The sequence below is a fragment of the Allobosea sp. BE125 genome (assembly GCF_031456075.1).
In the GTDB taxonomy this organism is placed as follows: domain Bacteria; phylum Pseudomonadota; class Alphaproteobacteria; order Rhizobiales; family Beijerinckiaceae; genus Allobosea.
Genome location: NZ_JAVDTY010000009.1, coordinates 227,819 through 283,284, shown reverse-complemented (window position 1 = coordinate 283,284; position 55,466 = coordinate 227,819). Strand labels below are relative to the sequence as shown.

The following is a 55,466-nucleotide window of genomic DNA, read 5'->3' as shown; positions in this document are numbered from 1 at the left end:
ACGCCGGCATCGCGCCGGCTCGCCGCATCTGCCTGCCAGGGCGCGTGAATGGCGCCAGCGTCGAGCCCTGCGAGCTCGGGCACCCAGCGGCGCACATAATCGCCCCTGGGATCGAATTTTTCGCCCTGCGTCACCGGGTTGAAGATGCGGTAATAGGGCGCCGCATCCGCGCCCGAGCCCGCGACCCATTGCCAGCTTGCAGCGTTGCTCGCCGGGTCGGCATCGACAAGCGTGTCCCAGAACCAGTCCTCGCCCTGCCGCCAGTCGATCAGCAGATGCTTGATCAGGAAGGAGGCTGTGACCATGCGCACCCGGTTATGCATCCAGCCGGTCGCCCAGAGCTCCCGCATGCCGGCATCGATCAGCGGATAGCCGGTCCGGCCACGCTGCCAGCGCTTCAGCGCCTCGGTGTCGGCTCCCCAGGGAAAGCCGTCGAAGCGGGCATTATAGTTCTTCGTCGCAAGCTCGGGATTGTAGAACAACAGATGGTAGGAGAACTCGCGCCAGCCGATTTCCGAGAGGAACTTGTCCAGATCGGACGCGCCGCCCGCCGCCATGCCGGCCGCTGAGGCCGTTTGGCAGGCATGCCAGATCTGGCGGGGACCGATCTCGCCGAAGCGCAGATGCGGCGAAAGCCGCGATGTCGAGACGAAATCGGGCCTGTTGCGCCCTTCGCCATAGCCCCGGAGCGAGCCGGAGAGAAAATCACTGAGCCGCTCGACCGCGCCCGCCTCGCCCGGCGTCCATGCGGCGCGCAGGCCGCCGGCCCAGTCCGGCTTGGCCGGCTCGAGCGCGAGATCGGCAAGGTCGAGCGCCGCCCTGGCGAGAGCGCTCGGGAGCGGCAGCGGCACAATGCGTTGCGGCGCGGGCTCGGGCGCAGCCGGCTCGCCCTTGGCGCGCGCCGCACGCCAATAGGGCGTGAACACCTTCATGGGCTCGCCGAGCTTGCTCGACACCTGCCAGGGTTCGTTGAGGAGATGGCTGTTGAAGCTGCGCACGGTGACGCCCGCGCCGACCAGCGTCTCCTTCAGATCGCGATCGAGCCCGATCGCGGCCGCCTCATAGCGTCGGCTCCAGGTCACGAGATCGATTCCGGCCTGCGCCACCAGCTTCGGCAGGAGATCGGCGGGATCTGCGCGCATCAGCACGAGTTCGGCCCCCCTCTCGCGAAGAGAGGCCTGGAGCGCGCGCAGCGATTGCGCCAGCCACCATCGCGAGGCGCCACCGAGGCCACGGCGCTCGCCGCCCTCGTCGAGGATATAAAGGCACAGGGTTGGGCCATGGGCGGTCGCGGCGGCGAGTGCCGGATTATCGGCTAGCCTCAGATCGTCCCGGAACCAGTGCAAGGCGGCTCTTGTCATGACACTTGAGTAGGGTGCGACGATACCAACCGGCAAGGTGCAGCCCTTCCCTTTGTGGACGCTGCGACATCGGGGCCTGTCCGCTGCGCGACATTGCGGGTAAGCAGGCGCTTTGAGCGATCAGGATGAGGACGCGAAGACATGACCATCGAACGGACCGGATTGACGCCGCGCTGGTGCGATTCCGCCGCCTTCAACGGCATCGTCTTCCTGGCCGGGCATTGCGCGGAGAAGACGCAGGGCGCTTCGCTCGCGGAGCAGACGCAGGAGGTTCTCGCCTTGCTGGAGGAAACGCTGGAGGCTGCCGGCAGCGGCAAGGAGCGCATCCTCAGCGTCCAGATCTTCCTGACCAACATCAAGGCGATCGCCGAGATGAACGCAGTCTGGGACGCCTGGGTCGCGCCCGGCAACGCCCCGGCGCGGGCGACGGTGCAGGCGGAACTGGCCTCGCCGGGCTATGCGATCGAGATCACCGCGGTCGCGGCCAAGCGTTCCGCCTGAGTCAGGGCAGGAATGGGGATGGGGCGCGGCATGACAAGGCGGCCATGGCTCGCCCCCGGCTTACGCCTGCCCGGCCTGATGCTCGCTTTGCTGCTGGGTGGCTCGCCGATTTTAGCTCAGGAGCCGCCCTCCTCGGGCATCGATGCTGCGCTGTGCCGCCTGATCGACGATGCGGCGACGGCACAGGCGGTGCCCGCCGGCTTCCTGACGCGGTTGATCTTCCAGGAATCGAGCTTTCGCCCCGCCGTCACCAGCTCGGCCGGCGCGCAGGGCGTGGCGCAGTTCATGCCCGGCACGGCGCGCGAACGCGGGCTCACCGATCCGTTCGACCCCGAGCAGGCCGTGCCCAAGGCGGCGCATTTCCTCAGCGATTTGCGCCAGCGCTTCGGCAATTGGGGGCTGGCGGCGGCAGCCTATAATGGCGGCCCGACCCGCGTCTCGAGCTGGATCGCAGGGCGCGGCTTCCTGCCCACCGAGACCGAAAACTACGTCCTCTCGATCACCGGCGCGACCGCCGAGGCCTGGGCCGAGGATGCGCGGGCGGGGACGGAAGGCGAGACCCGCCCCGCCCGGCCGGCGAGCCCCGACGGCCAGGCGCCGTGCCTGACCACGGTCGCGCTGATCCGCGCCGGGCGCGGCGCGCTTGCCGTCGCGGAGGCGCCCTTCGCGCCCTGGGGCGTGCAGCTCGCGGCCAATTTCTCGAAGGCGCGGGCGCTTTCGGCGTTTCAGCGGGCAAGCGCCCGGCATCGCGCCATCCTTGCCGATCTCTCCCCGATGGTGATCGGCACGAGGCTGCGCAGCCGCGGCACGCGCGCCTTCTACCGGGTCAGATTGCCGGCAGCGACTCGGGCGCAAGCCACCGCCCTGTGTCGGCGCATTCAGGACAACCGGGGGGCCTGCGTGGTGCTGAAGAGCTGAGAAGCCCTGTTTGGAAACTGCAGCCCTCATCCTGAGGAGCCATTCCCGAGGGAATGGCGTCTCGAAGGATGCTCCAGGAGGCTCCCGAACCATCTGGAGCATCCTTCGAGACGCCGCTTCGCGGCTCCTCAGGATGAGGGCTCAAAGGGGTTCCAAACAGAAAAGTCTCTGAGGCGGCTTGCAGTCTGTTGCTCACGCGCAACGCAGCGCGTCAAAGCCCTTGACCTCGCATCGATGTGATGATGGCGCAATTGCGCCGACCGAGCCGCTCTGACAGAAAATTGAGGAGATGTTGACACATTTGGGTCAACTTCGAGCTTAGCGCTCCCCCGCCATCCGTCCGAGGTCCCGATGAACCGTTTCTTCCGTATGGCCACGCTTGCCGGGCTTGGCCTGCTCGCTGCTGCCTCATCCGCCCATGCCTATGAGATCGATCCGCTGACGCGCCAGCCGCTGATGCAGAGTGCCGACCCGGCCAAGGCGCAGGCGACCGCGATCCCGCGCGAGCTCGTCTCCTATGACGGCAAGCAGCGCCCCGGCACCATCGTGATCAACACCACCGAGCGCCGGCTTTATTACGTGATGCCCGACGGCAAGGCGATGCGCTACGGCGTCGGCGTCGGCCGCCCCGGCTTCGACTGGGCCGGCTCGCAGAGCATCACCCGCAAGGCGGAATGGCCGAGCTGGACGCCGCCCTCGCAGATGCTGAAGCGCCGCCCCGACCTGCCGCGCTTCATGCCCGGCGGCCCGGAAAACCCGCTCGGCGCGCGCGCCATGTATCTCGGCTCGACCCTCTACCGCATCCACGGCTCGAACGAGCCGGAGACGATCGGCCAGGCGGTCTCCTCGGGCTGCATCCGCATGCTGAACGAGGACGTCATCGACCTCTATGAGCGCGCCAAGGTCGGCACCCGGGTCGTCGTCGCCCGCTGAGCGGCAAGAGACACACCGGGTTTCAAAAGAAGCTCGTTTCCAAAGCAAAGGCCGGCGGTGACGCCGGCCTTTTCGTTTGTCGCAATAGCGGGCGGGACCTCGACGGAGAACCCTCTCCCGGAGGGAGAGGGCAGGGTGAGGGGTCGGCCGTTCGACACTTTGGCCGTGACCTCACCGCTGCTTCGCTGTGGGGTTTCCACTCGACTGGTCCAGGGGCCTACACCTCACCCCTGCCCCTCTCACTGAACCCGGGTATACCCGGGTTCAGCACTCAGAGTGTCGAAGTCGGGTATACCCGACTTCGATGCAGGAGAGGGGTTCCCCGCGCTCTTTCACCGCCGTCGAGACCAGGATCAGGGCCTTCTACGCCGCCAATCCGAAGATGAAGGCGATCGGCGCGGAGATGACGGTGTGTTTCCCAGCTCATACTCACGGCCATCGCTCAGCGCTGAAGGCCGTCAGTATCACCCCGATGCAGCGGGCGCTTCGACCACCATCGCTCGCTTGGTCCGGAACGCGACGAACAGCTGAAAGGCGAAGAACAGCCCGATCAGGCTAAGCAGCGTCGCGCTGATCGGATGTGTGAAGAAGGTCGTGAAGCTGCCCCGGCTGATGATCATCGAGCGACGGAAATACTCTTCCAGCATCGGCCCCAGGATGAAGCCGAGCATCATCGGCGCCGGATCGAGCGCCAGGCGCATCATGGTATAGCCGATCAGGCCGAACGCCGCCGTCGTGAAGATGTCGTTGAGGCTGTTGTTGACGCTGAACGTGCCGATGCAACAGAAGAACAGGATCGACGGGAACAGCACGTTGTAGGGTATCTTGAAGACCGAGAGCCAGAAGCGCACCAGCGGCACGTTCAGGATCAGCAGGAAGCAGTTTCCGACCCACATGCTGGCGACGAGGCCCCAGAACAGGTCGGGATGCTTGGCGATCATGTTCGGGCCGGGCTGAATCCCCTTGATGATGAAAGCCGCCATCATCAGCGCCATGACGGCGTTCTCGGGGATGCCGATGCTCATCAGGGGAATGAAGCTGGTGCGAGCCGCCGCCTCGTCGGCCGCCGCCTGTCCGGCGACGCCCTCGATCGCGCCGTCGCCGATCTCATGCTTGTATTTGCTGACCTTCTTGTCGAGGGCATAGGCGGCGAATTGCGCGATCACCGGGCCGCCGCCCGGCAGGATGCCGAGGATGGAGCCGACGACGCTGCCGCGCAGCGCACTGGGAATGATGCGCTTGAACTCCGGCCAGGTCGGCATCAGGTGGATCTTGCCGTTGAAGGGCGTCCGTTCCTCGCGCGCATCGAGGTTCTTGGTGATCTCGGCGATGCCGAAGCAGCCCAGCGCCAGGCTGACAAGACTGACGCCGTCGGTGAGCGAGGGCAGCCCGAAGGTGAAGCGCTCCATGCCGGTCTCCAGATCGGTGCCGACCTGTCCCAGCAGCACGCCGAGCAGGCACATCGCCAAACCGTTCAGCAGGCTGCCGGTGGTGATGAAGCTGACGCAGACGAAGCCGACCAGCATCAGCGCGCAATAATCGGTGGGGCCGAACAGCAGGGCGACTTGGCCGAGCGTCGGCGCAAGGCTCGCCAGCACGACGATCGCGACCGTGCCGCCGATGAAGCTCGAGACGCCGGCGGTGAAGAGGGCCAGTCCGGTCTTGCCCTTCAGCGTCATCTGGTAGCCGTCGATGCAGGCCACGATGCTGCTGGCATGGGGGATCTTCATGGTGATGGCGCTGACGCTGTCGCCATATTGGGCGCCGTAATAGATGCCCGCGAGCATGATCAGCGCGCCGCCGGTCGGCAGCGAATAGGTCAATGGCAGGAGCAGGCTGATCGTCGCCAAGGGCCCAAGCCCCGGCAGCAAGCCGACCAGCGTGCCGACCACGCAGCCGATGGCGCAGTAGAGCAGGTTCGCCGGCGTCAGCGCATGCTCGAAGCCGAATGCGAGATTATTCAGGATGTCCATCAGAAGAGCCTCAGATTGAGCCCGAGGAAATGCTCGAAGACATAGGCCACGACGATGAGGCCGAGCGCGATCTTGAGGTTGCGCGTCCAGGAATAGGTCACCGCCGCAAAGCCCGCGATGAAGACCATCAGGACGATGCCCACCGCGGCGTTGACGAGCTGGGCCCCGACGACGAAGGCCACCAGCCCGAGCATGATCAGCGCGATGTTCTTGAGGTTGAAGCTGAGCGGCACCGGAGCGCTCAGGCGCGCCTGCACGATGATCAGCAAGGCAATGGCGAGCAGCGGGACGCTCAGCAGGAGCGGGAAGAGCCCGGGGCCGGCATGGGCCAGATCACCAAGCGGATAGCGCAGCGCAGTCGCCATGAAGAAAAGCGCTACCCCCGCGAGGAAAAACCCTCGCGCGGAATTCTGGTTGACCATGCCTGTGCTCCCTAGGTGGATTATTTCATTTGATTGTTGTTTTCCATGGAACCGCCGTCAAGCGGAACGCCGGCGCAGTTCACGGTTTTGAGGCATGGTTTTGTGGATGGGCCCGCCCGCAAGCCCACACCGGCCTTCTGCCGACCCGCCGCCAGGTTGCGCCCCCGCTGCGTCTCCGGAGGGTTGTCGCCAAGCTGCAGCTCTGCGAGGTTTTGGACCCCGTTCAACGAGCCTCAATGCGTCGTAGATGAGAAAAACCAGCTTTCTTGCCGTCTTTCCGCTCATCGCGGCGCTGACCGGATATCAGAGCACCCTCCCCGCCAAGGCTTCCGAGCCGACACTCGAGCAGACCGCGGAACTCTATTATCGCGCCTGGCTCAATTACGATCGTGCCAGCGCCATACGCTTGAACAAGGCTCTGCGCCTGAACAAGGAGCTGCGGCCGGAATCCGAGGGCCGGGACTACATCGACATGACGATGTTCAACGATCCGATCGCATGGCAGCTCAAGCGAATGGCGACCTTGACCGTAAAGACCGATCCCTCGGGACGCGAGTTGAGGCGCTTGATGGCCAAGCTCATCGTCGAGAGTTCAAGGCGTATCCGCTGCTCGGCCCTCGGCAGCAGGGTCGGCAGCGAGCCGGCCGGGGGCCGCTTCCACGCAACCGTCAAGCTCGATTGCCTGGTGCCGGACGCCGTCGCGGAACTGATGCAGGTGAAGCGCTCGGACGAGGGAGCGGATATGATCAACCCGACCCCGCGCCTCCTGAACAGCGTGATCGATGCCTATGCAAGAGCTCCTCTGACACGCCGCATTGCGACGGAGATGGATCTCACCGCCGGCCCGGCGAAGGAGCGCTGGATGCCGAGCCAGTATCGAACCGGTATCGATCTGGTGACGGGAGGCCTCATCGGCCAGATCAAGGAAGCCGGCCTCGGCAGGTAGGCGGGAGATCGCGGCAACTGAAGCGCCGGCCGCTTTTACAGAATTCGACGCATCGGACCTTGCCGTCATTGCGAGCGCAGCGAAGCAATCCAGGGGGCGTAGAGCGCTGCCGCTCCTGGATTGCTTCGCTGCGCTCGCAATGACGCGTTGGCGATGATCACTTGACGGCTGTCGCGAGGTCCCTGAGCGCAAGCAATGCGGCATCGCGCACCGAGCGATAGTCATGGGTCCCCTGGGTGGGGATGAAGACGGCGTTCTTGCCGGCCGCCCTCAGCGCCTCGACATAACGTTCGGCGAATTGCGGGCCGGCCGTCTCGTCATCGCGCCCGGTGATCGCGACCAGCCTTGTCGCAGGCCGCACGCTCCCGACGAGATCGATCGGCGACAGGCTGCGCTGCCATTGCGGCCGCCAGCGGCGGATGTCGCAGGGGCATGACACCAGAACGGCGCCGCCGATGAGGCCGGGCCGACGCGCAATCACATTGGCAAGGATCGCGGCGCCGCCGGAATGGCCCAGCCCGATCACTGTCCTTGCTCCAAACCGCTGCTTCACTTGCGCGATCGCCTCAGTGACGGTCCCGACGACCTCCTCGGTATAGCAATCGCGGCGCCCGCAATCGGAGCCTTCGCTGACCCGCGAATGCCGGTCGAAATATCCCGGCCTGATCAGGACGGCGGCGCTCGCACCTGGGACATCCGCGACGAAACGCTGCGCCGAACTCAGCATGTAGTCCGCGCTCCCCCCGCTCGACACGTCGCCATGGAGGAACACGGCCATCACCGAGGCCGGCCCCGGCGATGTCGGCCCATAGGGAATGAAGACCAGCCCGTTCGCGCAGTCTTGCGAGCCGGCGCAGGCCCATACCGGAGCCGCGGAACAGGCGAGCAGCACCGCGAACAGAGCAGCTACGAACGACTTCATCGCGATGCTTCCTCCGCGCGCGTTACCTTGAGACATAGCTCAGGGCTGGTTTGGAAACTCCAGCCCTCATCCTGAGGAGCCGCGTAGCGGCGTCTCGAAGGATGCTCCAGATGGTTCGGGAGCCTCCTGGAGCATCCTTCGAGACGCCATTCCCGAGGGAATGGCTCCTCAGGATGAGGGCTCAGAAGATTTCCAACAGCCTCCCATCGGCTCCCATCGCTACCCTCGCTTCACCCGCTCCCGCGACAGCCCCTGCTCCGCCAGCGCGTCGAGATAGGCCTGCATCTTGGCCTCGCCATGCTCGCCGAGCTCGCGCAGATAGTCCCAGGCGAAGATGCCGGTGTCGTGCATGTCGTCGAAGGTAAGCTTCACGGCGTAGTGGCCGACGGGCTCGACGCCGATGATCTCGACCTCGGCCTTGCCCGGCACGGTCTTCTTCTGCGTGGGCCCATGGCCCTGGACCTCGGCCGAGGGGCTTTCCACCCGCAGCAATTCGGCCGGCAGCGCGTAGGCCGCGCCATCCTCGAAGGCGACATGCAGGGTGCGGCGATCCTTGGCGAGGCGGATTTCGGTCGGCCATGCTGACATGGTTGTGTTTGCTCCAGGGCGACTGCGACGATGGCCGCGCTTGACCTTGGCCGCCGCAATGCCAATGTCTCACCGGATATAGCGATGCGGCCACCGCCATGCACCTGCCCGCATGCAAGCCGCCGTCTTCAGGGATGAAGCAGAGTGCTCCTCGACGACATCAAGCCCGATGTGATCGCGCCAATCGCGCGCGCGCCGCTGGTCGATCCGTTCGGCCGCGACATCTCCTATTTGCGCATCTCGGTGACGGATCGCTGCGATTTCCGCTGCGTCTACTGCATGTCCGAGGACATGACCTTCCTGCCCAAGCGCGACCTGCTGACGCTGGAGGAGATCGACCGCGTCGCCACTGCCTTCGTCGCACGCGGCACGCGCAAGCTCAGGCTCACCGGCGGCGAACCATTGGTGCGGCGCGATGTGATGAGCCTGTTCCGCTCGCTCTCGCGCCACCTCACCACCGGCGCGCTGGAAGAGCTGACGCTGACCACCAACGGCTCGCTGCTCGACCGCTATGCCCAGGAGCTGGCCGATTGCGGCGTGCGCCGGATCAATGTCTCGCTCGACACGCTCGACCCCGACAAGTTCCGCAAGATCACGCGCTGGGGCGATCTCGACAAGGTGCTCGGCGGCATCGAGGCGGCGCGCAAGGCGGGCCTGCGGGTCAAGATCAACGCGGTCGCGCTCAAGGGCGTCAATGAGGACGAGATCGAAGGTTTGATGACCTGGGCCCACGGGCTGGGCATGGACCTGACCCTGATCGAGGTGATGCCGCTGGGCGAGATCGAGCCCGGCCGCATCGACCAGTTCCTGCCGCTCTCGGTCGTCAGGGCGCGGCTGATGGATACGTACAATCTGATCGAGGATCCCTACCGGACCGGCGGGCCGGCGCGCTATGTCCGCGTCAAGGAGACCGGCGGGCTCGTCGGCTTCATCACGCCGATGACGCATAATTTCTGCGAGAGCTGCAACCGGGTGCGCCTGACCTGCACCGGCACGCTCTATATGTGCCTGGGCCAGGAGGACGCCGCCGATCTGCGCGCACCCTTGCGCGCCTCGCCCGACGATGCGGGCCTCCACCGCGCCATGGAAGAGGCGATCTCGCGCAAGCCCAAGGGCCATGACTTCATCATCGATCGCCGCCGCGCCAAACCCGCCGTCGGCCGCCATATGAGCGTCACCGGCGGCTGAGAGCCGCCGGTTTCCTTATGAGCGTGATCTGCGGCTGAGAGCCGGTTTGGAATGTGAGCCCTCATCCTGAGAGCCTGGTTCGAAATGAACCGAGCGATATCAGGAGCTTCCGATCGCTCGACAGCCCCGCGCCGTCATTCCGGACAAGCCGCGCCAGCGGCGCTGATCCGGAATGACGGCGCGTAGGTGGCCAGGACAGAGCCATTAAAGCCGGCGCTGACGCCACCCGCCCCGCCGGGCCGTCAGACCGAGCGGGTTATGCCGCCATCGACGCGGATGTTCTGCCCGGTGATGTAGCCGGCGTCGTCCGAGGCCAGGAAGGCGATCGTCCCGGCGATCTCCTCGGCCCGGCCATAACGCTGCAGGGGAACGCGCTGGCGGCGCTCATCCGTCGCTGGCAGGCTGTCGATCCAGCCGGGCAGCACATTGTTCATGCGGATATTGTCGGGCGCGTATTTCTCCGCAAAGATCTTGGTGAAGGAGGCAAGCCCTGCCCTGAACACCGCCGAGGTCGGGAACATCGCATCGGGCTCGAAGGCCCAGGCCGTCGAGATGTTGATGATCGAGCCCGAGCGCTGCGCCTGCATGATCGGCGTCACCAGCCGCGCCGGCCGCACGGCGCTGAGGAAATAGACCTCCATGCCGCGCTGCCAGTCTTCGTCGGGGATCTCCAGGATAGGCGCGCGCGGCCCGTGCCCGGCGCTATTGACCAGGACGTCGACCCGGCCCCAGCGCTCGAACACCGTATCGACCAGGCGCTTGACGTCGTCGTTCGACTGGTTCGAGCCGGTGATGCCGATGCCGCCGAGCTCCTTGGCCAGCGCCTCGCCCTTGCCCGATGAGGACAGGATCGCTACCGCAAAGCCGTCCTTGGCGAGACGCCGCGCGGCGCTTGCGCCCATGCCGCTGCCGCCGGCCGTGATGATCGCCACTTTCTTCGTCATAGCGCGCTCTTTGGTTGCTCTTGCCCTGCTTGATGCCACTTTTCATAAGGTTCGGCGCCGCCCTGAACCATCGATTTCCCGTGCAGGGACCCTGTAGCGCTGCTACACCCTCGCCATGTACCCTCGCGCCATGCAGCGAATGCCTCCCCTCGCGACCCTGCGCGCTTTCGACGCCGCCGCTCGCCATCTCAACTTCAGGCTCGCCGCCGAAGAGCTGAACGTGACGCATGGCGCCGTCGCGCAGCAGGTCCGGGCCCTGGAGGCCAGCCTCGGCGTTGTGCTGTTCGAGCGCGAGCCCAGAGGCCTGGCGCTGACGCCGACAGGGCGCTCCTTCCATCCGCAGATCCGCCGCGCCTTCGCCCTGATCGCCGGCGCGATGGCGGGAATCGAACCGAGGCAGGAGCATGAGCGGCGCGGCGTCACGGTGACGGTGACGCCCTCCTTCGCGGCCAGATGGCTGATTCCGCGGCTCGGCAGCTTTTCGGCGCTTGCTCCCGATGTCGAGGTGCGCGTGCTGGCATCGGAAGCGACGGAGCGGCTGGGCGGGCCGGGCCTGCCCGATCTCGCCGTGCGGCTCTCGGCGCCGCCCTTCGACCGCGCCTTCGAGGCCGAGCGGCTGCTCGCCGATGACCTGTTTCCCGTCTGTAGCCCGGCGCTCGCCGCAACGCTGGCGACCCCAGTCGATCTCCTGGGGACAACGCTCCTGCACGACGCCCATGACGCCTGGCCGCTCTGGCTGGAGCTGGCCAACGCCCAGGCGCCCCTCACGGCCGGCAAGCGCTTCAGCCAGACCGCGCTGGCCCTGGGGGCGGCGCTCGACGGCCAGGGCATCGCGCTCGCCCCCTTCGCCCTGGTCGCGGACGATATCGCGCAGCACCGGCTGATCGCCCCCTTCGGGACCGATATCCGCCTCGTTTCGGAGCGGGCTTTCTACCTGCTGACGCCGAAGCTGGCGCGGACACGCCCCGAGGTCGCACTGTTTCGCGCCTGGCTGCTTGACGAGAGCAAGCCGAGGTCGCAGCCTGGCGCGTGACGTTTTGGAGCGCGCCGGAACGCAAACCGAGACGCGGTCCAATTCGTTACAACTTGACCCGATAGCCGGTTGGGCTAACGTTTTGGCCCGTTCCGGTTGCAGGCGTTTCATGCTGAGTCGTGTCCATTCCCGGATCAAGGCGCTCCCACGCGCCGCGTTCCGCCTGGTGCAGGACACCTGCTTCGTGAGGCTCGTGCTGGCAGCGATCAGGCTGTGGCGCGATGTCCGTTTTCCCGCCTTGCTGCTGACCGGCGTCTTGGTTCTTTGCCTGGCCTTCGCCGGTTTCTCGGCGCGGGCGGTGTTTGCGGCCTTGCGGCCGGCAGCGACCACGGCGATCGGGCCTGGCATCGCGGCGGCCTTCGCCTTCCTCATCGTGCTGGAACTATGCGCCGCCAGCGCCTTGACTGCGCTGCAAGGGCTGCTGCGCCTGTCCTACGACACCGGCCGCCACCGGATCGGCGCGCTCTTGACGATGCTTGCGCTCATCGCCGCCGGCATCGCGATCCTGGCGCTTGCGGCGGTGGCTGCGGGCTCGGCCTCGCTGCCCGGTCACAGCCCGCTCTTCATCGCCACGCCGATCCTGATTCTGGCCGCGCTCTGGTTCGACAGGGCCTATCGCCGCCCGGCCTTTCCGCGCTTCCGCGATTTCCACGCCGACATCGTCGATGTCCGGGGCTATCTGGCGCGAGCCTCCCATGATGGTTGATCGCGCATGAGCGATGATCGCGGCAACGGCACAGGCGCGCCACCGATTACCGGCTATCACCTCGCCGAGACGGTGCAGGCCGGCCTGCGCGGCGCCGGCGACGCGCTCGCCAACAACCCGCCGGCTCATTCCGCCCTGCCCTCGCAGACCGAGCTCGGCCTGCTCGCCCGCGTCACCGAGCTGTTCAACGGCATCCGGCAGGAGGCGACGGCCAAGCTTGGCGCGCTCCATGCCGAAATCATCGGCAAGCGCGAAGCGCTGACGGCGGAGCGCTACGAGACCCGCATCAGGCGCATCGAATCTGGCATGCGGGCGCTGCTGAACAAGCATGGCGGCGAGCTCGAGCAGACGGTCTTCGACGCGCTGAAGGCCAAGCGCGAGTACGAGTACTTCAACTACGTCAATCAGCGCAGCAGCGACCCGAAGCTGGAGAAGTGGCAGTTCACGCTCGCCTTCCTGGTGGTGCCGCTGGCGATCGAGAGCCTGCTCAACGGCAATTTCTTCGCCGATGCCAGCGATTTCGGCTTGATCGGCGGGGCGGCGACCGCCGTGATCATCTCGGCGCTGAACATTTCGCTCGGCTTCGTCATGGGCCTGTGGCCGGCGCGCTATTGCCAGCACGTCAAGGCCTCGCACCTGTTCTGGGCGCTGCCGGCCTATGCAGGGATGATCGCGCTGATCGTGCTGTTCAACCTCGCCGTCGGACATTACCGCGAATTGCTGATCGCCAATCCCGACGCCGCCTCGCAGCAGGTGGTGCCGCATATGCTGGCCAACCCGCTCGGCGTCTACGAGCTGAAATCGATCGCGCTCGTGCTGATCGGCTGCCTGATCGCCTTCTTCTCCGCGGCAAAGGGCTATTCGGCCTTCGGCAGCTATCCCGGCCAGGCCTTCGCCTATAAGCGCTGGCGGCAGCGCTGGGAGGCGGTGGAGCGGGAGCGCCGCCGGATCGACAGCGAGCTCGCGCCCGAGCTCGAACAGATCCGCGGCCAGGTCGAGGGTTTTCGCGAGGATTGCCAGCGCGAGATCAGCCGGCTGCAGCTCGCCAAGGCCAGTGCCGACCAGATCCGCGACCATTACCTCACCCGCGTCGCGCAATTGCGCGCCGCCAAGGACGCCGCCGTGATGCAGTACCGCGAGGCCAATCTCAGGGTGCGCACCGATCTGCCGCCGGCCTATTTCTCGCAAGGCATCAACCTGCCCGAGATCGACCAGCCGGCGGAGCTCGTCGACCATTCCAGGCTGCGGGCGTTGATCGAGGATGTCGAGCGCCAGTTCGCCAACATGCCGGCCTTGATCGAAGCCAAGCTCAAGGACCAATTGGCGCTGGTGCGCGGGGTCGATCTCGCCGGCGAGATCGAGCGCCTGAAGACACGCGCGGTCGAGGCCGGGCGCGAGGCTTATGAGCGGGACGAGGCCAACCGCAAGGCGATCCATGCGGAATTTTCCGCGACGCCGCGCTGAGCTGAAGCATTGGTGATGTCCCACAGCCCTCATTCTGAGGAGCGCTCCGCAGGAGCGCGTCTCGAAGGATGCTCCAGGGGGCTCCCGAACCATCTGGAGCATCCTTCGAGACGCCGCTGCGCGGCTCCTCAGGATGAGGGCTCACATATCCAGACGGGTGCTGGGGCAGATTGCGACGAGGCATGAAAAGCGAACATTGGGCGATCACCGCCACCATCCTGGCCGGCCTCTCGCTGGCCGGTTTCTTCGCCGCCCCGAGGCTGCTCAGCGGACCGCCGCGCGATGCGGAGACGCTCTGCAGGAAGAGCGGACCGATCGGGCACACGCTGATCCTCGTCGACAAGACCGACCCCTGGAGCGACGTCCAGGCGGCGCGCCTGAAGAAGCTGGTCAAGGAGGTCGGCGAGGCGCTGCCGGCCGACCGGTTGATGTCGATCTATGTCTTCAAGGACGTGTTCGAGCCGAATTTCCCGCCGCTCCTGGCGCTGTGCAATCCGGGCCGCACGGTCAGCGAACTGATCGGCAATCCGCGCCGCGACTATGTCAGATGGGTCGAGAAATTCGGCCGCCCGCTCGACGAGGCGCTGACGATGCTGGCCCAGCCCGCCAAGGGCAACCTGTCGCCGATCGTCGAGGCGATCGGCGACGTGCTGGCGCGCCGCGAGAACCGCGTGCCAAGCGGAGACCGGGCGCTGCTGCTGGTCTCCGACATGCTGCAGAACTCGCCGCAATTCACCGTCTTCGGCAACAGCCCCGGCGCGCGCGATCCGGAGCGCCTGCGCCGGCTCGTCGGCAAGACCTGGACCGAGGCTGACGGCGCCTCATGGCGCCTGCAGGTGCACCAGGTCCAGGGCGTCTACGATGCCGCCCGGCTCGAACAGGCGAGCTCGCTCTGGCAGCAGGCCCTGCGGGCGCTCAACATCCCCTTCGCCTGGGACCGGCTTTAGCAAACGGCCTTAACCGCACTCACATGCGGTAGGCCATGCGCACGCCGCCCCAGTGGCGGCCATTGATGCGGAGCGGTGCATCGACCTCGCGCATCAGGTCGGTGACGCCGCCGCCCATGTCGCGCCGATAGGACTGCACCAGGAAGGGGCGCACCGAGCGCGCCGCCATGATGCCGGCCCGGTCGTCGAAGATGCGCCGGTTGCGGCTATGGGCGATGTTCCAGGCCAGGTCGCCCGGACGCTGCGGCTGCGCGAAGGCAGCGTTATGGACGGGGATATAGCCGTTGCGGTCGATCGGCAGGGCAAAGACCAGGCGGGGATCGCTCGCCAGGGTCTTCGCCAGCAGCGGCGGCAGGGTCTCCTCGAGCGTCGGCAAGGCGAGATTGGCGTATTGCGGCGGATCAGTCTCGGGCAGCAGCCGGTAGTCGATGTCGAAGAGCTCGTCCTCGCTCAGCCGGCGCGCCCGCAGCGCCTGCTGCATGACCTGCGCGATGCTGTCGGCAAAACTCTGCGCCGCCACGATCAAGGGCCGGTATGAGCGCTCGATCTCGCCAAGCAGCGCCCGCAACGCCGCATTCGCCTCGACCGCGCCCGGCTCGAAGGCGATATGCAGGCCGAGTTCGCTCGTCGCCATCAGGCGGCAGGCGAGCGGCGGAAGCCCATCGATCGTGATCGTGCCCCTGACGCCCAGCCGCGGCGCCTGGGCGACGCTCGCCAGCAGCGCGCCGCCGAAGCCGAGATCGATGGTCTGGCTGACGATGCGTTGCGCGCCGAGGCTGACCTCGGCGCGATGCTCGGCGGGGAAGCGGTCATATTGGCGGCGGTCCGCGAAGGCGGCGTGCCGCAAGGTCGGGATGAAGCGCCGCAGCATGTTGTCGGCCTGGCGCACGCCATCCGACAGGGAGCTGCGCGCCCGGGCGCTGTCGTCGGCGGCCGAGAGCGCGACGCGGTCGATCTCGTCGACACGGTGCAGCACGGTCTCGACGAAGCGCGCCGTCTCCCCGGCGCTGCGGGAGAGTTCGGCCGCAGCCGCAGCCTGCTCCTGCGCAGCCCCGCCGATGGAGGCGATCACCGGGTTGACGTCGCGCACCATGGTGAGCGCCTCGTTGACGATCGCGGCCGAGCCCTGCGCGGTCTGGGTGAGGTTGTCGACGCGCTGGCGGATATGGTCGACCGCCTCGCGCACCTCGACCGAGAGCGTCTTGACCTCCTGCGCCACGACGCCGAAGCCGCGCCCGGCCTCCCCGGCGCGCGCAGCCTCGATCGTCGCGTTGAGCGCGAGCAGATTGGTCTGCCTGGCGATCTCGGCGATGGAATCGACGATGCTGCGAATCTCGACCGTGGCGACGGCGAGCCCAGCCATCATCTCCGTCGCCTCGCCGGCCCGCGTGGCGGCGGCGTCGAGGCTGTCGCGGGCACTGATCATGGTCGCGCCGACATGCTCGGCCGCGTCCGAGACCTGCTGCGTCGCCGTCGCCAGCGACGTCGAATTGATGCTGGCGGTCAAGGTCGCGGCGCGCAAGGCCGCGATGCTGTCATGAATCTCGCGCGAGCGCCCCTCGGCATGGGCGGAGAACTGCTCGGCCTCGCCGAGACCGCCGGTCAGGCGGCGCATCGCCGCCACGACATCCTGTTCCAGCGTGCTGACGGCCTCGTGCAGCGCGCCGTCGTCATAGGTCCCCTCAAGCGAGACCTCGCTCGCAGGCACCGACAGCGCTTCGCCCATGGCCGAACCCTGCCCGGTCGCCACGTGGTTTCGACTGCCTAACCAGCGCCGAACCTTGCCGAGCATCAGCCAATCCTGGAGTGAAAAGAACGCAACCTTTTATCAACCGACATCGTTAACAAAGCTTCACCGGCGCGGACCGCAGACCCGCCTAGACCTTCTGGGCATGGACCCTGGGGAAAGCGGACGCTAAAGCTCGGCGCCCGCCTCGCCTGCCGCCAGAGCCCAGTCCTTGCCTGAGCCCAGTCCTTGCCCGAGTCCCTTGCATGACGAGCCATAGCTACGATGTCATCGTCGCCGGTGTCGGAGCCATGGGCTCGGCCGCCTGCTGGCACCTCGCCAAGCGCGGCCTCAAGGTGCTCGGCCTCGAGCGCTTCGACCTCGGCCACGCCATGGGCTCCTCGCACGGGCTCAATCGCATCATCCGCCTCGCCTATTTCGAAGGCTCGCATTACGTGCCGATCGTGCGGCGCGCCCATGAGTTGTGGCGCATCACCGGAGACGAGGCGGGGATGAAGCTCCTGCACGTCACCGGCTCGATCGATCTCGCGCCGGAGGGTGCAGGTCCCGAAGGCGTGGGCCCGGTCGAGTCCTCGCTGCAATCCTGTCTCGACCATGGGCTCGTCCATGAGCGGCTTGACGGCAGGGAGATCGCGCGGCGTTTCCCCGCCTTCCAACTGCCGGAGGGCCATGTCGGCCTGTGGCAACCCGATGGCGGCTTCGTCGCCTCGGAAAAGGCGATCTACGCCCATGTCGGCCTGGCGCAGTCGCGCGGTGCCGAGATCCGCACCGGCGAGCCGATGCTCGACTGGACCCCGACCGCGCAAGGCGGCGTCGTGGTGCGCACCGAGCGCGGCACCTACTCGGCCGGGCGATTGGTGATCACCTCGGGCGGCTGGATCGCAGACGCCGTGCCGGCGCTCGCCAGCAAGGTCTCGACCGTGCGCCAGGCGATCGGCTGGTTCACGACGCGCCGGCCGGAGCTGTTTCGCGAGGGCGCCTTTCCCGTCTTCATCCTCAGCGTCGAGGAAGGCGCGTTCTACGGCTTCCCGCTCTACGAGCATCCGGGCTTCAAGCTCGGCGGACCGCATTTCGGCCGGGAGCCGATGGATCCGCGCGACGACGACCGCACGCCCAGCCCGCGCCAGGTCGCGCTGATCCGCGAATGCCTGCGGCGCTACATCCCCGACGCCGCCGGCGACCCGCTGACCCTCAAGGGCTGCGTCTACACCGTCTCGCCCGACGAGGATTTCATCATCGATGCGGTGCCGGGTGTGCCCCAGGCCGTCTTCGCCTCCTGCTGCTCCGGCCACGGCTTCAAATTCGCCAGCGCGATCGGAGAGATCCTCGCCGATCTCTCCACCTCCGGCCAATCGGCCTTCGACCTCACGCCGTTCTCGCTCGACCGCCTCGCGGCCTGAGCGGAACCCGCGCAACGAAAGCCAGCCTTGGCCAGTGTAGCCACAAACCGCCGCGGCATCATCGCCATGCTGACGGCGATGTCGCTCTTCGTCTGCAATGACGCGCTGATGAAACTGGCGCGCGAGGCCTATCCCGCCGGCCAGGCGATCGCCTTGCGCACCGTCTTCGCGATGCTGGCGGGGCTCGCCTTGGTGTTTGCCTTCCGCGAGGGCGACAAGCTGATGCTGGCGCTGCGCCCCGTGGTGGTGCTGCGCGGCGTGATCGAGGCCAGCGTCGCCCTCTCCTTCGTCTGGGCGCTCGGCCGATTGCCGCTCGCCAACATCACCGCCATCGGCATGGCCTCGCCCCTGATCATCGTCGTGCTCGCCGTGCTGATGGGCATCGAGAAGGTCGGCTGGCGGCGGACGGCGGCCGTCACGGTCGGCTTCGTGGGCGTGCTGATCGTCGTCAGGCCGACGGCGGAAGGCTTCAGCCCGGCTGCGATCGTGGCCTTGCTCAGTGCCCTGCTCGTCGGCTTCCGCGACCTCCTGACCCGGAGGATCGACAAGGACGTGCCTTCGACCGTGGTCTCCTTCACGACGACGCTGATCGTCGGGGTCATCGCCCTGGGCTATGGCATCACTGAGGATTGGGAGCCGGTCTGGCGGCGCGAGACGGCCTATGTCGCGGTCGCGGCCGTGCTGGTCTCGACCGGCAGCTTCTTCATCATCAGCGCCTTCCGCGACGCCGATGTCGGCGTCATCTCGGGCTTCCGCTATTCAGTGGTGATCTTCGCCGTCATCATCGGCTATCTCGGCTGGGGCGAGATTCCAGACCCCCTCGCCTTCGCCGGCATCGCGCTCATCGTCGGCAGCGGGCTCTACACGATGCACCGGCAGCGGGTGCGCCCCGATTCCAATCTCAAGATCGCCAGCGGTCCGCCGGCATGAGCGCCACCGCCCTGCGCCCCAAGCCGACCCTGACCGTGCTGGTGGCGATCTCGACGCTGCAGCCGATCGCGCTCAACCTGCTCGCCCCCTCGACGCCGGCGCTCGCCCGGCATTTCACCGCGAGCTACGCCACGATCCAGCTCACGCTGACGCTGTTCCTCGTCGCGGTCGCGCTGATGCAGCTCGTCATCGGCCCGCTCTCGGACAGGTTCGGCCGGCGGCCTTGCGTCAATGCCGGCATCGCGCTGTTCCTGCTCGGCTCCGTGCTCGGCGCGCTCTCGCATTCGACGGACATGCTGCTGCTGGCGCGTGTGCTCGAAGGCGCGGGCTCGGGCTCGGTCTTCGCCCTGTCGCGCGCCATCATCCGCGACAGCGCCAGCCGCGACGAGGCGGCAAGCCAGATCGCCAGCGTCACCATGGTGATGGTGGTGGCGCCGATGCTCGCGCCCTATCTCGGCGGCCATATCGAGACCTGGTTCGGCTGGCGCATGATCTTCTGGTTCATGACGGCATTCGGGGCCGGCGTGCTGCTGCTGACGATAGCACGGCTGCCGGAGACCGCACCCAATCTCGGCCAGCGCAGCCCGCTGCTCGGCGTCTTCCGCGCCTTCCCGCTGCTGATCGGCGACCGCGGCTTCGTCGTCAATGTGGTCGCGCTGTCGATGACCTCGGCGTCCTTCTTCGGCTTCGTGGCCGCGGCCCCCTTCATCGTGGTCGAGACGATGGGGCATGGGCCCGACGCTTATGGCGCCTATTTCATCCTGAACGCCCTCGGCTACATGGCCGGCAATTTCGCGATGTCGCGCCTGGCCGTGAAGCTCGGCACGAAGCGCTTGATCCGGATCGGATTGATCATCTCCTTTGCGGCCATGTGCGTGGCGCTGGCGCTCTCGCTGAGCCCGGTCTGGACGCCGCTCGCCTTGTTCCTGCCGCTGTCCTTCAACGCAGCGGGCAACGGGCTGACGATCCCCGGCGCGACAGCCGAGGCGCTCTCGGCCAGGCCCGAACTGGCGGGCTCGGCGGCGGGGCTGATGGGCGCGATCCAGCTCGGTTCGAGCGCGCTTGTGACCATTCTGATCAGCTGGCTCGTTACACTTTGGCCGCAGGCGCTCGTCGTGATGATGTGGCTGATGATGGCGGCTGGGTTATTTGCATTGCGTTTCAACAGGATCGCGCGCGATTGATGCGAATGATCCTTTGGTGGGAAACCCCGCCGACTGCGCCGCACAATCTTGTACTGCCCTACACCTTGATATAACAGCGCTGCATACCCGCCAGAAGCGGGACACAGGCGGGACGCTTCGCTTCGGGAGGATGGACGTGGAAGGACTACTCAAGGTCAGCCGCGCGATCGACACGATCAACGGCCAGATCGGCAGGAAAATCGCTTGGCTGATCCTGCTCGCCGTCATCGTCGCGACGGTCAACGCGATTATCCGCAAACTCTTCAACGTCTCGTCCAATGCCTGGCTCGAACTGCAATGGATGCTGTTTGGCGCGGTCTTCCTGCTCTGCGCCTCCTGGACGCTGCAGGTGAAGGAGCATATCCGCATCGACATCGTGAACAGCCAGTTGCCCAAGAGCTGGCAGCGCTGGATCGACCTGATCGGCCACACGCTCTTCCTGATGCCGTTCTGCGTGCTGATGGTCTACCATTCCTGGCCCTTCTTCACCCGCTCCTATGTGATCGGCGAGCAGTCGCTCTCGGCCGGCGGCCTGCCGCAATGGCCGGCCAAGGGTCTGCTGTTCATCGGCTTCCTGATGCTCGCCTTCCAGGGCATCTCCGAGATCATCAAGCAGATCGCGATCATGCGCGGACATCTCGAAGACGATGAGACGCTGCGCGGCCATGCCGCCGCGGCCGAAGCCGAAGCCCAGCGCCTGCTCGACCAGGCCAAGGCTCAAGGGATCGCTTCGTGAAGAACCTTGGCTTCGTGAAGAGCCTCGGCTTCGTGAACAACGCTGGCCGCGCAGATACCTCCAGAGACGTCCGGACCCCTTCCATGACCGCATCCCGCCTCGCGCGCGGCGCCGGCCTTCTGGTCGCGCTCACCGTCACCGCCTTCTTCAGCCTCCATACCGGTGACGCCCATGCGGCCGGCCTCGGCGATTTCCTGCGCGTCAACATGGCGCCCGTGATGTTCGTGGCGCTCGTGCTGTTCCTGCTGCTCGGCTACCCCGTCGCCTTCGCGCTCGCCGCCAACGGCCTGTTCTTCGCCATCATCGGCATCGAGCTCGGGCTGTTCCAGGAGAACTTCCTGCAGGCGCTGCCGGAACGCATCTACGGCACGATGAACAACGACGTGCTGCTGGCGATCCCGTTCTTCACCTTCATGGGGCTGGTGCTGGAACGCTCCGGCATGGCGGAAGACCTGCTCGACACGATCGGCCAATTGTTTGGACCGATCCGCGGCGGCCTCGCCTATGCGGTCATCTTCGTCGGCGCGCTATTGGCGGCCACCACCGGCGTGGTCGCGGCCTCCGTCATCTCGATGGGGTTGATTTCGCTGCCGATCATGCTGCGTTACGGCTATGACCGCCGCCTCGCCTCCGGCGTCATCGCGGCCTCGGGCACGCTGGCGCAGATCATCCCGCCCTCGCTCGTGCTGATCGTGCTCGCCGACCAGCTCGGCCGTTCGGTCGGCGACATGTATGAGGGCGCCTTCATTCCCGGCCTCGTGCTCGCCGGGCTCTATGCCGGCTACGTCTTCCTGGTGACGATCGTCTATCCCGATCGCGCCCCCGGCCTGCCGCCGGAAGCGCAGACCCTGCGCGACGCCGACGGCCAGACGCGGCGGCGCTCGCTCTTGGTGGTGACGATCCTCTCCTTCGGCATCGGCATCGCCTATATGAAGTACTTCACCGCGGTCGGCGCCGGCGCCGACTTCGTGGTGCTGACCATGTCGATTGCGGTCGGCGTGTCCTTCGTGATCGCGCTCGCCAACAAATGGCTGGGCCTGGGCCTGCTCTCGCGCATGACCGAGCAGGTCGTGTTCGTGATGGTGCCGCCGCTGGCGCTGATCTTCCTGGTGCTCGGCACGATCTTCATCGGCCTCGCGACCCCGACAGAAGGTGGCGCGATGGGCGCGGCCGGCGCGATCCTGCTCGCCTTCGGCAAGCGGCGCATGACCTTCGACCTGCTCAAGCAGGCAACCGAATCGACCGCCAAGCTCTCGGCCTTCGTGCTGTTCATCCTGGTCGGCGCACGCGTGTTCTCGCTGACCTTCTACGGCGTCAACGGCCATGTCTGGGTCGAGCATCTGCTCGTCTCGCTGCCGGGCGGCCAGACCGGCTTCCTGATCTTCACCAACGTGCTGGTCTTCCTGCTCGCCTTCTTCCTCGACTTCTTCGAACTCGCCTTCATCATCGTGCCGCTGCTGGGACCCGCCGCGGACAAGCTCGGCATCGACCTGATCTGGTTCGGCGTCATCCTGGGCGTCAACATGCAGACCTCGTTCATGCACCCGCCCTTCGGCTTCGCGCTGTTCTTCCTGCGCTCGGTGGCGCCGAAGAACCCCTATCGCGACAAGGTGACCTCCAAGATGATGGAGCCGGTCACGACCGCGCAGATCTATTGGGGCGCCGTGCCCTTCGTGGTGATCCAGTGCATCATGGTCGCGCTGGTGGTGATCTTCCCGAGCATGGTGATGCACTACAAGGCATCGGCCGTGCAGCTCGACCAGAAGTCGATCGACAAGCAGTTCGACTCGATCCAGATCCCGGGCCTCGGCGGCTCCGGCGGCCTTCCGGGGCTCGACCTCAACGCCCCGCCGAAGCTCAACCTGAACTGAGGCGAACAGCGCTTTACAAAGGCGCGGCCCTCAAAACGTGGAAGGCCCCGGAGCGATCCGGGGCCTTTTTCTTAAGTCGCCGCTTTCCTGGCCGTCATTGCGAGGAGCGTGAGCGACGAAGCAATCCAGGGGGGCTCGCTCTATTGCCTCCCTGGATTGCTTCGCTTCGCTCGCAATGACGGCTGCGCTTGCAATGACGGGCGGAGCGAATCCTGCGTTCGATCCGCCTACGCAGCGTCAGTCGAGCGTGATCTTGTTGTCGGCTATGATCTGGGCCCAGCGCTTGCGGTCGGCGTCGAGATAAGCGGCGATCTCGGCTGCGCTCATCGCGCGCTGCATCATCCAGCCCTGCTTTTCCAGGCTCGTTTTCAACGCGGCATCGGCATAGAAACCCGCCAGGCTGCGTTGGAGCCGCTGCGCGATCGCCTCGGGCGTCGCGCGCGGGACGGTAAGCGCAAACCAGACGATCGATTCCTGGCCGGGATAGCCGGCCTCAGCCACGGTCGGCATGTCGGGCAGCGCCGCGAGCCGCGTCGTCGCGGCCACCGCCAGGCCGTTCAGCGCGCCGGCCTGGATCTGCGGCAGCGAGGTGCTGGCCGTGTCGAACATCAGCTGGACCTGACCACCGATGAGATCCTGCAGCGCCGGCGCGCTGCCGCGATAGGGCACATGGGTCATGCGCGTGCCCGACGCGACCATGAAGCGCTCGGCGGCCAGATGCAGGGGGTTGCCGACGCCGACGGAGGCGAAGTTGAGCTTGCCGGGATTGGCCTTGGCATATGCGACGAGCTCGGCCAGCGATTTCGCCGGCACCGATTTATGCGTGACCACGACAAGCGGGATCTCGGCGAGCAGGCCGAGCGGACGCAGGTCGCGTCCGGGGTCGAAGCCCAGCTTCTTGTAGAGCAGCGGGTTGAGCACGAGATTGGCGCCGCTGCCGATCAGCAGCGTGTAGCCGTCGGGCTCGGCCCGCGCCACCGCCTCGGCGCCGAGATTGGTGTTGGCGCCGGGCTTGTTCTCGATGACGATGGACTGGCCGAGATCGCGGCCCATGCTTTCGGCGAGGCTGCGCGCGAGCTGGTCGGTGGCGCCGCCGGCCGGATAGGGCACGATCAGGCGGATCGGACGCAGCGGATAGTCGGCGGCGTGCGCCTGCATCGCACTGAGCGCGATGAGACCGGCACAGACGGCGCGGCGTGCGATGGCAGGCAATCCCATGGCGTCCTCCTCTTCGGGCGATCGTTCAGATGCGCCGCCCACTTCCAGCCCAATACGGCTCGCGCAGCTTCTTCTTGGCGATCTTGCCGTTATCGTCGCGCGGCAGCTCGGACACGATCTCGATCCGGCGCGGCACCTTGTAGCCGGCAATCTCGCCCCGCAGCGCCGCGACCAGCCCCGCCGGGTCCAGCGCGTGGCCGGGCTGGGGCTGGACCAGCGCCAGGAGCTGCTCGCCATATTCTTCGTCGGGGATGCCGAAGACGGCGCAATCCAGCACGCCCTCGCAGCGCACCAGCGCATGCTCGATCTCGGCGGGATAGATGTTGACCCCGCCGGAAATGACCATGTCGGAGGCGCGGTCGCAGACATAGAGATAGCCGTCGCTGTCGAGATAACCCATGTCACCGAGCGTGATCAGCCCGTCGCGCTCGGCCTTGGCCCGCGCTTGCGGCTGGTTCTTGTAGGAGAAGTCGGGATAGGCCGGCTGGCGGACATGGATGAGGCCGATCTCGCCTGCGGGCAGCGCCTCACCATGGTCGTCGAGGATCGCGATCCTGGCCTCGCCGAAGGGGCGCCCGCTGCTGCCCGGCCGCTCCAGTGCCTCGCGCGCCGTGATGGCGGTGATCATGCCGGTCTCGCTCGAGGCATAGGTCTCGTTCACGATCGGCCCGAGCCAGTCGATCATCGCGCGCTTCAAAGCCGGCGCGCAGGGCGCGCCGGTCGAGGCGACGAAGCGCAGGCTCGACAGGTCGTAGCGGGCGCGCACCTCCAGCGGCAGCTTCAGCAGCCGGACATACATCACCGGCACGAGATAGACCGTCTCGATCCGATGCGTCTCGATCAGCGCCAGCAGCTCCTCCTCGCGGAAGCGCGGCATCAGCACGAAGAGCTCGCCCGCCAGCAGCGTCATCTGCGCGAACAGGCTCGGCGCACTGTGATAGAGCGGCGCCGGCATCAAGGCCCGCACGCCGGGCACGATGCCGAAGCTCGCCTCGACCACCGCCATGGTGCGGCGCTGGTAGTCGGCGACCTCGGCCAGCGGCACGGCATCGCGCACCACGCCCTTGGGTCGCCCGGTCGTGCCGGAGGTGTAGGCCATGTGACCGCGCGGCGAGACGAGAGGCCCGGCATAGGGCGGCTGCGCGGCAAGCCAGCTTTCGTAGTCACTGGCCGGGCCGACCGACAGCACGGGCAATCCGACCGGGATTGCAGCGGCGGCGGCCGCCAGAAGGTCGGCGTGCCCGAGCAGCGCCTTCGCGCCGCTGTCCTCCAGCAGAAAGCCGATCTCGGCTGCTGCGAAATGCCAGTTGACCGGGCAATAGACGAAGCCGCCGATGCGGCAGGCCTGGATGATGTCGGCATAGGCGGGATCATTGCGCAGCAGGACGGCGACGACGTCGCCCTCGCGCAGGCCAAGCGCCGCCAGGCCGCCGGCGAGGCGCGCGCCACGCGCCGCCAGCTCATCGCCTGGAATGCGGCGGGATTCGAAGATCAGTTCGGCCGGCACGGGTGTTTCCTCGCGGGGCATTCGGGCGCCCTTCTGCCCGCAATTGTAACCCGTGCCCGAACGTCTACAATCCCCGGGCTGTCGACATGACTGTTCTGGATTTCGCGACAATCAGATGGACCTCAATCTCCTCCTGCTTTTCGCCGAGATCGTCGAGACGCCCAATCTCAGCGAGGCGGCGCGCCGGCTCGGCCTCTCCCGCTCGCGCGTCAGCCAGCGCTTGAAGACATTGGAGAGCCAGATCGGCGCACAGCTGATGCGGCGCACGACGCGGCGCGTCGACCTGACCGATGCCGGCCGGACCGCCTATGAGCACGCGCTACGCCTGCGCGAGGATGCGGGAGCGGCGCTGGCCGCGATCGCCGGGCACAGGCACAGCCCGCGCGGACATGTCAGGGTCAGCGTGCCGACCGGGCTCGGGCGGCTCACGCTTGCGCCCCTGCTGCTCGACTTCCTGCAGGCACAGCCCGAGATCACGCTCAAGGTGACCTTCAGCAACCGTATCGACGATCTCGTCGCCGACAATATCGACGTCGCCGTCCGGGTTCTGGCGCAGCCGCCCGAGACGGTGGTGGCGCGCGAGCTCGGGCGCGTCGCCTGGCGCCTGTGTGCGGCGCCCGAGCTCGCGGCTGCATTCGGGACCGGCGGCCCCGACATGCTGCGGCGCCTGCCGGTCGTCACGCCGCCGCCGACCGGCCGCGACTATGCCATCCGGCTCTCGCGTCGAGGCGTGGTCGAGACCGTCCTGGTCCAGCCGCGGCTGCAGGCGGAGGACTTCCTGTTCATGCGCGACACGGTGCTTGCCGGAGCCGGAATCGGCCTGCTGCCGGACTACATCGCCGACGCGCCTATCGCGGCGGGCAAACTCCTGAGGCTGCTGCCGGATTACGACGTGCTCGGCCCCGGCGACCGCATCTTCCTGCTGACGACGCCGACCCCGCATCCGGCGCCGGCGGTGCATGCGCTCGTGGCGTTCCTGCGTGAAGGCGCCCTACGCCGACCCGCAGAAAGCTGAACGGGATCAGTCTTCGAGCCGCGCGATCAGGCTCGAGGTGTCCCAGCGCCGTCCGCCCATCTTCTGGACTTCGGCGTAGAACTGGTCGACCAGCGCGGTGACGGGCAGCTGCGCGCCGTTGCGGCGAGCCTCCTCCAGCACGATGCCGAGATCCTTGCGCATCCAGTCGACGGCGAAGCCGAAATCGAACTTGCCGGCATTCATGGTCTTGCCGCGGTTCTCCATCTGCCAGGAGCCGGCCGCGCCCTTGGAAATCACCTCCAGCATGGCCTCGACATCGAGCCCGGCGCGCTTGGCAAAATGGACGCCCTCCGACAGGCCCTGGACGAGGCCGGCGATGCAGATCTGGTTGACCATCTTGGTGAGCTGGCCGGAGCCGGCCGGGCCCATCAGCTTGCACATGCGCGCGAAGCTCGCGATCACCGGCTCGGCGCGGGCATAGACCTCGCGCTCGCCGCCGCACATCACCGTCAGCACGCCGTTCTCGGCGCCGGCCTGGCCGCCCGAGACCGGCGCATCGATGAAGCCGAAGCCCGCCGCGGTCGCTGCCTCGTCGAGCTCGCGGGCGACGCCGGCCGAGGCCGTGGTGTGGTCGACGAAGATCGCGCCCTTCTCCATGCCGGAGAAGGCGCCGCCCTCGCCCAATGTCACCGAACGCAGATCATCGTCATTGCCGACGCAGGCGAAGACGATCTCCTGGCCCTTGGCGGCATCGGCCGGGGTTGCGGCGCTGATGCCGGCATGCTGCGAGACCCAGGCCTGCGCCTTCGTTGGATTACGGTTGTAGACCGTGACCTCGTGGCCCTTGGCCTTGAGATGGCCGGCCATGGGATAGCCCATCACGCCGAGACCGAGGAAGGCGACTTTGGTCATGTTTCGCTCCGCTGCGTTTCTTGAAATGCCGGAACCGGCTTAGCCTGTGGCAGGCCAACTGAAAAGCAGCGCGGCTGTGCCGCCCCGCATGCGCGCAGTGAAGCAGAGGTTGTTGTCCCCGGCCGCCGGAGCGGTTAGGGCATGCGGCCATGACGATATCCAATGATGACGACCTGAAGGAGTTGCGCGAGATCAGCCGCATCGTCGCCAACACGCTGGCGGCGATGGGCAAGGCGCTCGAACCCGGTATGACGACGGCAGAGCTCGACCAGATCGGCCGCGCGGCGCTGGAGAGCGCCGGCGCCCGCCCGGCTCCGGAGCTCGCCTACAACTTTCCCGGCGCGACCTGCATCAGCGTGAACGAGGAGATCGCCCACGGCATTCCCGGCCCGCGCCGGATCAAGGCCGGCGATCTCGTCAATATCGACGTCTCCGCCGAGAAGAACGGCTTTTTCTCCGATACCGGCGCCTCCTTCGCGGTGCCGCCGGTCTCGCGCCGGACCGAGCGACTGTGCCGCGACGGCCGCCGCGCGCTCTGGGCCGGGCTCGGGCAGGTCGGCGCCGGCAAGCCGCTCGCCGGCATCGGGCAGGCCATCGGCCGCTTTGCAGGGAAGAACGGCTATACGCTGGTCCGCAACCTGGCGAGCCATGGCGTCGGCCGCTCGCTGCACGAGGAGCCGACCGAGATCGCGACCTGGCCGGAGCGCTCGGAGCGCCGCCTGATGCATAACGGCCTGGTCTTCACGGTCGAGCCGTTCCTGTCGCTGGGTGCGAACTGGGCCGAGAGCGGCGACGACCCCTGGACGCTCTATGGCGAACCGCGGGCTCCGACGGTCCAGTACGAGCATACCGTCGTCGCAACCACGAACGGGCCGCTGGTCCTGACGCTTCCGGGCTGACGCGCGGGCTGATGGCTGCGCCGCGCGGCACCGCCCCCCGTCAGCGTAGCGCCATATGCCGGGTCAGCCTGATTTCGACCCTGTCCCAGACGCGCCTGATCACCTCGACCAGCACGAGATAGATCAGCGCCGCATAGAGATAGATCGTCAGGTCGAAGGAGCGGGAGAAGGCAAGCTTGGTCGCGCCCATCAGATCGTAAAGCGTCACCAGCGAGGCGACCGCGCTCGACTTGATCATCACGATCAACTCATTGCCGAGCGGGCGCAGCCCCAGGATCATCGCCTGGGGCATGATGACGTGGCGCAAGGTCGCCCAGCGATGCAGGCCCAGCGACAGCGCGCCCTCGAACTGGCCGCGCGGAATCGACTGGATGGCGCCGCGCAGGATCTCGGCCTGGTAGGCGGCGGTGTTGATGGTGAAGGTGAAGAGCGCGCAGTAGAACGGCTCGCGGAAGAACCACCACAGCCCGACATCCTGCCAGAACAGGCGGAACTGGCCGAGGCCGTAATAGATCAGGAAGAGCTGGCAGAGCAGCGGCGTGCCCCGAAAGAAGGTGGTGTAGCCGTTGATCGCCATCTGCGCCCAGCGCGGCCCGTACAGCCTGGTAATGGCGAGCCCGACGGCCAGCACGAAGCCGATCGCGACGGAGATGACGACCAGCTCGGTGGTGATCCAGAGGCCGCCGGCCATGCGGCAGCCATAGTTCTGGAAGACCTCGCTGCCGAGGAACCAGCCGGGATATTCGCACCAGTTCATCGCGTCGCGCCCCCGAAGGCGGCGATGCCGCGATTGCTGCGGGCCTCGAGCTTCGCCACGCCCCAGGCCGAGGCCAGCGAAAAGGCGAGATAGATCAGCATCGCCGCGCCGAAGAACAGGAACGGCTCCTTGGTCGTGACATTGGCGCGCGTGGTGATGAACATGATGTCGGGCAAGGTGATGACCGAGACCAGCGAGGTCTCCTTGAGCAGCACCATCCAGTTGTTGCCGAGCCCGGGCAGCGCCACCCGGATGAGCTGCGGAAACACGATCAGGCGAAAGGCTTGGGCCCGGGAGAGCCCGAGCGCGGCGGCGGCCTCGCGCTGGCCCTTCTGGATCGAGTTCAGGGCGCCGACCCAGACCTCGCTGGAAAAGGCCGAGAGCACGACACCTAGCGCGACCATGCCCGCGACGAAGGGCGGCATCGAGAAATTGCCGGGCAGGCCGAGCCGCTGCCAGAGTTCCTGCAGCACCACCTGGATGCCGAAATAGATGATGTAGAGCGTCAGCAATTCGGGCACGCCGCGGAAAACCGTGGCGTAGACCGTCGCCAGCCAGCGCGGAACGGTTTTCTCGGAGCGCTTGCCGAGCGCGACGATCAGGCCGAGCGCCAGGCCGAAAGGCAGGGTCGCGAGCGCGATCGAGATGGTGATGCCGGCGCCCTGGAGCAGAGGAAGACCCCAGCCGCCGGGGCCGAAGCCGAGCAAAGCGAACTTATCGAACATGAAGCAGCCGGTGCTCGGGGCTGAAGGTGTGAGCCGGCGCGGAGAGCCCGCGCCGGTCGATCAGGCTAGAGCAATGTCCGATCCAATTGGATCGTTCAATTGCCCTAGCTCTTGTTTTAACGCGTTTTCTTCACGCGAACCGGTGTCCACTTCGCTCGAAAACGCTCTGGCACGCTCAGAGGATCGGGATCTTGAAATACTTGTCGGCGATCTTCTTGTGCGAGCCGTCGGCCAGCGATTCGGCGATCGCCTTGTTGAACATCTCCTTCAGCGCGACGTCCTCCTTGCGCACCGCGCCGGCGACGCCGGCACCATGGATAGCGGGATCACGCTCGATCACGCCGATCTGCTTGCAGCAATCCTTGCCCTTGCCGTTGAGGAAATCCTCGAGCGAGAGCGAGTCGGCGATGATGTAGTCGAGCCGGCCGCTGAGCAGATCGAGGTTGGCCTCCTCCTGCGTCGGATAGGGGCGCGCGGTCGAGTCCTTGTAGATCTTCTCGACGAAGTTGGCGTGCACGGTCGAGCCCTGGACGCCGATCGCCTTGCCCTTGAGCGCGGCCGGCGAGACATCGGTCGAGGTCGTGGTCTTCGGTCCGATGATCCAGATCGGGGTCTTGGTGTAGACCGAGGTGAAATCGACGCGCTTCTTGCGCTCATCGGTGGCGTTCATGCCGGCGATGATGATGTCGTATTTGCTGGCGAGAAGCGCCGGGATGATGCCGTCCCAGTCCTGGACGACCCAGCTGCATTTCACCTTCATCTTCTCGCAGAGAAGATTACCGTAGTCGATCTCGAAGCCTTCCAGCTCCTTCTTGGCGTTGAGGTTGTTGAAGGGGGGATAGGCGCCTTCGGTGCCGATCCGGATCTCCTTCCACTCCTTGGCTTGCGCCATAACGCCGGTTGCGCCGACGACCGTCAACGCGGCCGCGGCGATGAAACGAACGAAACCTTTCATAGTACCTCCCACAAGTTCGGCCGGCCGGGCGTTTCGAGTTCCCTGGTCCAGCTTGTGCTCATAGATTGGGCGATCTTGCATCCTTGCCGCAAGGGGGCATGCGCGCCTTTTATGGGCCGGCGCGCCCAATTATTCCGCAGATCAATCCGCTGTTTTCATTGGGAAAATCGGCCGCTCGGCGAAAAACGGCCTGCTGCTTCAGCCGATGCCGTGGGCGCGCGAGAGCAGGATGCGAAAAAGTGGAAGCCGGTTTTTCGCATCCATCCTGCTCTCACTTTTAGTTGAGAGACGGATTCAGATGTCAGATGGGATCACTGCGTGAACCCATCTGACATCATCCGGCTCTTGCGACGCGCAGCCGCGTTGAGACGGTCGTCGAGGAGCGCAATCAGCCAGACGGCGAGCCCGCCCAGCGCCAGCGCGACGCCGACCCAGCCCGTCGAGGTCCAGCCATAGCCGGCCGCGATCGCCATGCCGCCCAGCCAGGGACCGAGCGCGTTGGCGGTGTTGAAGGCGCTGTGGTTGAGCGCGGCGGCAAGCGTCTGCGCATCCTCGGCCACGTCCATCAACCGGGTCTGCAGCACGATGCCGAGCCCGCCGCCACAGCCGATCAGGAAGACCACCAGCGAGATCGTCCAGATGTTGCCTGCAGCGACCGGAAAGAGCGCGAGCGAAGCTGCGCTCCACAGCAGCATCGCGCCGGCGGCCGGCATGGTCGCCTTGTCCGCAGCCCAGCCGCCGACGAGCGTGCCCGCGGTCAGGCCGAGCCCGAAGATGGCGAGCACCATCGGCAGCAGCGCCGGCGAAACCTGCGTCACCTCCAGCAGGGTCGAGGCGACATAGGTGTAGACCGCGAACATGCCACCGAAACCGATGGCGCCGATGCCGAGCGTCAGCCAGACCTGCCGGCGCTTCAGCGCGCCGAGCTCGCGCAAGGGGCTGGCGCCCGGCTGCAAGCGGTCACGCGGCACGAAGGCGTAGACCAGGAGCGCGGTCGCGACCGCCAGCAGCGCCACGATGCCGAAGCCCCAGCGCCAGCCGAGAGCCTGGCCCATCCAGTTGGCGATGGGCACGCCGAGGATGGTGGCGATCGTCAAGCCCAGCATCACGCGCGCCACGGCCTGGGCGCGCCGGTTGGGCGGGGAGAGCGAGGCGGCAACCAGCGCCGCCACGCCGAAATAGGCGCCATGCGGCAGGCCGCTGAGGAAGCGGAAGGCAAGCATCCAGCCATAGCTCGGCGCCAGCGCGCTCAGCAGATTGGCGACGGCGAAGACGCTCATCAGGCCGATCAGAAGGGTGCGGCGCGTGATCCGCGCCGCCAGCACCGCGATGATCGGCGCGCCGACGACGACGCCCAGCGCATAGGCGCTGATCACATGCCCGGCCATGGGCTCGTCGATGCCCAGCCCCCTGGAGAAGAAGGGCAGCAGGCTCATCGCGGCGAATTCGGTCGTGCCGATGGCGAACCCGCCCATGGCGAGCGCGAACAGGACGAGCGCCAGATGCGTCGAGGGCTGGCCGACCGCTACGGCGATCTCGGCATGGCGCGTCTCGGTCGCGGCCGTCATGGATCTCGTCCCTTCCCAATACCGGCGGCGCAGCAATCGCGCTGCAGCGCAACATGAGTGTTACCCATGCTGCCTGCGCCGGATCAACAGGCATTGGCGGGACGAGCCATGCCTTGATTGCATGATGGGGATGTGCCTCCCGCGCCCATTTCGAATGACGCCGGAACCTCGACGGAGAACCCTCTCCTAAGGAGAGGGCTGGGTGAGGTGTAGGCCGTTCGACCAGTCGCCTGACGACCTTGCCGTCATTGCGAGCGCAGCGAAGCAATCCTGGGGCCGTCGAGCGAGCCCTCCTGGATTGCTTCGTCGCCAACGCTCCTCGCAATGACGGGCCAAGCCGCCCGTGTCGTAGCCCTCAGGAGCCAGGCCCCTCAGGATGAGGGCGGCGTGGCCATATGGGGCGTGGCACTCAAGCCGCCGCCCTCGCCCCGGAGGCCAGCGCCTCCTTGAACACCGCCTCGCAGCGGGCGAGCCCCCAGTCGAGCTCGGCGCGCGTGATGGTCAGAGGCGGGGCGAAGCGGATGACGGTTTCATGCGTCTCCTTGGTCAGCACCCCGGCCCCGGCCAGGGTTTTGACCAGCGCCTTGGCGGAAGCGACCCTGGGATCGATCTCGACCCCAACCCAGAGGCCGAGGCCGCGCACGGAGCGGGCGAGGCCCGCGCTCATCGCCTCCAGCCGCGCCTTCATATAGGCGCCCTGCTGCGCCGAGCGCTCGACCAGGCGCTCCTCCTCGATCACGGTCAATGCCTCCAGCCCGATCGCGGCGGCGAGCGCATTGCCGCCAAAAGTCGAGCCATGCGAGCCGGGCTCGAACAGGCTCATCACCGCCCGCGAGGCGAGGAAGGCCGAGACGGGGTAGACCCCGCCGCCCAGCGCCTTGCCGACGATCAGCCCGTCCGCGCGGATGCCCTCATGCTGATGCGCGAACCAGCGCCCGGTGCGACCGAGGCCCGACTGGACCTCGTCGAGGATGAGCAGGATGTTGTGCCGGTCGCAGAGTGCGCGCAGCGCCCTGAGATAGCCGGGCGGCGGCACGACGATGCCGGCCTCGCCCTGGATCGGCTCGATCAGGATCGCGGCGGTATTGGGCGTGATCGCGGCCGCGATCGCCGCCTCGTCGCCGAAGGGAACGGTGACGAAGCCCGGGGCGAAGGGGCCAAAACCGTCGCGATAGCTCTCCTCCGAGGAGAAGCCGACAATGGTCGTGGTGCGGCCGTGGAAATTGCCAGCCGCGACGATGATCTCGGCTGCGCCGTCTTGAATGCGCTTGACGCGATGGCCCCAGCGCCGCGCCGCCTTGATCGCGGTCTCGACCGCCTCGGCGCCGGTGTTCATCGGCAGCGCCATCTCCTGCCCGGAGACCTCGCAGAGCTTGGCCAGGAACGGGCCGAGCGGCTCGGTGTGGAAGGCGCGGCTGGTGACCGCGAGCTTGCGCGCCTGTTCGGAGAGCACTTTCAGGATGCGCGGATGGCCATGGCCGAGGCTGACGGCGGAGTAGCCGCTCATCATGTCGAGGCGGCGGACGCCGGCGGTATCGGTCAGCCAGACGCCCTCGCCATGGGAGAGCATGATCGGCAGCGGCGCATAGTTCTGCGCGCAGACGGCCTGTTCCCGGTCGATGGCGTTCATGACGGCTCTCCCCTTGCAAGCCCCGAGGATAGGCCCACCGCAGCAGCCGAACTTGTCCGGGGCGCAGGAAGAATGCAGCCGAATCTGTCGTTCAGGCGACAGGACCGGGTGGGCGGGCTATCGCATTTGACCCCACAGCACTCATCCTGAGGAGCGCTTGCGCAGGCTGAGTTTCGAAGGATGCTCCTCTGAGGCTGGCCGATAACGATGCCGCTGTTTTCAAAAGCTTGAACATCGCGGAAAAACGCGCCGTCATCCCGGACAAGCCGCGTCAGCGGCGCCGATCCGGGATCCATGCCGAAGCGCCTGCGAGTGAGGTTCCGGCATGGATCCCGGGTCTCCTTGCAGTCGCCCGGAATGACGGCGCGTTTCCCGAAGTTCCAACCGGCTGAAGTCGTTGCTGACGTTATCGCTCAGGCTCTCAGGATGAGAGCTCAAAAATCCAAAGGCGATAGCACTGGGATCGGGCAGCCGGGCTCGCCGCCACGCCGCGACACCGCTATAGCCTCGCCTGCCCGCCCTCCCTGCCCTGCCGCGAGACCTGTCCCGTGATCCCCTGGACCCTGATCGACAGTGCGAAATTGCCCGGCCAGGGCGAGCTCAGGCTGAAGCGGCGCGGCAGCGAGTTCTCGATCATGCTCGGCACGAACGAATTGATGAACAGCCGGCTCAGCGGCTCCGAGGAAGCGCTGGCCACGCTCGCCTGCGCGCGCCTGCGGGATGCGCCGCATCCCCAGATCCTGATCGGCGGGCTCGGCATGGGCTTCACCCTGCGCGCGGCTCTGCAGGTTCTCGGGCCCGAAGCCAGGGTCGAATTGGCCGAACTGGTGCCCGAGGTCGTCGCCTGGGCGAAGGGGCCGATGGCGGAGGTCTTCGCGGGCTGCCTCGACGATCCCCGCGTCAGCGTGACGGTCACCGATGTCGGCGCTGCGATCGCCGCCGCGCCGGCGCGCTACGACGCCATCCTGCTCGATGTCGACAACGGTCCGGAGGGGCTGACCGTACCGGCCAATGACGGGCTCTACAGCGATGCGGGCCTGTCTGTCGCGCGCCAGGCCTTGCGCCCCGGCGGCGTGCTCGCCGTCTGGTCGCAAGGGCCGGATCGCCGCTTCACGCAAAGGCTGCGGCAGGCGGGTTTTTCAGTCGAGGAGAAAATGGTGCGGGCCAACAAAGGCCGCAGCGGCGCGCGGCATGTGATCTGGCTGGCGGTGCGGCGCTGATCGGAAATCCATCCTAGAGCGTCATTCTCGGGCTTGTGCCACGAAGGCCCGGTTCGCCGAGAGCGGCCGATCGAAAAGCACGATTCACCGCAGGCTTTCCAGCAGGCGGTGACGGAGGGACAAGCGCGGGGAACCCCTCTCCCGCATCGAAGTCGGGTATACCCGACTTCGACACTCCAAGTGCTGAACTCGGGCAGGCCCGAGTTCAGTGAGAGGGGCAGGGGTGAGGGTGTGCCCTTTCAGTAGAAGGCGCTGCGGCTCCGTCGCGCCTCAATAACGAGCGGGGGGCCCTCATCCCTGCCCTTCTCCCACACGGGAGAAGGGTTCCCCGCGCCCTTCATCCGGCACTTCGCTTCATCTCACCCGGGATGACGGCGCGTTTCGAGACGAAATTCCAACCCACTGAAATCCTTGCTCAGATTATTGGCCAGCCTCGGAGGAGCCATCCCATCAGGAATGGCGTCTCGAAGGATGAGGAGCTCAAGACATTCCCAAACACTCTTTCAGCCCTTGTGCCCGAGCGCGGCGATGATGTCGGCGCTGCTGCGGATGCGCGAAACGCGCGGCAGCGTCTTCGTCAGCGCGAATTCATGCATCTCCGCGCCCAGCGAGGTCGATGCATCCTGCGCGACGATGACGGCGTAGCCATGCTGCCAGCCATCCCGCGCCGTCGATTCGACCCCGAAATTGGTGGCAATACCGCCGATCACGATGCTGGTGACGCCGCGCCGCCGCAATTGCAGGTCGAGTTCGGTGCCGAAGAAGGCGCTCCATTGGCGCTTGACGATGCGGATCGTGGCCGGCAACGCGGCGATCTCGGGCGCCAATTCCGACCAGCCGGGAGGTGGCCCGCCAGCCGGCAATTGCATGGGCATGTCGACGGCCTGCGCGAGCCGGTCGCCGCCATCCCCGGAGAACGCGATCGTCACGGTCACGATCGGCGCTGCGGCTGCCAGGAAGGCTTGTCCGAGCCGCTGCGTCGCCGTGACGAGCGCGGCGCGGTCATAGGGCGCCAGCGGCATGGCGAGCGTGCCGTTCTGGACATCGATGAGAATGAGGGCGGTTTTGCCAGGGTCGAGATGAAAGGTCATGGTGATCTCCGGAAGCCGGGGCGTCGCGCTCGGGCAGATTCGGGCCGGGCGGCGCTCGTTAATATGAGGCAATCCTCACATTTGTGATTTATGAGAATGGACTCACAAAAGTCAAGCGCAGGCGCGAGCGAGACCGCCAAGACCACCAAGACGCCCAGCCGCGGAAGGGGCGTGCAGCGCGTCTCGGCCCTGCTCGATGCCGCTTCCGCCGTGTTCGCCGAGGCTGGATACGAGGCCGCGACCACGACCGAGATCGCGCGGCGCGCCGGGGCCTCGATCGGCTCGCTCTATCAGTTCTTCCCGACTAAGGAGCATCTGGCGGCGGCGCTGCACGCCCGCCATCTCGACGGTCTCGCCGCCGTCTTCGACGGTCTCGCCGCCGAGGCGCAAGGTGCGGCCAGCGAGCAAGGTGCGGCCGGTGACGGGATCATCGACGCGTTGTTCCAGCGCCTGCTGGTCTATCTCGAGGCCAATCCGGCCTTCCTCGTGCTGGGCGAGCGCCGCAGCCTCGATCCGGCGGTCAAGAAGCAGGCGCGGGCGCGGTTGCGCGGCGGCATTGCCGGCCTGCTGCAGACGATCGAGCCGCCGGTGCCGCGCGAACGGCTTGCGCCTCTGGCGGCGCTGATCCTGCACCTGATCCGCATGGCGGCGATGCTGCGCGCCGATGATGATCTCGCCATCCGCGACCCTGCGGTCGTAGAGCTGCGCGAGATGCTGCGGCGGCATCTCGCCGCCACGCAGGTGAAGGCTTGACCGGCTCGCTCGCACCGGCGGCGCATGCGACGAAGGCACCGCCCTGCCGGCTTGCGGCCCTCATTCCAGTCCGCAGAGCCCCTCGCATGAATTGACCGACAGCGCCGCGACGACATCCTTCAGCGGCGCCTGCACAGCGGGGCTGAGCGCCGGGAGCGCGGACTGGACGGTTGCGACGAGTGCGAGGCGGTCGCCGCGCGTCGTTCCCTTGGCCAGCGCCGCAGCATTTTCGGCAAGGCCATTCGCAAGCGCGCGCTGATTTTCCGGGGTCAAGCCAGGGCTGCGGAGCGCCAGCGTTGCCGCGTTGACGATCTCCAGGAAGCCCAGGCGCATCATGCGCAGTCCCTGGCGGCGCGCATCGTTCATCTCGTCGGGCTTCAGGCGCGTGATGAAATCGGCCACGGCGGGCATGGCCGCGGCAATGACCTTGATCAGGAAGACATGCGAACGGGTGATCTCATCCTGGAAGAGCATCGCATTGCGCGCGGTGTCCGGCTGCCGGGCCGGATCGGCGGAGAACAGCGCATAGGTCTTCAGAATCTGCGTTTCCTTCGCCAGGATGTCGAGCAGCAGGGGAATGTCGTTGGATGCATAGGGCGGCCGGCCGAGTATGATTGGGGCATCCCACAGCGCTGCCAGCACCTTGGCATCTGCGGGATCGCTCCATCGCGGCAGGGTCCCGCTCGCCCGCCTCTGACGCGTCAGCGCGTCCATGGCGGAAAAAGCTGCATTCAATTGGGCAGGCCCCGATGCCGGCACCTCCGCCCACGCCTTCCAGCCGGGTGCACCCAGCAGCGAGGCGAGCACCAGGAGTTTGATAGGGTAAGCCAGTTTCGCTCTCATCGCGCCTCTCATCATCTCATCTCGCTGCGTCGCGCAGGCAGATCGGCGCGGCGTTAGAGCAACGGGTTTTGAGACCGATTTATGGCTGAGGCTGCGTTACATGATCAGGCAGGGAACCTCGACGGAGAACCCTCCCGTAGGGAGAGGGGTCCCCGCGCTTGTCGACGCGCTTTCCCTTCTCCCCTCGCGGGAGAAGGTGGCTCGGCGAAGCCGAGACGGATGAGGGGCCGCTCGACGATTACCGTTTTGCCTTGCGACGCTAACCGGAAAGGGCACGGCGCCCCCTCATCCGGCGCTACGCGCCACCTTCTCCCGCCAGGGGAGAAGGGAAGAAGCGCTCTTCCTCGCCTGGTCGCGGGCTTACCTGGGATTGGCCTGCACCCCACCGGTCCAGGGGCCGACACCTCATCCCTGCCCTTCTCCCTGATCTCGGGCTTGCCCGAGTTCAACACTCAAAGTGTCGAAGTCGGGTTAAACCCGACTTCGATGCAGGCGAAGGGTTCCCCGCGCCATTTGACGAAGGCGCGCTACTCCTCGCCCAGCGGATAGCCCTCGAACTCCTTCAGCGCCTTGAGCGCGAAGGTGGTGGCGATTCTGGCCACGCCGAGCTGCGCATCGGCGAGCCAGGCGCCGGTCAATTCCTCATAATCGGCCAGCGAGCCCGCCACGATGCGGGCGAGATAGTCGGCCTCGCCGCTGACGACCTGGACCTCGACCACGTCGGGGCAGCTCTTCAGCACCTTCTCGACGCGCTCGCGCCGGCCAACCGAGTGGTCGCGCAGCGAAATCTGCGCGAAGGCGACGATGGCGTGGCCGGCGAGCTCCGGCGCAAGGCGGGCGCCATAGCCCCGGATCAGGCCGGACGCCTCCAGCTTTCGCACGCGCTCGAGGCAGGGCCGGGCCGACAGCCCGACCCGCTCGGAGAGGGCCTGGTTGGTGATGCGCCCCTCCCCCCGCAGGACCGCGATGATCCGGCGGTCGATCGCGTCGAGCGTCAGCGCCTTGCGCTTCACGGCCTGCCCTTGCCCGCGGCGCGGGCTTCCGCGATCAGGCACAATTGCGTGAAGAGCACCTGCGCCGCGCATTGGGCCGTGTTGGAGGTCGCATCATATTGCGGCGCGACCTCGACCACGTCGGCGGCGACGATGTTTGAACCCTTCAGCCCGCGCAGGATGGCGAGCGCCTCGCGCGGGGTGAGCCCGCCGACCTCGGGCGTACCGGTGCCGGGCGCAAACGCCGGATCGAGCGAATCGACATCGAAGGAGACATAGGTCGGGCCGTCGCCGATGACGGCAAGCGCCTTGGCGATGACAGCATCGAGCCCGAGCGCGTCGACCTCATTGGCATGGATCACGGTCATGCCGCTCTCATAGGAGAACTCCCAGAGATACTCGGCCCCGCCGCGGATGCCGATCTGGATCACGCGAGCGGGATCGAGCACGCCGTCGAGCACCGCCTGCCGGAACGGGCCGCCATGGTGGAATTTCGAGCCCTCATAGGGTCCCGAGGTGTCGCAATGGGCGTCGATATGGACCATGCCGAGCGGGCGCTTCTCGCCGACCGCGCGCATGATCGGATAGGTGATCGAATGATCGCCGCCGACCGCGAGCGGCGAGACGCCGGCCTTCACGATGGTCTTGAAGGTCGCCTCGATGTCCTCATGGCAGCTTTCCAGCGAATAGCGCGAGCGGAACGGCACGTCGCCGATATCGGCCGCTTTCAGCATGCCGAAGGGGGCCGTGCCCAGGACATGGTCCATCGGCCCCATGCGCTCGACGGCGCGCACGGCGCGGGGCCCGAGCCGCGTGCCGGCGCGGTTGGTGACGCCGAGATCCATCGGCAGGCCGATGATCGCGACATCGAGGCCGCCGAGATCGGGCAGGCTCAGCGCATCCGGCCTATAGGGCGCGCTGATGAAGGTCGCGACGTCGGAGAACGGCCATTTGCGCTTGTCGCCCTTGAACTGGTCGGCGGCGACCTTGGCGAAGCGCGGATCGTGGATATCGGCCCCGCTCGCGCCGGCATAGCGCGCCCTCAGGCTTGCGAGTTTGTCCTGGTCCATCTTGCGCGCCTTTCGCAATTTCGTCCGCATGAGATCGCGCGGAGGTTGACCACACGCGTGAAAAGTTTCATGCGCTCCCGGCGCAGCCGTGCCATGTTCCAGGCGCAATTGTCGAGCCCGCAGGATTGCTCGACGGTCACGAGATGTTTGGGGAGATGTGCGAGAAAAACGTGCAAGTATAGGGCCGAACACAAGCGCGCGTTGCACCAAAGAACAATGCGCCCGGCCTTGATGATTGCTGCCGCCAGCCATCATTGTCCTGAAACACCGCAGGATGGGAGCAAACCCGTCTGCGTATCATTTTGCTGAAATCCCGGAGGAGATGTTCCAAATGAAGCGTCGTCAATTTATCCAGACCGCCACTGCCGGCGCCGCCGCCGCGGCAGTCGCCATGCCGGCCGTCGCCCAGTCCAACCCCGAAGTGAAATGGCGCCTGGCCTCGAGCTTCCCGAAGTCGCTCGACACGATCTATGGCGCCGCCGAGGTCATGGCCAAGATGGTCTCCGACCTGACCGACGGCAAATTCCAGATCCAGGTCTTCGCGGCGGGCGAAATCGTGCCCGCGCTGCAGGCGGCCGACGCCGTGACCAACAACACCGTCGAGATGTGCCACACGGTGTCGTATTACTATGTCGGCAAGGATCCGACCTTCGCAATCGCGGCCTCGGTGCCGTTCGGCCTCAATGCGCGGGGCCAGAACGCCTGGCTGTACCAGGGCGGCGGCAACGAGCTGTTCAACGAGTTCTACAAGAAATTCAACATCTACGGCCTGCCCTGCGGCAACACCGGCGCGCAGATGGGCGGCTGGTTCCGCAAGGAGATCAAGACCGTCGCCGACCTGCAGGGCATCAAGATGCGCATCGGCGGCATCGCCGGGCAGGTGCTGCAGAAGCTCGGCGTGGTGCCGCAGCAGATCGGCGGCGGCGACATCTATCCGGCCCTGGAAAAAGGCACGATCGACGGCGCCGAATGGGTCGGCCCCTATGACGACGAGAAGCTCGGCTTCGCCAAGGTCGCGCCGTTCTACTACTATCCGGGCTTCTGGGAGGGCGGGCCGACGGTCCATGCCTTCGTCAACCTGGAGAAGTGGAATTCGCTGCCCAAGGCCTACCAGGCCGCGCTGACCGCCGCCTGCACCCATGCCAACAATTGGATGGCGGCGAAGTACGACGTGGTGAACCCGCCGGCGCTGAAGCGTCTCGTCGGCGCCGGCACGCAATTGCGGCCGTTCTCCCAGGAGATCCTGGAAGCCTGCCTCAAGGCCTCGAACGAACTCTATGCCGAGATCTCGGCCAAGAACCCCGACTTCAAGAAAGCGATCGAATCGATGGCCGCTTTCCGCGGAGACCATTATCTCTGGTGGCAGGTCGCGGAACTGACCTTCGACGTCTTCCAGGTACGCACGCGCTCCCGCTGAGACCAGCGCCGCGCTCCGGCGCGGCGTTTCCACGGCCACGACGATTCATCCTTAAAGCCCGGCAAGTTGCCGGGCTTTTTTCATGTTCCCTGATCGTGCCGGCGTACTGGTCTGCCCCTGCCCCACCGGAAATGCCGGCTCTTGCGCGCAAAGGTAGTGGATTTTAAAGCGGCCATGTCATTTTTGCATGCGCGCCATGCTTTTTCGCTTGCACTGGCGAAAAGACCTGCTTTGTTTGTGGGAACGCGAAGACTGGACCAAACCGGCGCGCGCATCGTCTTTGAGGGAGGACAGGTCCAGATGAAGCGTCGTCAATTTCTGAAGACGGCAGGAGCCGGCGCGGCCGTCGGCATGGGGGCCGGCGTGATCGCGAGCCCGGCCATCGCGCAAGCGATGCCCGAGGTGAAGTGGCGCGTCACTTCATCCTTCCCGAAATCGCTCGACACGATCTATGGCGCTTCCGAAATCCTGGCCAAGGCCGTCTCGGAAGCGACCGACGGCAAGTTCCAGATCCAGGTCTTCGCCGCCGGCGAGATCGTGCCCGGGCTGCAGGCCGCCGACGCCGTCACCAACGGCACCGTCGAGATGTGCCACACCGCATCCTACTACTATGTCGGCAAGGATCCGACCTACGCCTTCGGTACGGCCGTGCCCTTCGGCCTCAACGCCCGCCAGCAGAACGCCTGGTTCTACCATGGCGGCGGCAATGAACTGCTCAACGAGTTCTACAAGAAGGCCAATATCTACGCGCTGCCCGGCGGCAATACCGGCTGCCAGATGGGCGGCTGGTTCCGCAAGGAGATCAAGACCGTCGCCGACATGCAAGGCGTCAAGATGCGCATCGGCGGCTTCGCCGGGCAGGTGATGAGCAAGCTCGGCGTGGTGCCGCAGCAGATCGCCGGCGGCGACATCTATCCGGCGCTGGAAAAGGGCACGATCGACGCCGCCGAATGGGTCGGCCCCGCCGATGACGAGAAGCTCGGCTTCAACAAGGTCGCGCCATTTTATTACTATCCGGGCTGGTGGGAGGGCGGCGCGGCGCTGCATTTCTTCATCAACACGGCGAAATGGGACGCCCTGCCGAAGGTCTACAAATCGATCCTGACCACGGCTGCGGCACTCGCCAATGTCGACATGCAGGCGAAGTACGACGCACGCAACCCGGCCGCATTGAAGCGCCTCGTCGGTGCGGGCGCGCAGCTGCGGCCCTTCTCCCAGGAGATCATGGAAGCCTGCCTCAAGGCCTCGAAGGAGGTCTATGCCGAGACCTCGGCCAAGAACGCCGATTTCAAGAAGATCTACGAGGCGATGTCCGCCTTCCGCGGCGACCAGTATCTCTGGTTCCAGATCGCCGAATATTCCTATGACAATTTCCTGATCCGCGCGCGCGCGGCCAATCAGCTCTGAAGAGAGCGACCGGCCGGTTTTCCGGCCAACTCGATGCCTGTCGAACCCCGGTCGCAAGGCCGGGGTTTTTCCTTGGAGCCTTGCTCCAAGAGGGATTCTGGCTTGAGCCAGGCCGTCATTGCGAGGCACGCAGCGACGAAGCAATCCAGGGGCGGCAGAGCTCGACGTCCTCCTGGATTGCTTCGCTTTGCTCGCAATGACGGCCCGGATGGCATTGAAACCTAGATATCGAGGCTCTTGGCCATGGCTTCGCCGGAATTCTGGCGCTACCATCGTCGCATGGCGCATCCGAAGGTCCCGACCGTGCTGATCCGATTCCATGCATTCGCGCTCCCGGCATTCGCGCTCCCGGCATTCGCGTTCGCGACGCTCGCGCTTGCGGCCGCCCCCGCCATGGCGCAGGTCATCGGCGAGCCGATTCCCGGGCAAAGCACGACGACTTCCAAGGCGACGCCCTGGAAACCCGCCTCGACCGCCCGGCCCTGCCCCGAATACGGCCCGGGCTTCGTGCGCATGGAAGGCAGCACCGCCTGCGTGCGGCTCGGCGGCTCGGTCGCCGTCGAATACGGCGTCCGCACGGGCGGCCGGACCGGCTCGGCGGCACAGGCCGGCGTGCGTCTCGAAACCCGCGACCAGACGACCCTGGGTCCGGTGCGCACCGTCATCCAGGCCAGGGGCCGCGTCGACCGCGGGCTCGACGGCTACACCTACGGCTATCGCTGATCCGGCGGGGACACTAGAGACTGTTTGGAAGCTCCCTGAGCCCTCATCCTGAGGAGCCATGGTTTTGATCTTGCATCGGCTCGTCCCGAAAACCGGTTCCCACTTTTCCGGCCGATGCCCAGGAATGGCGTCTCGAAGGATGCTTCAGGAGACTCCCGAACCATCTGGAGCATCCTTCGAGACGCCGCTGCGCGGCTCCTCAGGATGAGGGCTCGAATTTCAAAACGGGCTCTTCGGGACCAGCCGCGCGATCTCGGCGCGCAGGACCGGCACCAGTTCCGCCTCGAACCAGGGGTTGCGCGTCAGCCAGGCATTGTTGCGCCAGGAGGGATGTGGCAGCGGCAGCACGCGCGGCATGACCGGCCGCTCCAGGATTGCGCGCCAATTCGCCATCGTCTCGGAGAGCGAGGCGCCTTCGCTTGGCCCCAGATGCCAGGCCTGGGCATAGCGACCGATCGCCAGCACCAGTTCGATCTCCGGCAGCGCCGCGAGGACGCGGGCGCGCCAATGCGGCGCGCATTCGCGGCGCGGCGGACGGTCCCCGCCCTTGGCGTCGAGACCGGGAAAGCAATGCCCCATCGGCACGATCGCGACCCTGGCCTCATCGTAGAAGGCGGCCTCGTCGAGCCCGAGCCAGCTGCGCAAACGGACGCCGGAGGGATCGGTGAAGGGCCTGCCACTGGCATGGACGCGCGTGCCCGGCGCTTGCCCGGCGATGCAGAGCCGCGCCGTCACGCTCGCCTGGATGACCGGGCGCGGCTCATGCGGCAGGGGTGGCGGATAAAGCGGCGCATCGCGGCAGATCCGGCAGGCGCGCAGATCCCGCAGCACCGCCTCGAGCGGCTCCGCCAGGCTCACCGTCGCGCCAGGCGTGACCGGCCGGGGGCACGCGAGATCAGCCCGTCGCAGGTCCATTGCGCGGCGCCGGCACTGAAGCCATGCGGATCGCCGGGCTCGATGGTGGCGACGCCGTTGATGCGCCCGCTCGGCCGGCTGCGCAGCACATAGAGCCGGCCGCTCAATTCCACCGTGAAGCAATAGGTCCGGCGCGTCTCGGTCGGCCCATAGTAGTAGCAGACCGCGTCCGCCGTGGTGATCCAGCAGGCATCCGTATTGGCGACATTGCGGTTATGGCCGCTGGCGCGGCCATCGGGATGGTGGAATTCGCTGAAGGGCAGGTTGTTGCCGGAATAGCGGCCGCTCACCGTATTGCCCTCGAATACCTTGCGGGTCGCGTCGCCGCTCAGGCGCTCGGCGGCTTGGCCCACGGCGCCGGCTGGAATCGACAGGGCCACGGCAAGGACAGCGCGGGTGAGCCGCCGCATCATCGGGACGCAAACCTGCGCCGCGACATCGGCAGGGCCGGCGCCCGCGAGATCAGCCCGTCGCAATACCAGGGCGCGCCATTGTCGCTGTGCTTGCGCGGATTGCCGAGTTCGACCGTCGCGAAGGCATTGATCTGGCCGTTGGAGACGTTGCGCAGCACATAGAGCTTCTCGGTGGCCTCGACCGTGAAGCAATGCACCGTGCGGTCGGTCGGCGGGCCATAGTAATAGCAGACCTGATCCTCCTTGGTGATCCAGCAGGCGTCCTTGTTGGGCTGCCAGCCATTATGGCCGAGCGCGCGGCCATCCGTGTCATGATATTCGGTGAAGAAGCCGCCATTGGTATAGCGGCCGCTGACCGTGTTGCCCTCAAAAGCACGCTTGATCGCCTCGCCGCTCAAGCGCTCGGCGGCGAAGGCGGGTGATACCAGCGTCAGTGATGCCAGCGCCAGCTTTGCCAGCGCCAGGACGACAATCGCGCGCATTCAGGCCTTCCAACTCGGGCGAGCCGAGATTTCGGCGTGCCAACGGCGGATATGGACAAAATCCTCGGGCAGCGAAATACGCGAGGGCTTCATGAAATCGATCGCGATGCCGGCCGTGATATCCGCCACGGTCAGGTTTTCACCGCAGACGAAGCGGTTGCCGGCGAGCTGGAGCTCGAGGATCCAGAGATGGTCCTCGATCTGCTCGCGATTGGCCTCGGCCCATTCGGGAACCTGCTCCTCCAGCTCCGCCATCGAGGGGTGGCTGTGGCGGAAGACGGCGGAGACGCTGCTGAACAGGCCGAGCTCGACCCGGCGATTCCACATCTCGGTCAGCGCCTGCTGCTTCGGATCGACCCCGAACAGCGGCGGCTGCGGATGGAGGCTCTCGACATAGCGGCAGATCGCAATGGTCTCGGCAAGCGCAGTGCCGTCGTCGAGCACGAGCACCGGCAGCCGCTGCAGCGGGTTGATGCGCGTGAAGCTTTCGCTCCTGTGCTCCTTCCTCGCGATATCCACCGGCACGAGCTCGGGCAGAGGCACGCCCTTCTCGGCGAAGAAGATCCGCACCCGCCGTGGATTGGGCGCCCGCCCGCCATCATAGAGCTTCATCGAAGACCTCTCCCTTTTGCGGGCAGACCCGACCATGACGAGGCCTTGGCGGTCAACAGGATGACGCCATTTCATGATCGATGTTTGGCGATGATGACCGCAAATGACGCGCGAAGACGACCCTCGGCTAAGTCGCCATCATTCAGGCCGTCATTGCGAGCGCAGCGAAGCAATCCAGGAGGGCTCGCTCTGTGGCCTGGATTGCTTCGTCGCTGCGCTTCTCGCAATGACGGGTGGTTCAGGCTCCCCCTACCGGCCGGCCGAGCGGTGACGGATCGCGCGCTCCAGCGACAGGAGCCCGCTATTCGCCAGCACCGCGAAGAGCGCCAGGAACAGGCCGATCGCCATGATCGTGTCGAGATCGCCCAGGCCCATCGCGTTGACGGCGGTGAAGCCCAGGCCCCGTTTTGACGCGAACATCTCGCCGATCAGGACGCCGAGCAGGCTCAGCGAGAAACCAATGCGGATGCCGGCGACGAGTTCAGGGATGATCGCCGGCAGAACGACGGACCGCACCGCCTCGAACGCGCTGAGCCGCATCACCTTGGCCGTGCGCAGATAGACCGGCTTCAATTGGGTGATGGCGTTGCGCGTCAGGAGCGTGATCGGCACGAGCCCGTGCATGATGCCGAAGGCGACCTTCGCCGGCATTCCGAGCCCGAAGATCAGCAGGACCAGCGGATAAAGCGTCACCTTCGGCAGCGAGTAGAACGTCACCAGGATCGGCTCCATCACCTCGCCGACCGGCCGCAGCAAGGCAAGCACGACGCCAAGCCCGATGCCGAGCACGATCGACAACGCCAGCGCCCAGGCGAAGGCCGTGCCGGTCTCGGCGACGTCGAGCCAGAAGCGGCCGCTCCCCATCAAGACGACGAGCCGCGCCAAGGTCGCGGCGGGCGAACTGATCGCGCCCGATGCGGTGGCGAGGTGCAGCCCCTGCCAGCACAGGATCAGGACCAGGGCCAGCACGATCGGCGGCACGATGTTTCGCAAGGCTTCGCCTGGCAGGGTTTGGCTCGGCATGGCTTTGCTCGGCAAGGTTTTGCTCGACATCGCTTTGCTCGACATCTTGGACCTCAGCGGCGCAGGCGCGATTGCAGGCGGCGGTCCAGCCGGTCGAGCGTCATGTTGACGAGCGTGACCGCGATCACGATCAGCAGCATCAGCCCGTACATCTGCCGGTTTTCGAAATTATTGTAGGCATAGGCGATGGCGTAGCCGAGCCCGTCGCCCGACAGGATGAACTCCGAGGCGATGACGCCGATGAAGGAGTAGGCCACGCTCAGCCGCGCCCCGGTGAAGAAATACGGCGCCGCCGCCGGCAGCTGGATCATCAGCGCGGTCTTGACCGGCGACAGCCGCATGATCTTGGCAGTGCGCAGCAGCACGGTCGGAATCCGGTCGAGGCCGTTCATCGTGGCGGTGATCATCGCCACGATCGAGAGCAGCACGGCGATGGCGATGATGGCGGCGCTGTTGACGCCGAACAGCACGATGAAGACCGGGTAGAAGATGAAGGTCGGGACGGCGTAGTAGCTCGCGAGATAGGGCTCGACCGCGCGCCGCAGGAAATCGCTGGCATGGATCGCGACGCCCAGCACGAACCCCGCTGCAATCGAGATCACGACCGAGATCATCACATTGGTCAGGGTCAGGGCGATCGCGCGGTTGAACTCGCCCGACCACAGGATGTCGCGGAGGCTGCCGACCATCTCGCTGGGCGGGATGATCACGGTCCTGGCGACCCAGCCCAAGGCGCAGGCCAGCTCCAGCGCCAATACGCAGGCCAGCACGACGGCCAGGGTGACGAGCGCACGATATCTCATCGCGGCCCTGCCCCTTGAGTCTGCATGTGCTTCATCGTCTCAGTACGCAGCTTCTCCCAGATTCGGCCGGTCATCTCACCGAAGCGCGGATCGGCGACGATCCGGCTGTCGCGGTCGCTGGGCCAGCCGGTCTCGATGACGTCGATGAACAGGCCCGGCCGCGCCGACATCACCCCGACGCGGTCGGCCAGCATCGCGGCCTCGTCGAGCGAATGCGTGATCAGCAGCACGGTCGCCCTGGTCTCGCGCCAGAGCCGCAGCAATTCGTCGCCCATGATCAGCCGGGTCTGCTGGTCGAGCGCGCCGAATGGCTCGTCGAGCAGGATCAGCCGCGGCTGCAGCACGAGCGTGCGTGCGATGCAGACGCGCTGCCGCATCCCGCCCGAGAGCTGCGCCGGATAAGACTGCCGGAAATCACGCAGGCCCATGAAGCCGACGGCATAATCGACGCGGCGGTCGATCTCGGCCTGGTCGATTCCGGCCCGCTTCAGGCCGAAGGCGACATTGGCCTCGACCGTCAGCCAGGGAAACGAGGCATCCTCCTGGAAGACGACGCCGATGCCGTCGGGCACGCCGGTGATCGGCTTGCCCTCGAAGCTCGCCGTGCCTTCGCTGGGCGGGTTCAGCCCCGCCAGCACGTCGAGCAGCGTCGATTTTCCGCAGCCCGACGGGCCGACGACCGAGAAGAACTCGCCCTGCCGGAGGTCGAGATCGATCGGCCCCAGCGCATGCAGCGTCTTAGCCCCGCCGGGGAAGCGGTAATGGCGCGTCACGCCCTTGAGGCTCGCGGCCGGCGGCTCCGCTGCTTTCGGCGCGCCGCGTGACGCCATGGCCAAGACCGTCATTGGTCGGCCTTGAGATCGGCCGGCAGGAAGGAGCGGTCGATCAGCGCCCCCCAATCCGGCAAGGCGGAGATTTCGCCGACGAGCTTGAGGCCCTCGCCGATCCGGTTCAGCTCGGCCATGCTGAAGGCGCCCTCGCTCCACATCTGCGGCTCGATCATGTTCAGCATCGCGACCTTGGCCAGGCCCGGGTCCATGTTGAACTGCTTGGCGACCATGTCGGAGGCGGCTTCCGGCGCGCGGTAGATCGCCTGCACGCCCATGCGGCGGCCGGCGATCAGGGCCTTGAGCTGCTCGGGCTTGGCCTTGGCGAAGTCGCGGGTGGTGATGCCGACCGAGGTCGTCATCGCCGGCAGCAGGCCCTTAGCCGCGATCACCGTGCGGTAGCGGTCCTTGCGCAGGATCGACAGCGGCTCGATCAGGACGGCGGCGGAGACTGCTCCCTGCTCCAGCATGGTCAGCCCCTGCGTATAGCCGCCCGACGCGATGCGCTGGATCTTCGAGGCGTCGATGCCCTTCGCCGCCAGCTCCATCAGGAAGACCATTTCGGAGGTCGATTTCGGCGAGGTGATCGCGACCTTCTTGCCGACGAGGTCCTCGAGGCTCTTGATCTCCGAATTCGGCATCGTCACGAGGCTGGCCTCGGCGACCGTGCGGGTGCCGGAATGGATCAGCACGACCGGCAGCCCCTGCCTGGCGGCGGCAAGGGCAGCAGCCGTGGCGACCTCGCCATAGGGCACCTCGCTCGCCAGGATGTTGCGAACGCTCGTGCCGCCGCCGCCCGAGCCGACCACGCCGGTCACGTCGATGCCGGCCTTCTTGAAATCGCCCTGCTCGATTGCAACAGCCACCGGAGCGCCATAGAGGCTGGCGCCCCATTGCGTGATCGAGATTTCGACCGCGCCAGCCTTGCCCGACAGGATCGACGTCGCGGCGAAGGCGAGCGCCCCCACCAGGGATCGAGCGCTGCTGCGTGTCCTGAAAGCCATACGATCTCTCCCGAAAATCGCCGCCCGTGCCCCGAAGCGGAGGACGCAGCCGCAGTTGGATAGACAATGCTCGTGGTCAGCAAGGTCGAGCTGTGGTCAGACCGTCTCGAAAACCTCGCTCAGCGTGATGCCCGATCGTCTCGACGACAATTCGACGGCCGCGTCCAGATCGGCCGCTCCCGTTGCGTGAATGGTGTAGAGCGCCCCGCCGGCCGCGACGTGCTGTCCGACCGATGTCGCAAGATCAATGCCTGCCGCCTTGACCGCCGGCGCGCCAGCGCTGCGCGCGACACCGGCCAGTTGCCAGCCGTCGATGGCGGCGACGCGGCCCGCCTGCGCCGCCCGCACGACATGGGTCAGGGGTCCAGGCTCGATCCGGGCGGTGCGGCCCTGCGCCGCCACGATGCTGTCGAAGCGGTCGCGCGCCGCGCCCGACGCCAGCAGCGCCTCGGCCCGCGCCCGTCCGCGGGTGGCATCGCCGATTGCGGGATCGAAGGACAGGATTTCCGCGGCGAAGGTCAGGGCTTTTTCGCGCAGATCACTGGGCGCCGCCGGGTCGCAATCCAGCACCAGGCCGACATCGCGCAACTCCAGAGCGGGCCCGATGCCGCGGCCAATCGCACTGCTGCCGTCGGTCGCCAGCGCGCGCACGGTGAGGCCGAGCCCGGCGCCGACCAGCTCGAAGACGCGGCAGAGTTCGCGGGCATCAGCCAGGGTCTTCAGCTTGGCGTTGGGGCCGTAGGGACAATCGACCGCGACATGGGTCGATCCCGCGGTCCATTTCTTCGACATGATCGAGGCGACCGACCAGCGGTTGCTGTCGAGGCCGAGCGGCCGCGTGATCGCATTGACCACGTCGTCGAGCGCGGAATGGTTGAGCCGGCCGTTCCAGGCGATGCAGGCGCCGGTCTGGCGCACGACGCGGGCGACATCGGCGGCCGTCAGGTCGACCCGGCAGGCGGCTTCCATCGCATCGGCCGTGCCCGATGCCGAGGTGATGGCGCGCGACGAGGTTTTCGGCATCAATAGCCCGTGGGCGGCGACGATCGGAACCACGATCAGGGTGATGCGGCTGCCGGGAATGCCGCCGAGCGAATGCTTGTCGACGACGATCGGCGCGTCCCAGGCGATCCTGGCCATGAAGCGGCAGCGCGCCTGGGCGACGGCGACGACCTCGACATCGTCGAGGTTCTGGATCGTCTTGACCAGGAAGGCCGAGACCTCGCTCTCGGGATAGCGATCCTCGACGATGTCGCGGAACAGCGTCTCGTATTCATCGGCGCAGAGGCGCCCGCCATCGATCTTGCGGCAGAGCAGCGCGCGGCTGCCGGGCGTCGGCGTGCGCCTGATCGACACCCTATGGCCGTCGGGCAGCGCGAGCGTATCGAAGGCCTCGGCCGACAGGCCGATCTCGTCATCGCCGAGAAATGCACCCGGCTCGACCAAGCTGACCGCGGCGCGCACGCTGCGCCCGGCGGCCATGAGCTCGATGCGCCCGCTGCCGGCATAGGTCGCGGCCGGCACCGCGCTGCTGTCCAGCGGCAGGAACGCCATATTCGTGCGGCCCGCATGGATCGGCATGCGGCGCAGCGCCATGCGCGCGGCGGCGCTCTCGATCGCCGCGACAAGCTGCGCGATCCCGGCCTCGACAGTCCCGTCATTGGCGACCGTCAGGAGCTCGATCCCATCCGGCAGCGGATCGGGGCTGCGGTCGAGGCGTTGGTCGATCTCGGCTGCGCTCTCGCGGCCACGCGCCAGGATGCGCTCGCGCAGCCTTGCGCGTGGCGCCGTGATCTCGATGACGACGAGGCGCGGCACGACGTCGATCAGCCCCGCCAAGGCCCCGCGCGAGCCATTGGCGACGACATGGCGCCCGGCCGCCAGCTCGGCGCGCAGCTCGATCGGCAGCCCATAGCTCAGCCCATGCGCCTGCCAGCGGTGCAGGAAGCCGCCGGCCGCGGCACGGCGCTCGAACTCTGCGGGAGAGACGGGCTCGTGATCCTCGCCCGGCCCTTCCACGCGCGTGATGACCCGCCGGCAGGCGACATAGCGGCCGGACGCCGCAAGAGCTGGCGCCGCAAGACCCGATGGCGCAAGAGTGGCCATCGCGCCGGCGATCAGCGTGTCCTTCCCGACACCGCTCGCACCAACAATGACGAAGAGAATGCCGGGTTTCATCGGGTTTCGTCCGCCTGCCTCGTCAGCGCGGCTCGTCGAGGCCGATATCGACCGCCGGCGCCGATTGCAGCGGCCGGCTCGTCGAGACGTAGTCGACGCCGGTCTCGGCGATCGCGGCGATCGTATCGAGCCTGATCCCGCCCGAGGCCTCCAGCGCCGCCCGGCCGTCGACCAAGAGAACGGCTTCGCGCATCGCCGGGATCGCCATGTTGTCGAGCATGATCACATCGGCGCCTGCCGCCAGCGCCTCGCGGACCTGCTCCAGCCGGTCGCATTCGACCTCGATCTTGGTCAGCGCCGGAACCTTCAGCTTCGCCCGGCGAACCGCCTCGGTGATGCTGCCGCAGACCGCGATATGGTTGTCCTTGAGCATCACGCCATTGTCGAGGCCGAGCCGGTGATTGAGCGCGCCGCCGCAGGCGGAGGCATGCTTCTCCAGCATCCGCAGGCCCGGCGTCGTTTTGCGGGTATCGAGCAGCCGCGCCTTGGTATGGGCGATGGCGGCGGCATATTTCGCAGTCTCTGTGGCGATGCCGGACAGGCGCTGGACGATGTTGAGCGCCACGCGCTCGGCGGTGAGCAGGGCCTGCGCCGGCCCGCTGACGATCATCAGCACCGCGCCCTTGTCGACGGCTTGTCCGTCCTCGACCTTCAATTCCACCTGGCAGGACGGCTCGTAGCGCGTGAAGACGGCCGCAGCGACCTCGATGCCGGCGACCGTGATCGGCTCGCGCGCATTCATGTGAAAGGTGGCGCGGGCCTTGGGATCGATCATCAGCTGGGCCGTCAGGTCGAAGAAGCCGATGTCCTCCGCCAGCCAGAGGTCGACCATGCGAAGTGCGGAGAAGCGGTCATACATGCGTCTTGCCTCACGATGCTGCGAACGGGTTGGATGCGGGGTTGCGGGTCAGAACATTTTCCTGAGAACGAAGATCGCCGCCGCCTGCTCGGCGGGATTGAGCTCCGCCAAAGTGCGGTGCGTGATGTCGCGCGCCCGGGGGATCATCTCCTCGAGCAGGGCCCGCCCCGCCGGCGTGATCGCGACCAGGACCTTGCGGGCGTCCTGGCGGTCCTTGTCGAGGGTGATGCAGCCGCGCGCGTGCAGGCGCTCGAGAATGCCGCGGATCGTGCCCTGGTCGATCGCGGTGGCGGCGATCAGATCCTTCTGGGAGGCCTGGCCCTGGCGCTCGAGGGCGCACAAGGTCGCGAACTGCACCGCAGTCATCTGCGGGTCGCCGATATGCTCCTGGAAGATCGCGAGATGCCGGTGATAAGCGCGGCGCAGCAGGTAGCCGATCTGCTCGGTGACGTCGTAAGGCTCAGGCAGCGTCGCGCGGGCGGCGCTCTCGGCGGCGTCCCGTGCCGGTCCCGACTGTCCTGACGCGAGCATGCGAGTCCTTCCGCTGGGGAGACACAGGTGCTTTTGAGAGACGTGAGTGCTGGTGAGGTGCGAGCGCTTTTGAAATCTTCGATTTATAGAGTGCACACTATTCCAGAATGAGCGTCAATAGTGCTTTTCAGCTGAGACGCTGCCGCTTACGGCAAAAATCATCCAAAAAATGGGCAGCGTGAACCAAGATGGTAATTCCGCGCCGCAGGCTGTCGACCAGAAAGAAGAGTGTACCCTATTTATAGGGTGGAACTCGCCTCTCGACGTCGTCTCCTACCGCGGATGTTCCCGCCGCCAGGTCTCGGGCCGCTCGAAGTCGAGCGCCCAGAGCCCGCGCCCGGCCGCCCTCGCCTGCTCTTCCTCGTTGCGATAGCCGCCATAGGCGACCGCCTGGCCCTGCCGCACCAGTTCGGCATTGATGTCGATCTCGCCGACGCGGCAATGGGCGAGGCCGCGGCCATAGCGATCGAGCTTGCTGATCTCGCAGGTGACGAGGCCACGCTCCAGCAAATCCGCCAAGGCGCGGCGCGCGCTGCGTCCGCAATCGACCGGCCTGCCCGCCTTGGTCATGCAGCTCTGGCGATATTCGGGCGCATCCAGCCCTTCCAGGCGCAATTCCTCGCCGTTCAGCCGCAGCGAATCGCCATCGATCGCCTGCGCCGCGCCGGTCAGCATGCGCGCAGGCCCGAGCCGATATTGCAGCACGGCGCCCGCTATCGCCAATAAACCAAGGATTCCAAGGGCGACCACGAGATCGACCAGCCGGCTGACGCGCCGCCAGCCGAAGGGGCCTGACCTGAAACGACCGAATCCGAAGCGCGCCATCAGGAAGAGCTTAACGATTTACCGACCATGATGGCGAGCCGGCGGTGCATCCTGCGCTGCCGGGCGAGGAAATTTTTGCTTCGATCATGGCGGAAGTCACGGCTGAACAGGTGCAACGCGGGCGTGGGCCCGACCCGAACGCATTGGCGCGCCGCAAGCTCGTCACGCGCGAGGTCAAATCCGTTCGCGAGCGACTGACCTCATCGACCGGACTCGAGCGCGCCTTCGACTACGAATTGCTGCGGCTATTCGCGCAATACCGCATGAACGGCACGGTCGGCACGCTGGTGCTGGCGCTTTGCATCGCGGCTGCGGCCTGCCTGTGGACACCGATCTCCAGGGTCGCGCCCTGGGTCGGCGCCGTCATCCTCAGCTCGCTGGTCATCGTGATCCTGTGTCGGCGTTTCCTGGCGCAGGAGACCGGCGATGTCCGGATCCGGCTGTGGCGCCGACTCTTTGCCCTGGCGGAAGGGGTCCATGGCTTCACCTGGTCCCTGATCCTGTTGCTGTTCGCGCAGAGCAGCGCGCCGGGCGCCAAGGTCTTCGTCACCACGACCCTGCTGATCGTCAGCGCGCTGACCGTGATGCTGTCGGCCTCGATCCCGATCGCCGTCTATGCCGGATTGCTTCCCATCACCGTCGGCATCGGCCTGTTCTTCTGGGGCCGCAGCGATATCGACAGCGTGACGATGGCGCTGATGGCGGCTTCCGCCCAGTTCTTCTTCATCTTCCTGGCCAACCGGCTCTATGCCAGCTCGGTCTCGACCATCGAATTCCGCGCCGAAAAGGACGCGCTGATCGCGGAGCTGGAAACCGCGACCGCCAATTCCGACGAGGCCAGGCGCAAGGCGGAGGAAGCCAACCTCGCCAAATCGCGCTTCCTGGCCACGATGAGCCATGAGTTGCGCACGCCGCTCAACGCGATCCTGGGCTTCTCGGAGGTGATGAAGAACGAGGTTTTCGGCGGGCACGCCAACGCCGCCTACAAGGAATATTCCGCCGACATCCACGGCTCGGGCCAGCATCTGCTCGAGCTGATCAACGAGATCCTCGATCTCTCGCGCATCGAGGCCGGCAAATACGAGCTGAACGAGGAAGCGCTCTCGCTCGCCGCCATCGCCGATGATTGCCGCCACATGCTGAACCTGCGCGCCAAGGCCAAGGGCCAGACGATCCGTGAGGCGATCGAGCCGCATCTGCCCAAGGTCTGGGCCGATGAGCGGGCGATCCGGCAGGTGGTGCTGAACATTCTCTCCAACGCGATCAAGTTCACCCCGCAGGGCGGCGAGATCTCAATCAAGGTCGGCTGGACCGCCAATGGCGGGCAATATGTCTCGATCACCGATACCGGACCGGGCATCCCGGAGGATGAAATCCCGATCGTGCTGCAGACCTTCGGGCGCGGCTCGCTGGCGATCAAGACGGCCGAGCAAGGGTCAGGCCTCGGCCTGCCGATCGTGAAGGGGCTGATCGACCTGCATAGCGGCGGCTTCCATCTGAAATCGAAGCCGCGCGCCGGGACCGAAGTGACGATCACGCTCCCGGCCGAGCGGGTGATGGATACGCTGGCGGCTCTGCCGGAACCGACGACGCGGGCGGCTTGAAGAGGCTGCCCTG

The 55,466-nt window shown here is 66.6% G+C and carries 53 protein-coding genes (1 of these 53 cut by a window edge); 22 read left to right on the top strand and 31 right to left on the bottom strand.

Going from position 1 to position 55,466, the window contains the following annotated elements; all coding sequences use genetic code 11:
* Positions 1–1,361: the 5' portion of a cryptochrome/photolyase family protein gene (locus tag J2Y55_RS20690; protein ID WP_310157462.1), read on the bottom strand. It extends 100 nt beyond the left edge of the window; only the first 1,361 of its 1,461 coding nucleotides appear in the window; it begins with the start codon at positions 1,359–1,361; its stop codon lies off the left edge, out of view.
* Between the two features lie 141 nt (positions 1,362–1,502).
* On the opposite strand from J2Y55_RS20690, the gene J2Y55_RS20685 reads away from it, so the two are divergent.
* The 3 genes from J2Y55_RS20685 (at position 1,503) to J2Y55_RS20675 (ending at position 3,713) form a co-directional block, all read left to right on the top strand.
* Positions 1,503–1,862, top strand: coding sequence for a RidA family protein (locus J2Y55_RS20685; protein WP_310157460.1), 360 nt, complete (start codon positions 1,503–1,505; stop codon positions 1,860–1,862).
* Positions 1,863–1,892: 30 nt separating this feature from the next.
* Positions 1,893–2,780: a transglycosylase SLT domain-containing protein gene (locus J2Y55_RS20680; protein ID WP_310157458.1), complete on the top strand. Its 888-nt coding sequence runs from the start codon at positions 1,893–1,895 to the stop codon at positions 2,778–2,780.
* Between the two features lie 351 nt (positions 2,781–3,131).
* The gene (locus tag J2Y55_RS20675) at positions 3,132–3,713 is read left to right on the top strand and encodes a L,D-transpeptidase (RefSeq protein ID WP_310157456.1); all 582 of its coding nucleotides are present in this window, start codon (positions 3,132–3,134) and stop codon (positions 3,711–3,713) included.
* A 464-nt stretch (positions 3,714–4,177) separates the two neighbouring features.
* Here the strand turns inward: J2Y55_RS20675 and J2Y55_RS20670 are convergent, their stop codons facing one another.
* Positions 4,178–5,686 (bottom strand): tripartite tricarboxylate transporter permease, encoded by a 1,509-nt coding sequence (locus J2Y55_RS20670; RefSeq protein WP_310157453.1) that lies wholly within the window; start codon positions 5,684–5,686, stop codon positions 4,178–4,180.
* Positions 5,686–6,108 (bottom strand): tripartite tricarboxylate transporter TctB family protein, encoded by a 423-nt coding sequence (locus J2Y55_RS20665; RefSeq protein WP_310157451.1) that lies wholly within the window; start codon positions 6,106–6,108, stop codon positions 5,686–5,688. The genes J2Y55_RS20670 and J2Y55_RS20665 overlap by 1 nt, the downstream gene beginning before the upstream one ends.
* A 247-nt stretch (positions 6,109–6,355) precedes the next feature.
* Here J2Y55_RS20665 and J2Y55_RS20660 point away from each other — a divergent pair, with 247 nt between their 5' ends.
* Positions 6,356–7,054, top strand: coding sequence for a hypothetical protein (locus J2Y55_RS20660; RefSeq protein ID WP_310157449.1), 699 nt, complete (start codon positions 6,356–6,358; stop codon positions 7,052–7,054).
* A gap of 157 nt (positions 7,055–7,211) precedes the next feature.
* Here J2Y55_RS20660 and J2Y55_RS20655 read toward each other — a convergent pair whose 3' ends face one another.
* Both J2Y55_RS20655 and J2Y55_RS20650 read right to left on the bottom strand, forming a co-directional pair.
* Positions 7,212–7,976 carry an alpha/beta hydrolase gene (locus J2Y55_RS20655; protein ID WP_310157446.1) on the bottom strand — a complete coding sequence of 255 codons (765 nt, stop codon included), beginning with the start codon at positions 7,974–7,976 and terminating at the stop codon, positions 7,212–7,214.
* Between the two features lie 219 nt (positions 7,977–8,195).
* The gene (locus J2Y55_RS20650) at positions 8,196–8,564 is read right to left on the bottom strand and encodes a gamma-butyrobetaine hydroxylase family protein (protein ID WP_310157443.1); all 369 of its coding nucleotides are present in this window, start codon (positions 8,562–8,564) and stop codon (positions 8,196–8,198) included.
* Between the two features lie 159 nt (positions 8,565–8,723).
* On the opposite strand from J2Y55_RS20650, the gene moaA reads away from it, so the two are divergent.
* Positions 8,724–9,752, top strand: coding sequence for a GTP 3',8-cyclase MoaA (gene moaA, locus J2Y55_RS20645; RefSeq protein ID WP_310157517.1), 1,029 nt, complete (start codon positions 8,724–8,726; stop codon positions 9,750–9,752).
* Between the two features lie 242 nt (positions 9,753–9,994).
* Here the strand turns inward: moaA and J2Y55_RS20640 are convergent, their stop codons facing one another.
* Complete coding sequence (locus J2Y55_RS20640) at positions 9,995–10,696, bottom strand: SDR family oxidoreductase (RefSeq protein WP_310157441.1); 702 nt, start codon at positions 10,694–10,696, stop codon at positions 9,995–9,997.
* 139 nt (positions 10,697–10,835) lie between these two features.
* On the opposite strand from J2Y55_RS20640, the gene J2Y55_RS20635 reads away from it, so the two are divergent.
* From J2Y55_RS20635 to J2Y55_RS20620, 4 genes are all read left to right on the top strand, one after another.
* Entirely contained in the window at positions 10,836–11,729 is an 894-nt protein-coding gene (locus J2Y55_RS20635; protein WP_310157438.1) for a LysR substrate-binding domain-containing protein, read from the top strand.
* Between the two features lie 109 nt (positions 11,730–11,838).
* Positions 11,839–12,435 (top strand): hypothetical protein, encoded by a 597-nt coding sequence (locus J2Y55_RS20630; protein ID WP_310157436.1) that lies wholly within the window; start codon positions 11,839–11,841, stop codon positions 12,433–12,435.
* Between the two features lie 6 nt (positions 12,436–12,441).
* The gene (locus J2Y55_RS20625) at positions 12,442–13,899 is read left to right on the top strand and encodes a hypothetical protein (RefSeq protein WP_310157434.1); all 1,458 of its coding nucleotides are present in this window, start codon (positions 12,442–12,444) and stop codon (positions 13,897–13,899) included.
* A 182-nt stretch (positions 13,900–14,081) separates the two neighbouring features.
* Positions 14,082–14,846: a hypothetical protein gene (locus J2Y55_RS20620; protein ID WP_310157431.1), complete on the top strand. Its 765-nt coding sequence runs from the start codon at positions 14,082–14,084 to the stop codon at positions 14,844–14,846.
* A gap of 19 nt (positions 14,847–14,865) precedes the next feature.
* Here J2Y55_RS20620 and J2Y55_RS20615 read toward each other — a convergent pair whose 3' ends face one another.
* A complete protein-coding gene (locus J2Y55_RS20615; protein WP_310157429.1) occupies positions 14,866–16,638 on the bottom strand; it encodes a methyl-accepting chemotaxis protein in 1,773 nt (590 codons plus the stop codon).
* Positions 16,639–16,838: 200 nt separating this feature from the next.
* On the opposite strand from J2Y55_RS20615, the gene solA reads away from it, so the two are divergent.
* The 5 genes from solA to J2Y55_RS20590 all read left to right on the top strand — a co-directional run bounded on the left by solA (position 16,839) and on the right by J2Y55_RS20590 (position 22,714).
* The gene (gene solA, locus J2Y55_RS20610) at positions 16,839–17,993 is read left to right on the top strand and encodes an N-methyl-L-tryptophan oxidase (RefSeq protein ID WP_310157427.1); all 1,155 of its coding nucleotides are present in this window, start codon (positions 16,839–16,841) and stop codon (positions 17,991–17,993) included.
* A 27-nt stretch (positions 17,994–18,020) separates the two neighbouring features.
* Positions 18,021–18,923: a DMT family transporter gene (locus J2Y55_RS20605; protein WP_310157425.1), complete on the top strand. Its 903-nt coding sequence runs from the start codon at positions 18,021–18,023 to the stop codon at positions 18,921–18,923.
* Positions 18,920–20,107 (top strand): multidrug effflux MFS transporter, encoded by a 1,188-nt coding sequence (locus J2Y55_RS20600; protein WP_310157423.1) that lies wholly within the window; start codon positions 18,920–18,922, stop codon positions 20,105–20,107. The genes J2Y55_RS20605 and J2Y55_RS20600 overlap by 4 nt, the downstream gene beginning before the upstream one ends.
* Before the next feature lie 136 nt (positions 20,108–20,243).
* The gene (locus J2Y55_RS20595; RefSeq protein WP_310157421.1) at positions 20,244–20,843 is read left to right on the top strand and encodes a TRAP transporter small permease subunit; all 600 of its coding nucleotides are present in this window, start codon (positions 20,244–20,246) and stop codon (positions 20,841–20,843) included.
* A gap of 206 nt (positions 20,844–21,049) precedes the next feature.
* The gene (locus tag J2Y55_RS20590; protein WP_310157515.1) at positions 21,050–22,714 is read left to right on the top strand and encodes a TRAP transporter large permease; all 1,665 of its coding nucleotides are present in this window, start codon (positions 21,050–21,052) and stop codon (positions 22,712–22,714) included.
* A 237-nt stretch (positions 22,715–22,951) separates the two neighbouring features.
* Here J2Y55_RS20590 and J2Y55_RS20585 read toward each other — a convergent pair whose 3' ends face one another.
* A complete protein-coding gene (locus tag J2Y55_RS20585; protein WP_310157419.1) occupies positions 22,952–23,932 on the bottom strand; it encodes a Bug family tripartite tricarboxylate transporter substrate binding protein in 981 nt (326 codons plus the stop codon).
* 25 nt (positions 23,933–23,957) lie between these two features.
* The gene (locus J2Y55_RS20580) at positions 23,958–25,439 is read right to left on the bottom strand and encodes an AMP-binding protein (RefSeq protein WP_310157417.1); all 1,482 of its coding nucleotides are present in this window, start codon (positions 25,437–25,439) and stop codon (positions 23,958–23,960) included.
* A 115-nt stretch (positions 25,440–25,554) separates the two neighbouring features.
* Between J2Y55_RS20580 and J2Y55_RS20575 the strand changes: the two genes are divergently transcribed.
* Complete coding sequence (locus J2Y55_RS20575) at positions 25,555–26,454, top strand: LysR family transcriptional regulator (RefSeq protein ID WP_310157415.1); 900 nt, start codon at positions 25,555–25,557, stop codon at positions 26,452–26,454.
* A gap of 6 nt (positions 26,455–26,460) precedes the next feature.
* On the opposite strand, the gene J2Y55_RS20570 is transcribed toward J2Y55_RS20575, so the two are convergent.
* On the bottom strand, positions 26,461–27,327 hold the full coding sequence (locus J2Y55_RS20570) for an NAD(P)-dependent oxidoreductase (RefSeq protein WP_310157413.1): 867 nt from the start codon (positions 27,325–27,327) through the stop codon (positions 26,461–26,463).
* A 149-nt stretch (positions 27,328–27,476) separates the two neighbouring features.
* Between J2Y55_RS20570 and map the strand changes: the two genes are divergently transcribed.
* The gene (gene map, locus J2Y55_RS20565) at positions 27,477–28,226 is read left to right on the top strand and encodes a type I methionyl aminopeptidase (RefSeq protein ID WP_310157411.1); all 750 of its coding nucleotides are present in this window, start codon (positions 27,477–27,479) and stop codon (positions 28,224–28,226) included.
* Between the two features lie 40 nt (positions 28,227–28,266).
* Here map and J2Y55_RS20560 read toward each other — a convergent pair whose 3' ends face one another.
* The 5 genes from J2Y55_RS20560 to rocD form a co-directional block, all read right to left on the bottom strand.
* On the bottom strand, positions 28,267–28,983 hold the full coding sequence (locus tag J2Y55_RS20560) for an ABC transporter permease (protein WP_310157409.1): 717 nt from the start codon (positions 28,981–28,983) through the stop codon (positions 28,267–28,269).
* A complete protein-coding gene (locus J2Y55_RS20555; protein ID WP_310157407.1) occupies positions 28,980–29,708 on the bottom strand; it encodes an ABC transporter permease in 729 nt (242 codons plus the stop codon). The genes J2Y55_RS20560 and J2Y55_RS20555 overlap by 4 nt, the downstream gene beginning before the upstream one ends.
* A gap of 175 nt (positions 29,709–29,883) precedes the next feature.
* Positions 29,884–30,663, bottom strand: a complete 780-nt coding sequence (locus J2Y55_RS20550; RefSeq protein WP_310157405.1) for a transporter substrate-binding domain-containing protein — start codon at positions 30,661–30,663, stop codon at positions 29,884–29,886.
* A gap of 311 nt (positions 30,664–30,974) precedes the next feature.
* On the bottom strand, positions 30,975–32,231 hold the full coding sequence (locus tag J2Y55_RS20545) for an MFS transporter (protein ID WP_310157403.1): 1,257 nt from the start codon (positions 32,229–32,231) through the stop codon (positions 30,975–30,977).
* 409 nt (positions 32,232–32,640) lie between these two features.
* On the bottom strand, positions 32,641–33,861 hold the full coding sequence (gene rocD, locus J2Y55_RS20540; RefSeq protein ID WP_310157401.1) for an ornithine--oxo-acid transaminase: 1,221 nt from the start codon (positions 33,859–33,861) through the stop codon (positions 32,641–32,643).
* A 548-nt stretch (positions 33,862–34,409) separates the two neighbouring features.
* On the opposite strand from rocD, the gene J2Y55_RS20535 reads away from it, so the two are divergent.
* A complete protein-coding gene (locus tag J2Y55_RS20535) occupies positions 34,410–35,081 on the top strand; it encodes a spermidine synthase (RefSeq protein ID WP_310157398.1) in 672 nt (223 codons plus the stop codon).
* A 503-nt stretch (positions 35,082–35,584) separates the two neighbouring features.
* Here J2Y55_RS20535 and J2Y55_RS20530 read toward each other — a convergent pair.
* A complete protein-coding gene (locus J2Y55_RS20530) occupies positions 35,585–36,172 on the bottom strand; it encodes an isochorismatase family protein (RefSeq protein ID WP_310157395.1) in 588 nt (195 codons plus the stop codon).
* A gap of 96 nt (positions 36,173–36,268) precedes the next feature.
* Here J2Y55_RS20530 and J2Y55_RS20525 point away from each other — a divergent pair, with 96 nt between their 5' ends.
* Positions 36,269–36,925, top strand: a complete 657-nt coding sequence (locus J2Y55_RS20525) for a TetR/AcrR family transcriptional regulator (RefSeq protein ID WP_310157392.1) — start codon at positions 36,269–36,271, stop codon at positions 36,923–36,925.
* Between the two features lie 60 nt (positions 36,926–36,985).
* Here J2Y55_RS20525 and J2Y55_RS20520 read toward each other — a convergent pair whose 3' ends face one another.
* The 3 genes from J2Y55_RS20520 to speB form a co-directional block, all read right to left on the bottom strand.
* A complete protein-coding gene (locus J2Y55_RS20520; RefSeq protein WP_310157390.1) occupies positions 36,986–37,732 on the bottom strand; it encodes a hypothetical protein in 747 nt (248 codons plus the stop codon).
* A gap of 563 nt (positions 37,733–38,295) precedes the next feature.
* The gene (locus tag J2Y55_RS20515) at positions 38,296–38,781 is read right to left on the bottom strand and encodes an Lrp/AsnC family transcriptional regulator (RefSeq protein WP_310157387.1); all 486 of its coding nucleotides are present in this window, start codon (positions 38,779–38,781) and stop codon (positions 38,296–38,298) included.
* Positions 38,778–39,830, bottom strand: a complete 1,053-nt coding sequence (gene speB / locus J2Y55_RS20510; RefSeq protein ID WP_310157385.1) for an agmatinase — start codon at positions 39,828–39,830, stop codon at positions 38,778–38,780. Before speB ends, J2Y55_RS20515 begins: the two co-directional genes overlap by 4 nt.
* Positions 39,831–40,161: 331 nt before the next feature.
* On the opposite strand from speB, the gene J2Y55_RS20505 reads away from it, so the two are divergent.
* The 3 genes from J2Y55_RS20505 to J2Y55_RS20495 all read left to right on the top strand — a co-directional run bounded on the left by J2Y55_RS20505 (position 40,162) and on the right by J2Y55_RS20495 (position 43,377).
* Positions 40,162–41,247 carry a TRAP transporter substrate-binding protein gene (locus J2Y55_RS20505; RefSeq protein WP_092176096.1) on the top strand — a complete coding sequence of 362 codons (1,086 nt, stop codon included), beginning with the start codon at positions 40,162–40,164 and terminating at the stop codon, positions 41,245–41,247.
* Positions 41,248–41,547: 300 nt separating this feature from the next.
* A complete protein-coding gene (locus tag J2Y55_RS20500) occupies positions 41,548–42,654 on the top strand; it encodes a TRAP transporter substrate-binding protein (protein WP_310157381.1) in 1,107 nt (368 codons plus the stop codon).
* Between the two features lie 243 nt (positions 42,655–42,897).
* Complete coding sequence (locus J2Y55_RS20495) at positions 42,898–43,377, top strand: porin family protein (protein ID WP_310157379.1); 480 nt, start codon at positions 42,898–42,900, stop codon at positions 43,375–43,377.
* 219 nt (positions 43,378–43,596) lie between these two features.
* Here the strand turns inward: J2Y55_RS20495 and J2Y55_RS20490 are convergent, their stop codons facing one another.
* From J2Y55_RS20490 to J2Y55_RS20435, 12 genes are all read right to left on the bottom strand, one after another.
* Entirely contained in the window at positions 43,597–44,235 is a 639-nt protein-coding gene (locus J2Y55_RS20490; protein WP_404978985.1) for a uracil-DNA glycosylase family protein, read from the bottom strand.
* Positions 44,232–44,702: a hypothetical protein gene (locus J2Y55_RS20485; protein WP_310157377.1), complete on the bottom strand. Its 471-nt coding sequence runs from the start codon at positions 44,700–44,702 to the stop codon at positions 44,232–44,234. The genes J2Y55_RS20490 and J2Y55_RS20485 overlap by 4 nt, the downstream gene beginning before the upstream one ends.
* Positions 44,702–45,187 (bottom strand): hypothetical protein, encoded by a 486-nt coding sequence (locus tag J2Y55_RS20480; RefSeq protein ID WP_310157375.1) that lies wholly within the window; start codon positions 45,185–45,187, stop codon positions 44,702–44,704. The genes J2Y55_RS20485 and J2Y55_RS20480 overlap by 1 nt, the downstream gene beginning before the upstream one ends.
* On the bottom strand, positions 45,188–45,799 hold the full coding sequence (locus J2Y55_RS20475) for a glutathione S-transferase family protein (protein ID WP_310157373.1): 612 nt from the start codon (positions 45,797–45,799) through the stop codon (positions 45,188–45,190).
* A gap of 249 nt (positions 45,800–46,048) precedes the next feature.
* Positions 46,049–46,822, bottom strand: a complete 774-nt coding sequence (locus J2Y55_RS20470) for an ABC transporter permease (protein ID WP_310157371.1) — start codon at positions 46,820–46,822, stop codon at positions 46,049–46,051.
* 53 nt (positions 46,823–46,875) lie between these two features.
* Positions 46,876–47,625 (bottom strand): ABC transporter permease, encoded by a 750-nt coding sequence (locus J2Y55_RS20465; RefSeq protein WP_310157369.1) that lies wholly within the window; start codon positions 47,623–47,625, stop codon positions 46,876–46,878.
* A complete protein-coding gene (locus J2Y55_RS20460) occupies positions 47,622–48,455 on the bottom strand; it encodes an ABC transporter ATP-binding protein (RefSeq protein WP_310157366.1) in 834 nt (277 codons plus the stop codon). Before J2Y55_RS20460 ends, J2Y55_RS20465 begins: the two co-directional genes overlap by 4 nt.
* Before the next feature lie 11 nt (positions 48,456–48,466).
* Positions 48,467–49,456, bottom strand: coding sequence for an ABC transporter substrate-binding protein (locus J2Y55_RS20455; RefSeq protein ID WP_310157364.1), 990 nt, complete (start codon positions 49,454–49,456; stop codon positions 48,467–48,469).
* A 96-nt stretch (positions 49,457–49,552) separates the two neighbouring features.
* Positions 49,553–51,634, bottom strand: a complete 2,082-nt coding sequence (locus J2Y55_RS20450; protein ID WP_310157362.1) for a thymidine phosphorylase — start codon at positions 51,632–51,634, stop codon at positions 49,553–49,555.
* A gap of 22 nt (positions 51,635–51,656) precedes the next feature.
* Entirely contained in the window at positions 51,657–52,493 is an 837-nt protein-coding gene (gene nadC / locus J2Y55_RS20445; protein ID WP_310157360.1) for a carboxylating nicotinate-nucleotide diphosphorylase, read from the bottom strand.
* Between the two features lie 48 nt (positions 52,494–52,541).
* On the bottom strand, positions 52,542–53,024 hold the full coding sequence (locus tag J2Y55_RS20440) for a MarR family winged helix-turn-helix transcriptional regulator (protein WP_310157358.1): 483 nt from the start codon (positions 53,022–53,024) through the stop codon (positions 52,542–52,544).
* Positions 53,025–53,297: 273 nt separating this feature from the next.
* Entirely contained in the window at positions 53,298–53,849 is a 552-nt protein-coding gene (locus J2Y55_RS20435) for a thermonuclease family protein (RefSeq protein ID WP_310157357.1), read from the bottom strand.
* An 86-nt stretch (positions 53,850–53,935) separates the two neighbouring features.
* Here J2Y55_RS20435 and J2Y55_RS20430 point away from each other — a divergent pair, with 86 nt between their 5' ends.
* Positions 53,936–55,453: a sensor histidine kinase gene (locus tag J2Y55_RS20430; protein WP_310157355.1), complete on the top strand. Its 1,518-nt coding sequence runs from the start codon at positions 53,936–53,938 to the stop codon at positions 55,451–55,453.
* Positions 55,454–55,466: the final 13 nt, after the last annotated feature.

What these genes read in the sequence shown, in the direction of transcription:
- J2Y55_RS20685 (WP_310157460.1), top strand. Translation starts at nt 1,503, where the DNA reads ATGACCATCGAACGGACCGGATTGACGCCGCGCTGGTGCGATTCCGCC.
- J2Y55_RS20680 (WP_310157458.1), top strand. Translation starts at nt 1,893, where the DNA reads ATGACAAGGCGGCCATGGCTCGCCCCCGGCTTACGCCTGCCCGGCCTG.
- J2Y55_RS20675 (WP_310157456.1), top strand. Translation starts at nt 3,132, where the DNA reads ATGAACCGTTTCTTCCGTATGGCCACGCTTGCCGGGCTTGGCCTGCTC.
- J2Y55_RS20670 (WP_310157453.1), bottom strand. Translation starts at nt 5,686, where the DNA reads ATGGACATCCTGAATAATCTCGCATTCGGCTTCGAGCATGCGCTGACG.
- J2Y55_RS20665 (WP_310157451.1), bottom strand. Translation starts at nt 6,108, where the DNA reads ATGGTCAACCAGAATTCCGCGCGAGGGTTTTTCCTCGCGGGGGTAGCG.
- J2Y55_RS20660 (WP_310157449.1), top strand. Translation starts at nt 6,356, where the DNA reads ATGAGAAAAACCAGCTTTCTTGCCGTCTTTCCGCTCATCGCGGCGCTG.
- J2Y55_RS20655 (WP_310157446.1), bottom strand. Translation starts at nt 7,976, where the DNA reads ATGAAGTCGTTCGTAGCTGCTCTGTTCGCGGTGCTGCTCGCCTGTTCC.
- J2Y55_RS20650 (WP_310157443.1), bottom strand. Translation starts at nt 8,564, where the DNA reads ATGTCAGCATGGCCGACCGAAATCCGCCTCGCCAAGGATCGCCGCACC.
- J2Y55_RS20640 (WP_310157441.1), bottom strand. Translation starts at nt 10,696, where the DNA reads ATGACGAAGAAAGTGGCGATCATCACGGCCGGCGGCAGCGGCATGGGC.
- J2Y55_RS20635 (WP_310157438.1), top strand. Translation starts at nt 10,836, where the DNA reads ATGCCTCCCCTCGCGACCCTGCGCGCTTTCGACGCCGCCGCTCGCCAT.
- J2Y55_RS20630 (WP_310157436.1), top strand. Translation starts at nt 11,839, where the DNA reads ATGCTGAGTCGTGTCCATTCCCGGATCAAGGCGCTCCCACGCGCCGCG.
- J2Y55_RS20625 (WP_310157434.1), top strand. Translation starts at nt 12,442, where the DNA reads ATGAGCGATGATCGCGGCAACGGCACAGGCGCGCCACCGATTACCGGC.
- J2Y55_RS20620 (WP_310157431.1), top strand. Translation starts at nt 14,082, where the DNA reads ATGAAAAGCGAACATTGGGCGATCACCGCCACCATCCTGGCCGGCCTC.
- J2Y55_RS20615 (WP_310157429.1), bottom strand. Translation starts at nt 16,638, where the DNA reads ATGCTCGGCAAGGTTCGGCGCTGGTTAGGCAGTCGAAACCACGTGGCG.
- solA (WP_310157427.1), top strand. Translation starts at nt 16,839, where the DNA reads ATGACGAGCCATAGCTACGATGTCATCGTCGCCGGTGTCGGAGCCATG.
- J2Y55_RS20600 (WP_310157423.1), top strand. Translation starts at nt 18,920, where the DNA reads ATGAGCGCCACCGCCCTGCGCCCCAAGCCGACCCTGACCGTGCTGGTG.
- J2Y55_RS20590 (WP_310157515.1), top strand. Translation starts at nt 21,050, where the DNA reads ATGGCGCCCGTGATGTTCGTGGCGCTCGTGCTGTTCCTGCTGCTCGGC.
- J2Y55_RS20585 (WP_310157419.1), bottom strand. Translation starts at nt 23,932, where the DNA reads ATGGGATTGCCTGCCATCGCACGCCGCGCCGTCTGTGCCGGTCTCATC.
- J2Y55_RS20575 (WP_310157415.1), top strand. Translation starts at nt 25,555, where the DNA reads ATGGACCTCAATCTCCTCCTGCTTTTCGCCGAGATCGTCGAGACGCCC.
- J2Y55_RS20570 (WP_310157413.1), bottom strand. Translation starts at nt 27,327, where the DNA reads ATGACCAAAGTCGCCTTCCTCGGTCTCGGCGTGATGGGCTATCCCATG.
- map (WP_310157411.1), top strand. Translation starts at nt 27,477, where the DNA reads ATGACGATATCCAATGATGACGACCTGAAGGAGTTGCGCGAGATCAGC.
- J2Y55_RS20560 (WP_310157409.1), bottom strand. Translation starts at nt 28,983, where the DNA reads ATGAACTGGTGCGAATATCCCGGCTGGTTCCTCGGCAGCGAGGTCTTC.
- J2Y55_RS20555 (WP_310157407.1), bottom strand. Translation starts at nt 29,708, where the DNA reads ATGTTCGATAAGTTCGCTTTGCTCGGCTTCGGCCCCGGCGGCTGGGGT.
- J2Y55_RS20550 (WP_310157405.1), bottom strand. Translation starts at nt 30,663, where the DNA reads ATGAAAGGTTTCGTTCGTTTCATCGCCGCGGCCGCGTTGACGGTCGTC.
- J2Y55_RS20545 (WP_310157403.1), bottom strand. Translation starts at nt 32,231, where the DNA reads ATGACGGCCGCGACCGAGACGCGCCATGCCGAGATCGCCGTAGCGGTC.
- rocD (WP_310157401.1), bottom strand. Translation starts at nt 33,861, where the DNA reads ATGAACGCCATCGACCGGGAACAGGCCGTCTGCGCGCAGAACTATGCG.
- J2Y55_RS20530 (WP_310157395.1), bottom strand. Translation starts at nt 36,172, where the DNA reads ATGACCTTTCATCTCGACCCTGGCAAAACCGCCCTCATTCTCATCGAT.
- J2Y55_RS20525 (WP_310157392.1), top strand. Translation starts at nt 36,269, where the DNA reads ATGGACTCACAAAAGTCAAGCGCAGGCGCGAGCGAGACCGCCAAGACC.
- speB (WP_310157385.1), bottom strand. Translation starts at nt 39,830, where the DNA reads ATGGACCAGGACAAACTCGCAAGCCTGAGGGCGCGCTATGCCGGCGCG.
- J2Y55_RS20505 (WP_092176096.1), top strand. Translation starts at nt 40,162, where the DNA reads ATGAAGCGTCGTCAATTTATCCAGACCGCCACTGCCGGCGCCGCCGCC.
- J2Y55_RS20500 (WP_310157381.1), top strand. Translation starts at nt 41,548, where the DNA reads ATGAAGCGTCGTCAATTTCTGAAGACGGCAGGAGCCGGCGCGGCCGTC.
- J2Y55_RS20495 (WP_310157379.1), top strand. Translation starts at nt 42,898, where the DNA reads ATGGCTTCGCCGGAATTCTGGCGCTACCATCGTCGCATGGCGCATCCG.
- J2Y55_RS20485 (WP_310157377.1), bottom strand. Translation starts at nt 44,702, where the DNA reads ATGCGGCGGCTCACCCGCGCTGTCCTTGCCGTGGCCCTGTCGATTCCA.
- J2Y55_RS20480 (WP_310157375.1), bottom strand. Translation starts at nt 45,187, where the DNA reads ATGCGCGCGATTGTCGTCCTGGCGCTGGCAAAGCTGGCGCTGGCATCA.
- J2Y55_RS20475 (WP_310157373.1), bottom strand. Translation starts at nt 45,799, where the DNA reads ATGAAGCTCTATGATGGCGGGCGGGCGCCCAATCCACGGCGGGTGCGG.
- J2Y55_RS20470 (WP_310157371.1), bottom strand. Translation starts at nt 46,822, where the DNA reads ATGCCGAGCCAAACCCTGCCAGGCGAAGCCTTGCGAAACATCGTGCCG.
- J2Y55_RS20465 (WP_310157369.1), bottom strand. Translation starts at nt 47,625, where the DNA reads ATGAGATATCGTGCGCTCGTCACCCTGGCCGTCGTGCTGGCCTGCGTA.
- J2Y55_RS20460 (WP_310157366.1), bottom strand. Translation starts at nt 48,455, where the DNA reads ATGGCGTCACGCGGCGCGCCGAAAGCAGCGGAGCCGCCGGCCGCGAGC.
- J2Y55_RS20455 (WP_310157364.1), bottom strand. Translation starts at nt 49,456, where the DNA reads ATGGCTTTCAGGACACGCAGCAGCGCTCGATCCCTGGTGGGGGCGCTC.
- J2Y55_RS20450 (WP_310157362.1), bottom strand. Translation starts at nt 51,634, where the DNA reads ATGAAACCCGGCATTCTCTTCGTCATTGTTGGTGCGAGCGGTGTCGGG.
- nadC (WP_310157360.1), bottom strand. Translation starts at nt 52,493, where the DNA reads ATGTATGACCGCTTCTCCGCACTTCGCATGGTCGACCTCTGGCTGGCG.
- J2Y55_RS20440 (WP_310157358.1), bottom strand. Translation starts at nt 53,024, where the DNA reads ATGCTCGCGTCAGGACAGTCGGGACCGGCACGGGACGCCGCCGAGAGC.
- J2Y55_RS20435 (WP_310157357.1), bottom strand. Translation starts at nt 53,849, where the DNA reads ATGGCGCGCTTCGGATTCGGTCGTTTCAGGTCAGGCCCCTTCGGCTGG.
- J2Y55_RS20430 (WP_310157355.1), top strand. Translation starts at nt 53,936, where the DNA reads ATGGCGGAAGTCACGGCTGAACAGGTGCAACGCGGGCGTGGGCCCGAC.